Source organism: Burkholderia theae (assembly GCF_048565265.1).
In the GTDB taxonomy this organism is placed as follows: domain Bacteria; phylum Pseudomonadota; class Gammaproteobacteria; order Burkholderiales; family Burkholderiaceae; genus Burkholderia; species Burkholderia theae.
Map to the genome: position 1 here is coordinate 1,416,409 of NZ_CP183461.1, position 56,274 is coordinate 1,472,682.

52 protein-coding genes and 2 tRNA genes (2 of these 54 cut by a window edge) are annotated in these 56,274 nt (G+C 66.5%); 36 read left to right on the forward strand and 18 right to left on the reverse strand.

Annotated features, from left to right (window positions below; all coding sequences use genetic code 11):
• The 3 genes from ACN22W_RS06615 to ACN22W_RS06625 form a co-directional block, all read left to right on the forward strand.
• On the forward strand, positions 1–778 hold the 3' portion of the coding sequence (locus tag ACN22W_RS06615; protein ID WP_419686890.1) for an acyltransferase domain-containing protein. The gene continues 155 nt to the left of window position 1, outside the view; only the last 778 of its 933 coding nucleotides appear in the window; the start codon falls outside the window, past its left edge; its stop codon occupies positions 776–778.
• Positions 779–883: 105 nt separating this feature from the next.
• Complete coding sequence (locus ACN22W_RS06620; protein ID WP_419686891.1) at positions 884–1,405, forward strand: phospholipase D-like domain-containing protein; 522 nt, start codon at positions 884–886, stop codon at positions 1,403–1,405.
• A gap of 125 nt (positions 1,406–1,530) precedes the next feature.
• Complete coding sequence (locus ACN22W_RS06625; protein WP_419687378.1) at positions 1,531–2,175, forward strand: phosphoribosyltransferase; 645 nt, start codon at positions 1,531–1,533, stop codon at positions 2,173–2,175.
• 7 nt (positions 2,176–2,182) lie between these two features.
• On the opposite strand, the gene ACN22W_RS06630 is transcribed toward ACN22W_RS06625, so the two are convergent.
• Positions 2,183–3,382 carry a polyhydroxyalkanoate depolymerase gene (locus tag ACN22W_RS06630; protein ID WP_419686892.1) on the reverse strand — a complete coding sequence of 400 codons (1,200 nt, stop codon included), beginning with the start codon at positions 3,380–3,382 and terminating at the stop codon, positions 2,183–2,185.
• 180 nt (positions 3,383–3,562) lie between these two features.
• Here ACN22W_RS06630 and ACN22W_RS06635 point away from each other — a divergent pair, with 180 nt between their 5' ends.
• Both ACN22W_RS06635 and ACN22W_RS06640 read left to right on the forward strand, forming a co-directional pair.
• Positions 3,563–4,192 (forward strand): glutathione S-transferase, encoded by a 630-nt coding sequence (locus tag ACN22W_RS06635; protein ID WP_419686894.1) that lies wholly within the window; start codon positions 3,563–3,565, stop codon positions 4,190–4,192.
• A 462-nt stretch (positions 4,193–4,654) separates the two neighbouring features.
• Positions 4,655–4,861 (forward strand): hypothetical protein, encoded by a 207-nt coding sequence (locus ACN22W_RS06640; protein ID WP_129514212.1) that lies wholly within the window; start codon positions 4,655–4,657, stop codon positions 4,859–4,861.
• 109 nt (positions 4,862–4,970) lie between these two features.
• Here the strand turns inward: ACN22W_RS06640 and proP are convergent, their stop codons facing one another.
• Positions 4,971–6,458 carry a glycine betaine/L-proline transporter ProP gene (proP, locus tag ACN22W_RS06645; RefSeq protein ID WP_419686895.1) on the reverse strand — a complete coding sequence of 496 codons (1,488 nt, stop codon included), beginning with the start codon at positions 6,456–6,458 and terminating at the stop codon, positions 4,971–4,973.
• Between the two features lie 542 nt (positions 6,459–7,000).
• Here proP and ACN22W_RS06650 point away from each other — a divergent pair.
• On the forward strand, positions 7,001–7,333 hold the full coding sequence (locus tag ACN22W_RS06650; protein WP_419686897.1) for a YnfA family protein: 333 nt from the start codon (positions 7,001–7,003) through the stop codon (positions 7,331–7,333).
• 27 nt (positions 7,334–7,360) lie between these two features.
• Here ACN22W_RS06650 and dnaQ read toward each other — a convergent pair whose 3' ends face one another.
• Genes dnaQ through ACN22W_RS06665 form a run of 3 tightly spaced genes read right to left on the reverse strand, consistent with a single transcriptional unit; the run spans position 7,361 to position 9,386 of the window.
• A complete protein-coding gene (gene dnaQ, locus ACN22W_RS06655; protein WP_419686899.1) occupies positions 7,361–8,095 on the reverse strand; it encodes a DNA polymerase III subunit epsilon in 735 nt (244 codons plus the stop codon).
• A gap of 38 nt (positions 8,096–8,133) precedes the next feature.
• Positions 8,134–8,577, reverse strand: coding sequence for a ribonuclease HI (gene rnhA, locus ACN22W_RS06660; RefSeq protein ID WP_048242439.1), 444 nt, complete (start codon positions 8,575–8,577; stop codon positions 8,134–8,136).
• Positions 8,574–9,386, reverse strand: coding sequence for a class I SAM-dependent methyltransferase (locus ACN22W_RS06665; protein ID WP_048242438.1), 813 nt, complete (start codon positions 9,384–9,386; stop codon positions 8,574–8,576). The genes rnhA and ACN22W_RS06665 overlap by 4 nt, the downstream gene beginning before the upstream one ends.
• Before the next feature lie 18 nt (positions 9,387–9,404).
• Between ACN22W_RS06665 and gloB the strand changes: the two genes are divergently transcribed.
• From gloB to ACN22W_RS06705, 8 genes are all read left to right on the forward strand, one after another.
• Entirely contained in the window at positions 9,405–10,211 is an 807-nt protein-coding gene (gene gloB, locus ACN22W_RS06670) for a hydroxyacylglutathione hydrolase (RefSeq protein WP_412022106.1), read from the forward strand.
• A gap of 151 nt (positions 10,212–10,362) precedes the next feature.
• Positions 10,363–11,937: a transglycosylase SLT domain-containing protein gene (locus ACN22W_RS06675; protein ID WP_419686901.1), complete on the forward strand. Its 1,575-nt coding sequence runs from the start codon at positions 10,363–10,365 to the stop codon at positions 11,935–11,937.
• A 156-nt stretch (positions 11,938–12,093) separates the two neighbouring features.
• Positions 12,094–13,311, forward strand: coding sequence for an MFS transporter (locus ACN22W_RS06680; RefSeq protein ID WP_419686903.1), 1,218 nt, complete (start codon positions 12,094–12,096; stop codon positions 13,309–13,311).
• Between the two features lie 376 nt (positions 13,312–13,687).
• Positions 13,688–14,833, forward strand: coding sequence for a glutamine-hydrolyzing carbamoyl-phosphate synthase small subunit (gene carA / locus ACN22W_RS06685; protein WP_048242434.1), 1,146 nt, complete (start codon positions 13,688–13,690; stop codon positions 14,831–14,833).
• Between the two features lie 28 nt (positions 14,834–14,861).
• Positions 14,862–15,521, forward strand: a complete 660-nt coding sequence (gene leuE / locus ACN22W_RS06690; RefSeq protein WP_048242433.1) for a leucine efflux protein LeuE — start codon at positions 14,862–14,864, stop codon at positions 15,519–15,521.
• Between the two features lie 49 nt (positions 15,522–15,570).
• On the forward strand, positions 15,571–18,825 hold the full coding sequence (carB, locus tag ACN22W_RS06695) for a carbamoyl-phosphate synthase large subunit (RefSeq protein WP_129514220.1): 3,255 nt from the start codon (positions 15,571–15,573) through the stop codon (positions 18,823–18,825).
• A gap of 118 nt (positions 18,826–18,943) precedes the next feature.
• Entirely contained in the window at positions 18,944–19,420 is a 477-nt protein-coding gene (gene greA / locus ACN22W_RS06700; RefSeq protein WP_129514221.1) for a transcription elongation factor GreA, read from the forward strand.
• 14 nt (positions 19,421–19,434) lie between these two features.
• Positions 19,435–19,893 carry a DUF4149 domain-containing protein gene (locus ACN22W_RS06705; protein ID WP_129514757.1) on the forward strand — a complete coding sequence of 153 codons (459 nt, stop codon included), beginning with the start codon at positions 19,435–19,437 and terminating at the stop codon, positions 19,891–19,893.
• Positions 19,894–19,942: 49 nt separating this feature from the next.
• On the opposite strand, the gene ACN22W_RS06710 is transcribed toward ACN22W_RS06705, so the two are convergent.
• On the reverse strand, positions 19,943–20,470 hold the full coding sequence (locus ACN22W_RS06710) for a YhbY family RNA-binding protein (protein ID WP_048242429.1): 528 nt from the start codon (positions 20,468–20,470) through the stop codon (positions 19,943–19,945).
• A 193-nt stretch (positions 20,471–20,663) separates the two neighbouring features.
• Here ACN22W_RS06710 and ACN22W_RS06715 point away from each other — a divergent pair, with 193 nt between their 5' ends.
• From ACN22W_RS06715 to phoR, 11 genes are all read left to right on the forward strand, one after another.
• Entirely contained in the window at positions 20,664–21,326 is a 663-nt protein-coding gene (locus tag ACN22W_RS06715) for an RlmE family RNA methyltransferase (RefSeq protein WP_419686906.1), read from the forward strand.
• A gap of 166 nt (positions 21,327–21,492) precedes the next feature.
• Positions 21,493–23,391 (forward strand): ATP-dependent zinc metalloprotease FtsH, encoded by a 1,899-nt coding sequence (gene ftsH / locus ACN22W_RS06720; RefSeq protein WP_129514223.1) that lies wholly within the window; start codon positions 21,493–21,495, stop codon positions 23,389–23,391.
• Between the two features lie 28 nt (positions 23,392–23,419).
• The gene (gene folP / locus ACN22W_RS06725; protein ID WP_419686907.1) at positions 23,420–24,361 is read left to right on the forward strand and encodes a dihydropteroate synthase; all 942 of its coding nucleotides are present in this window, start codon (positions 23,420–23,422) and stop codon (positions 24,359–24,361) included.
• A 27-nt stretch (positions 24,362–24,388) separates the two neighbouring features.
• Positions 24,389–25,744, forward strand: coding sequence for a phosphoglucosamine mutase (gene glmM, locus ACN22W_RS06730; RefSeq protein ID WP_419686909.1), 1,356 nt, complete (start codon positions 24,389–24,391; stop codon positions 25,742–25,744).
• A 455-nt stretch (positions 25,745–26,199) separates the two neighbouring features.
• Positions 26,200–27,234, forward strand: a complete 1,035-nt coding sequence (pstS, locus tag ACN22W_RS06735; RefSeq protein ID WP_412022101.1) for a phosphate ABC transporter substrate-binding protein PstS — start codon at positions 26,200–26,202, stop codon at positions 27,232–27,234.
• A 94-nt stretch (positions 27,235–27,328) separates the two neighbouring features.
• Complete coding sequence (pstC, locus tag ACN22W_RS06740) at positions 27,329–28,315, forward strand: phosphate ABC transporter permease PstC (RefSeq protein ID WP_419686910.1); 987 nt, start codon at positions 27,329–27,331, stop codon at positions 28,313–28,315.
• Positions 28,312–29,205: a phosphate ABC transporter permease PstA gene (gene pstA / locus ACN22W_RS06745; protein ID WP_419686911.1), complete on the forward strand. Its 894-nt coding sequence runs from the start codon at positions 28,312–28,314 to the stop codon at positions 29,203–29,205. The genes pstC and pstA overlap by 4 nt, the downstream gene beginning before the upstream one ends.
• A 15-nt stretch (positions 29,206–29,220) precedes the next feature.
• Positions 29,221–30,069: a phosphate ABC transporter ATP-binding protein PstB gene (pstB, locus tag ACN22W_RS06750; RefSeq protein ID WP_419686912.1), complete on the forward strand. Its 849-nt coding sequence runs from the start codon at positions 29,221–29,223 to the stop codon at positions 30,067–30,069.
• Positions 30,070–30,087: 18 nt separating this feature from the next.
• Positions 30,088–30,792 (forward strand): phosphate signaling complex protein PhoU, encoded by a 705-nt coding sequence (gene phoU / locus ACN22W_RS06755; protein ID WP_129514230.1) that lies wholly within the window; start codon positions 30,088–30,090, stop codon positions 30,790–30,792.
• Between the two features lie 32 nt (positions 30,793–30,824).
• Positions 30,825–31,526 (forward strand): phosphate regulon transcriptional regulator PhoB, encoded by a 702-nt coding sequence (phoB, locus tag ACN22W_RS06760; protein WP_027787869.1) that lies wholly within the window; start codon positions 30,825–30,827, stop codon positions 31,524–31,526.
• A 57-nt stretch (positions 31,527–31,583) separates the two neighbouring features.
• Positions 31,584–32,903, forward strand: coding sequence for a phosphate regulon sensor histidine kinase PhoR (phoR, locus tag ACN22W_RS06765; RefSeq protein ID WP_419686915.1), 1,320 nt, complete (start codon positions 31,584–31,586; stop codon positions 32,901–32,903).
• 118 nt (positions 32,904–33,021) lie between these two features.
• Here phoR and ppk1 read toward each other — a convergent pair whose 3' ends face one another.
• The gene (gene ppk1, locus ACN22W_RS06770; RefSeq protein ID WP_343491638.1) at positions 33,022–35,085 is read right to left on the reverse strand and encodes a polyphosphate kinase 1; all 2,064 of its coding nucleotides are present in this window, start codon (positions 35,083–35,085) and stop codon (positions 33,022–33,024) included.
• 285 nt (positions 35,086–35,370) lie between these two features.
• Between ppk1 and ppx the strand changes: the two genes are divergently transcribed.
• Positions 35,371–36,885, forward strand: a complete 1,515-nt coding sequence (ppx, locus tag ACN22W_RS06775; protein ID WP_419686917.1) for an exopolyphosphatase — start codon at positions 35,371–35,373, stop codon at positions 36,883–36,885.
• An 88-nt stretch (positions 36,886–36,973) separates the two neighbouring features.
• On the opposite strand, the gene ACN22W_RS06780 is transcribed toward ppx, so the two are convergent.
• The 3 genes from ACN22W_RS06780 to ACN22W_RS06790 form a co-directional block, all read right to left on the reverse strand.
• Positions 36,974–37,408: a hypothetical protein gene (locus ACN22W_RS06780; RefSeq protein ID WP_419686918.1), complete on the reverse strand. Its 435-nt coding sequence runs from the start codon at positions 37,406–37,408 to the stop codon at positions 36,974–36,976.
• Between the two features lie 198 nt (positions 37,409–37,606).
• A tRNA-Pro gene (locus ACN22W_RS06785) sits at positions 37,607–37,683 on the reverse strand.
• 37 nt (positions 37,684–37,720) lie between these two features.
• Positions 37,721–37,846, reverse strand: coding sequence for a hypothetical protein (locus ACN22W_RS06790; RefSeq protein ID WP_412022095.1), 126 nt, complete (start codon positions 37,844–37,846; stop codon positions 37,721–37,723).
• Between ACN22W_RS06790 and sixA the strand changes: the two genes are divergently transcribed.
• Positions 37,845–38,306, forward strand: coding sequence for a phosphohistidine phosphatase SixA (sixA, locus tag ACN22W_RS06795; protein ID WP_048242411.1), 462 nt, complete (start codon positions 37,845–37,847; stop codon positions 38,304–38,306). The two genes, ACN22W_RS06790 and sixA, sit on opposite strands and share 2 nt — an antisense overlap.
• 170 nt (positions 38,307–38,476) lie before the next feature.
• Entirely contained in the window at positions 38,477–39,283 is an 807-nt protein-coding gene (locus ACN22W_RS06800) for a GNAT family N-acetyltransferase (protein ID WP_193098095.1), read from the forward strand.
• Between the two features lie 202 nt (positions 39,284–39,485).
• On the opposite strand, the gene ACN22W_RS06805 is transcribed toward ACN22W_RS06800, so the two are convergent.
• The gene (locus ACN22W_RS06805) at positions 39,486–39,656 is read right to left on the reverse strand and encodes a hypothetical protein (RefSeq protein ID WP_164992002.1); all 171 of its coding nucleotides are present in this window, start codon (positions 39,654–39,656) and stop codon (positions 39,486–39,488) included.
• A gap of 136 nt (positions 39,657–39,792) precedes the next feature.
• On the opposite strand from ACN22W_RS06805, the gene ACN22W_RS06810 reads away from it, so the two are divergent.
• Positions 39,793–39,969 carry a hypothetical protein gene (locus tag ACN22W_RS06810; RefSeq protein WP_164992003.1) on the forward strand — a complete coding sequence of 59 codons (177 nt, stop codon included), beginning with the start codon at positions 39,793–39,795 and terminating at the stop codon, positions 39,967–39,969.
• A gap of 19 nt (positions 39,970–39,988) precedes the next feature.
• On the opposite strand, the gene ACN22W_RS06815 is transcribed toward ACN22W_RS06810, so the two are convergent.
• The 5 genes from ACN22W_RS06815 to ACN22W_RS06835 all read right to left on the reverse strand — a co-directional run bounded on the left by ACN22W_RS06815 (position 39,989) and on the right by ACN22W_RS06835 (position 45,525).
• Positions 39,989–41,377, reverse strand: coding sequence for an MATE family efflux transporter (locus tag ACN22W_RS06815; protein ID WP_419686921.1), 1,389 nt, complete (start codon positions 41,375–41,377; stop codon positions 39,989–39,991).
• 10 nt (positions 41,378–41,387) lie between these two features.
• Entirely contained in the window at positions 41,388–41,711 is a 324-nt protein-coding gene (locus tag ACN22W_RS06820) for a DUF2288 domain-containing protein (RefSeq protein WP_419686923.1), read from the reverse strand.
• 73 nt (positions 41,712–41,784) lie between these two features.
• On the reverse strand, positions 41,785–43,404 hold the full coding sequence (locus tag ACN22W_RS06825) for an acyl-CoA synthetase (protein WP_419686924.1): 1,620 nt from the start codon (positions 43,402–43,404) through the stop codon (positions 41,785–41,787).
• 375 nt (positions 43,405–43,779) lie between these two features.
• The gene (locus tag ACN22W_RS06830) at positions 43,780–44,481 is read right to left on the reverse strand and encodes a peptidoglycan DD-metalloendopeptidase family protein (RefSeq protein WP_419686926.1); all 702 of its coding nucleotides are present in this window, start codon (positions 44,479–44,481) and stop codon (positions 43,780–43,782) included.
• A 132-nt stretch (positions 44,482–44,613) separates the two neighbouring features.
• Positions 44,614–45,525 carry an aldose epimerase gene (locus tag ACN22W_RS06835; RefSeq protein WP_412022090.1) on the reverse strand — a complete coding sequence of 304 codons (912 nt, stop codon included), beginning with the start codon at positions 45,523–45,525 and terminating at the stop codon, positions 44,614–44,616.
• A gap of 149 nt (positions 45,526–45,674) precedes the next feature.
• On the opposite strand from ACN22W_RS06835, the gene ACN22W_RS06840 reads away from it, so the two are divergent.
• The 3 genes from ACN22W_RS06840 (at position 45,675) to ACN22W_RS06850 (ending at position 47,084) form a co-directional block, all read left to right on the forward strand.
• Complete coding sequence (locus tag ACN22W_RS06840) at positions 45,675–45,782, forward strand: UDP pyrophosphate phosphatase (protein WP_196319550.1); 108 nt, start codon at positions 45,675–45,677, stop codon at positions 45,780–45,782.
• A 222-nt stretch (positions 45,783–46,004) separates the two neighbouring features.
• The gene (locus tag ACN22W_RS06845) at positions 46,005–46,835 is read left to right on the forward strand and encodes an undecaprenyl-diphosphate phosphatase (RefSeq protein ID WP_006490581.1); all 831 of its coding nucleotides are present in this window, start codon (positions 46,005–46,007) and stop codon (positions 46,833–46,835) included.
• A gap of 172 nt (positions 46,836–47,007) precedes the next feature.
• Positions 47,008–47,084 (forward strand) — tRNA-Arg (locus tag ACN22W_RS06850).
• Between the two features lie 50 nt (positions 47,085–47,134).
• Here ACN22W_RS06850 and glmS read toward each other — a convergent pair.
• Positions 47,135–48,952 (reverse strand): glutamine--fructose-6-phosphate transaminase (isomerizing), encoded by a 1,818-nt coding sequence (gene glmS / locus ACN22W_RS06855; RefSeq protein ID WP_419686928.1) that lies wholly within the window; start codon positions 48,950–48,952, stop codon positions 47,135–47,137.
• 48 nt (positions 48,953–49,000) lie between these two features.
• Positions 49,001–50,089, reverse strand: a complete 1,089-nt coding sequence (locus ACN22W_RS06860; RefSeq protein ID WP_419686929.1) for a hypothetical protein — start codon at positions 50,087–50,089, stop codon at positions 49,001–49,003.
• A gap of 1,325 nt (positions 50,090–51,414) precedes the next feature.
• Between ACN22W_RS06860 and wecB the strand changes: the two genes are divergently transcribed.
• The 4 genes from wecB to ACN22W_RS06880 all read left to right on the forward strand — a co-directional run.
• Positions 51,415–52,632, forward strand: coding sequence for a non-hydrolyzing UDP-N-acetylglucosamine 2-epimerase (gene wecB, locus ACN22W_RS06865; protein ID WP_419686930.1), 1,218 nt, complete (start codon positions 51,415–51,417; stop codon positions 52,630–52,632).
• Between the two features lie 562 nt (positions 52,633–53,194).
• Positions 53,195–53,656 (forward strand): (2Fe-2S)-binding protein, encoded by a 462-nt coding sequence (locus ACN22W_RS06870; RefSeq protein WP_419686931.1) that lies wholly within the window; start codon positions 53,195–53,197, stop codon positions 53,654–53,656.
• Positions 53,653–55,977, forward strand: coding sequence for a molybdopterin cofactor-binding domain-containing protein (locus ACN22W_RS06875; RefSeq protein ID WP_419686933.1), 2,325 nt, complete (start codon positions 53,653–53,655; stop codon positions 55,975–55,977). Before ACN22W_RS06870 ends, ACN22W_RS06875 begins: the two co-directional genes overlap by 4 nt.
• 68 nt (positions 55,978–56,045) lie before the next feature.
• Positions 56,046–56,274, forward strand: partial view of a class II aldolase/adducin family protein gene (locus ACN22W_RS06880; RefSeq protein WP_419686934.1) — the start only. 539 nt of this gene lie beyond the right edge of the window; only the first 229 of its 768 coding nucleotides appear in the window; the start codon lies at positions 56,046–56,048; its stop codon lies beyond the right edge, outside the window.

Genomic DNA, 56,274 nt, shown 5'->3' on the forward strand with positions numbered 1-56,274 from the left:
CGCGTTGCACGAAAACCGCGCCGCACAGATCCTCTGCACGCTCCAGGCGCTCGCGGCCGCCGTGCTGCTCGACGCGGTGTTACCGCGTCGTCGCTGCGTCGCGGGCTACAGCGTCGGCGAGGTCGCATCGTGGAGCGTCGCGGGGATGATCGATCCGCTCGACGCGCTCGACCTGGCCGATGCACGCGCGCGCGCGATGGATGCCGCGAGCGGCGGCGACGAGCGGATGGCGTTCGTGCGCGGCCTGACGCGCGCGCAGCTTGCGCGGTTGTGCGACGGCCGCGACGCGGCGATCGCGATCGCAAACCCCGGCGACGCGTTTGTGGTCGCGGGGCGGCAGGCCGACGTCGATGCGGTGGCCGACGACGCGGCGCGTGACGGCGCGTTGCGCGTCGCGCCCGTGTGCGTGCGGATCGCGTCGCACACGCGCTGGCTCGCAGCGGCGGTCCCGGTGTTTCGTGCGTCGCTCGCTGCGACGGGCGTGCGCCGGCCGCTGTCGGGCACGCGGCTGTTTTCGGGCATCGACGGCGCGTCGGTGCTCGACGCTGACGCGGGCCTCGACAAGCTCGCGGGGCAGATCGCGGAGCCGGTCGAGTGGGCGACGTGCCTTGCCGCCTGCGTGGAGGCCGGGGCGACCGCGTTTCTCGAACTCGGCCCCGGGCGCGCGCTGGCCGAGATGGCAGGTGGCGCGTATCCGGCGCTGCCGGCGCGCAGCCTCGCGGATTTTCGTTCCGTCGACGGTGTGACGAGCTGGCTTTCGCGCGTCGCGGCAGGCTGATCGACGGCCGGAACGACCGTCGCCGGACGCGCATTTCCCGCCGTGTGTTGCGCCGGCGCAGCAGCGCCGCAGCCGGCGCTTGCCACGCCGATTGGCGTCGCTACAATGGCGCCCGCCATGAGACCAGCCGCCTTCCTTCTCGCCGCGCTCTGCTGCGCGGCGAGCGCCCACGCCAGCCAGATTCCGTCCGATGCCGCATCGGTCGGCACGTACTTTTCGTATGACAACGCGGCGGCCGACGCGACCGTCGACCTGATCGAACAGGCGCAGCGCCGCGTGCTGCTGGCCGGCTATACGCACGTGCCGCCCGCGGTCGCGAGCGCACTGCGGGCGGCACGCTCGCGCGGGATCGAGGTACGGGTCGTGCTGGTGCGCTCGGCGAGCGCGGGCAAGTACAGCGGCGCCGGTTATCTGAAATCCGCCGGTGTCGACGTGGCGATCGATTCCCGGCACGGCGATCCCGCGCCACGCTTCGTGATCGTCGACGACAGCGTCGCGCTGACGACGCTGTCCGACGGCGCGGCCGCGCATGCGGAGACAGTGAACGTGTTCCAGCGCGCGCCCGAGCTTGCGCAATCCTATGCGCAGTCGTTCTGGCGGCTGTACCGGCAGGCCAGCGGCCTCTGATCCATTCGTTCGGCGTTGCTCACGCCGGTGTGACCCCGCTTGCATCGGCGCCGCCGATGAACCATGCTCGTTGGCAGGCGCCGGCGCGGGTTGCGCGCATCCGGCGCAACGGCAGGGAGCCGATCGTGACCGAGTGTTTTGCCGATCGCGCCGATGCCGGCCGCCAGCTGGCCGGTGCGTTGCGCGACTACGCCGGGCGTGGCAATGTCGTCGTGCTCGCGCTGCCGCGCGGCGGCGTGCCCGTCGCGTATCCGGTCGCCTGCGCGCTGGGCGCGCCGCTTGACGTGCTGGTCGTGCGCAAGCTCGGCGTGCCGTACGATCCCGAGCTGGCGATGGGCGCGATCGCAACCGGCGGCGCGATTCATCTGCAGCGTTCGGTGATCCGTTCGATGGGCGTGACCGACGCGCAGCTCGCCGACGTGATCGCGCGCGAGACGGTCGAGCTGCATCGCCGCGAAGCGCTGTATCGCGGCGATGCGCCGCCGCTACCGGTCGACGGGCGCATCGCGATCGTCGTCGACGACGGCATCGCGACCGGCGCGTCGATGCGCGTCGCGCTGCAGGCGCTGCGCGAGCGTCACCCCGCGCGCATCGTGGCGGCGGCGCCGGTCGCGCCGGCGGGCGCGCGGCATGCGTTCGACGACCTGGCCGACGCATTCGTCACCGTGTTGCAGCCGGTGCCGTTCTTCGGGATCAGCCAGTTCTATGGGCGCTTCGAGCAGACGAGCGACGACGAAGTGCGCACGTTGCTCGACGCGGCCCGTCCGTGACGGGGCGTCACGTCTGCGGGAACAGACCCTGGTCCAGCGCGAACACGCGCTGCAGCGCCGGATGAACCTTGCCGCGCCAGAGTGGCCCCGTAAACAGCCCGTAGTGATCGCAATCGTCGATGTCGACGCGGTAGCGCTCGTCGGCCGCGAGGCCGCTGCACATGTCGAGCGCCGCATGCGTCTGGCCGGCGCCCGTGACCCCGTCGCATGCGCCTTCGACGGTCAGCAGCGCGATGCCGCGCAGCGCGGCCGGCTCGACGCGCCGGCCGCCCACGTCCCAGGTGCCGTTCGCGAGGCTCATGCGCTGGAACACGATGTCGACCGTGTCGAGGAAGTATTCGGCCGGCATGTCCAGCAGCGCCGTGTATTCGCGCAGCGCGCGCCGCGCACCGGCGAGACCGGCCATGTCGAAGCGCGACGCGGCCAGCGCGTAGGCCTCGATCAGCGACAGGAAGTGCTGCGGGTACATGAGCGCGATCTCGCCCTGCTGGAGATAGGTCGGGAACACGTGGCGGCCATGCCCCGCGAAGCCGGGCGGCACGATGTCGATCAGGTGGCGGCGGCACCAGTCGAGCGAATGGTCGGCCGCGGCGGTGCCGAGCGCGCTCGGATTCAGGCGCGCGTCCAGCGGACCGCCGATCAGCGTGACGCTCGCGGGCGGCGCGAGGCCGCGCGCGGCGCGCAGCGCGAGTGCGCCGAGCGCGGGCACGGTCGCCTGGCACACGGCGACGACGTGCAGCGGCCGATCGTCGAGCGCGAGCCCGTCGACGAAGCCGTCGAGCGTCGCGACATAGTCGTCGAGCCCGAAACGGCCCGACGAGAGCGGCACGTCGCGCGCATTGCGCCAGTCGGTCACGCAGACGTCGCCGTCGGCGAGCAGCGTCTCGACGGTTTCCCGCATCATCACGGCCGCGTGCCCGGCGAGCGGCGCGCACAGCAGCACCGTGCGCCGCGCGTCGGTGCGCGTGAAGCGCCGCAGGTCGCAGAACGGCGTGTGCGCGACGACCCGCTCGTCGGCGGCGGCTCGCCCGATGTCGAAGCGCGCCGGCTCGCCCGGCGGCCCGAGCAGCGGCTCGAACAGGTCGTCGTAGCACGACGACGCGGCGTGCGGCAGCGTTGCCGACGGCCACGCGTCGAACGCGTGCCGTGTCGCCGCGCGCCAGGCACGCATCCATTCCCGTTGCTGCTCGACGAGGGCATACCACATGGCGAACCTTGGGGCGAAAGGGGCGTGAATCTGCATTATGGTCACTGTGGCCGCGCAGCGTGAGCCCCGTGTGCGGCCGGCCGACGCGCATCAAGCGCGCGAGCGCACGAGCGCGCTAGGCGATGCCGCGCGACGCTGCTACAGTCGTCGGTCCCATTCCCCTGAAGCGGAGCGTTTGCGATGAAGCTGATCGGCATGCTGGATTCCCCGTTCGTGCGCCGTGTCGCCATTTCGGCGAAGCTGCTCGACCTGCCGTTCGAACACGAGTCGATCTCGGTGTTCCGTCATTTCGAGCAGTTCAGGACGGTCACCCCGGTCGTCAAGGCACCGACGCTCGTGACCGGGGACGGCGCGACGCTGATCGATTCGTCGCTGATCGTCGACTATCTCGATCACTTGGTGGCGCCCGAGCGGCGCCTGCTGCCCGCCGCCGCCGATGCGCGGCTGCATGCGCTCGTACCGATCGGATTCGCGCTGGCGGCGGCCGAGAAGACCGTGCAGGTCGTCTACGAGCAGGCGCTGCGCCCGGCCGACAAGCAGTACGCACCGTGGCTCGAGCGCGTACTGAGCCAGCTCGAGGGCGCGTATGGCGAGCTGGAGCCGCTCGTCGCGGCCGCGAACGGCTGGCTCGGCGGCGCGCGCCTGCTGCAGTCCGACGTGACGGTCGCGGTGGCCTGGCGCTTCACGCAGTTCATGGCGGCCGATTACCCGGCGCTCGCGCGGATCGATCCGGCCCGCTATCCGGCGCTCGCCGCGCACTCGGCACGTGCGGAAGCGCTGCCGGCTTTCGTCGAAACGCCGCTCGTCTAGGGCCTGTTCACGCTAATAACGGGCTTGCGCTGGCCCCGAGAAGGGCCGAGCGCAAGGATTGCGACGAAGCGAATACTCGACGTATTCGCGAGGAGCATGACGCGGCGATCGGCCCTTCTGGGGGCCAGCCCCACGAATGATTTTTTCCAAACAGGGGAACGTGCCTTGCCGGCCGTATTGCGGCGTCGATCGTCACTTGTTTGGCTCGGCCAAACGGCGCTCCTCACTCCTTGCACTACGGCCGGCAAGGCACGTTCGCAAGCCCGTCATTAGCGTGAACAGGCCCTAGGCCCGCCGGCGGGGCGGAACGCCGCCCCGCGCCGTTGCCTGCCGCCCGCTCGGCCCCGTCCGGCAAGCCGCTGCCGATTGTTCTCGGTGGCTGACAAGTGACTTCGCATTCGTGCGGTTTATCCGGACGCGGCCGATCCCTAGAATCCACTCCATCGAATCACGCATTGCCTGATGGAGCCGATGATGAAAGCCTTGATCGAATCGAGCCTGTACCACCCGTCCGTCCTGTTGCCGCTTGCCGCGCTGACGCAGTTGATGGTCGAGCGCGATTTCAATCTCGGCCAGGTCGGGCTGATCGTCGCGGCACGCGGCGCCCAGGCGGCCGTGTCGCGTTCGCGCGCGTTGATCTTCTGCCGCCACTGCGAAGCGCAAGCGTGAAGTCGTTCGTGCTGAATGGATGAAAAAAAGCCCGGCCGGCGCAAGCCGGTCGGGCGGATCGGGTTCGATCGGGCCCCGGCTTCGGCCGGGGCTTTTTCATGGGCGACGCTCAGGCGCGTGCGGTCGACACCGCGCCATAGATCTGCGCGTCGTCGTCCTCGCGCAGCTGGCGCACGAGCTGGTGCGCTTCGCGGCGCGATGCGACGGCCGGCGGCGAGCCCTTGAGCGGCTGGCGCGCGGTTTCGGCGAGCGCGACGACCGACACGATGCCGATCACGGCGGCGCCCATCATGTAGTACGCGGGCATCATCAGGTTGTGCGTCACGTCGACCAGCCACGCGGTCATCAGTGGCGTCGTGCCGCCGAACAGCGACACCGACACGTTGAAGCCGATCGCGAGCGCGCCGTAGCGGATCTCGGTCGGGAACAGCGCCGGCAGCGCCGACGGCATCACGCCGGTGAAGCACGACAGCAGCACGCCGAGGATCAGCAGGCCGCCGAACACCGACGCCGTGGTGCCCGCATGGATCAGCATCATCGACGGGATCGACAGCGCGAGCAGCCCGACGCAGCCGGCCAGCATCACGGGCTTGCGGCCGACCTTGTCGGACAGGCGCCCGGCGTAGAGCGTCATCGGCATCATCAGCACCATCACGATCAGCACGAGCACGAGGCTGTGCGATTCGTCGAAGTGCAGCGTCGACGACATGAAGCTCGGCAGGTACGACAGCACCATGTAGTCGGTCACGTTGAAGATCAGCACGAGGCCGACGCACAGCAGCAGCGCACGCCAGTTGCGCATCAGCGTTTCGCGGAAGCGCGCCTTCGGCACGGCCTTGTCCTGCGCTTCGCGCTCTTCGGCCTGGCGCTTGAACGCGGGCGTTTCCTCGAGCTTCATCCGGATGTAGAGACCGATCAGGCCGAGCGGGCCGGCGATCAGGAACGGCACGCGCCAGCCCCACGACAGCAGCGCTTCCTGCGACAGCGACGCGGTGAGCAGCGCGACGACGCCCGCACCCATCACATAACCGATCAGCGTGCCGAACTCGAGGAAGCTGCCCATGAAGCCGCGGCGCTTGTCGGTCGAGAATTCGGCGATGAAGGTGGCCGCGCCGCCGTATTCGCCGCCGGTCGAGAAGCCCTGCACGAGGCGGGCGACGAGCAGCAGCACGGGCGCCATGATGCCGATCGATGTGTAGCTGGGAATCAGGCCGATCGCGAAGGTGCCGACGGCCATCATGATCATCGTCGCGGCGAGCACGCGCTGGCGGCCGATGCGGTCGCCGAGCGGGCCGAACACCATGCCGCCGAGCGGGCGCACGAGGAACGCGGCCGCGAACGTGCCGAAGGTCGCGAGCAACTGCGCGGACGGGCTGCTGGACGGGAAGAACACCTTGCCGAGCGTGACGGCGATGTAGCTGTAGACGCCGAAGTCGAACCATTCCATCGCATTGCCGATGGCCATCGCGCTGACGGCGCGCTTGAGCAGGCTCTGGTCGACGACGGTAATGTCGTCCGCGGCGAGCGGGGCCTCGCCGGACGACGAAGCGGAGGAAGAAGCAGCGGTCGGGCTGACGTGTGTTGCGGTCAAGGTCATGCACTCCTTTGACTGCGCCGGAACGGGCTGGCCGTCCGACACGGTTTGCCGGCGAGCGCGGTGTCGCATGCGGCGCGTCGGGGCAGACCATTAAGCACTTACTGCGTAAAAGGCGGTAAAGGGCCGAAAGGGGCTGCTTCGACGCGGGCCCGACGGGCCGACGCGACAGTGCGCTCATGAAGAATGGGCCGCGTGATGCAGGCGGCAGATGCCGGTGCGGACCGAGGGTCCGGCGTTCCGGCAAGCGCCCCGAAAGGGGCCATGAAACGAGAAAAGCGGGCCTGTCGGGCGGGCTTTCCTGTGGGTGCAATTCCGCTCGAAGGGCCGGCCCGCAACGCGCGGACGGACTTCTTGCGAAATCGAATAGACAGAGATTGAATGTTGAAACAGGCGACATGATAGCACGATGACGGATGATCGCGCAAATTGCCGGGAGACGCCCGTCTGGCGGGGGATCCGGCGGAGCCTGCTCGGGTATGATCGGCGGCGCGCGGCGGGGCCGTGCAGCCCCCGGTGACGGGGCCGAATTCACGAGGAACCGGATGACCGAACTGATGAGGATCGCGGCGCTGTTCGCCGCTACCGCGCTGGCCGAAATCGTCGGCTGTTACCTGCCTTGGCTCGTGCTGAAGGACGGCCGGCCGGTCTGGCTGCTGGTGCCGGCCGCGCTGTCGCTCGCGCTGTTTGCCTGGCTGCTGACGCTGCACCCGAGCGCGGCGGGGCGCACCTATGCCGCGTACGGTGGTGTCTATATCGCGGTTGCGCTGCTCTGGCTGCGGGTGGTCGACGGCGTGGCGCTGACCCGCTGGGATGTGGCCGGCGCGGTGCTCGCGCTGGGCGGGATGGCGGTCATCGCGCTGCAGCCGCGCGCGTGAGCGCGGCTGCAGCGCAAGCTGAGTGCGTCAGGCCGTCTGCGCGGCGTCCGCGTCGGCGGACTGGCGCCACACGCACGCGCCCTTGACCGACTTGTCGAGCTCGTCGAGCTGCGCCTGGTGCGCGGTGAGTTCGTCGTCGCTCGCGGCGACCACGGGCAGGTCGAGCGCGGCGAGCGACACGCGCTGACCGTTCGCCGTGCCGCCGTCGGCGCCTGCGTCGTCGAGCATGTCGATCACGAGGCTGTCCTGGCCGCGCGTCATCGCGAGATACACCTCCGCGAGCAGCTCCGAGTCGAGCAGTGCGCCGTGCAGCGTACGGTGCGCGTTGCTGATGCCGAAGCGGTCGCACAGCGCGTCGAGCGAGTTGCGCTTGCCCGGGAACATCTGCTTGGCCTGCACGAGCGTGTCGATCACGCCGCCGCAATGTTCGGTGAACGGCGGCAGGTCGAGCCGCGCGAATTCGGCGTCGAGGAAGCCCAGGTCGAACGGTGCGTTGTGGATGATCAGCTCCGCGTCCTTCACGAAGTCGCGGATCTGGTTGGCGACTTCCGCGAATTTCGGCTTGTCGCTGAGGAATTCGGTCGTGAGGCCGTGCACCGCCAGTGCGCCCGGATCGCTGTCGCGCTCGGGGTTCACGTAGAAGTGCAGGTTGTTGCCGGTGAGCCGCCGGTTCAGCAGCTCGACGCAGCCGATTTCGATGAGGCGGTCGCCCGTGCGGGCGTTCAGGCCGGTGGTTTCGGTATCGAGAATGATCTGGCGCATGTCGGGAAAAACGAAGGAAACAGGGAAACGGCCGGTGTTCAGGCCGTCAACGATTCGACGCCGCGATTCGCGAGCGCGTCCGCGCGCTCGTTTTCGGGATGGCCCGCGTGGCCCTTGACCCAGCGCCACTCGACCTCGTGCTGCGCGACCAGCGCGTCGAGCCGCTTCCACAGGTCGGCGTTCTTCACGGGCGTCTTCGCCGCGGTGACCCAGCCTTTTTTCTTCCAGCCGTGGATCCACTCGCTGATGCCTTTCTGCACGTATTGCGAGTCGGTATGCACGATCACCTGGCACGGCCGCTTCAGCGCCTCGAGCGCCGAGATCACGCCCATCAGCTCCATGCGGTTGTTGGTCGTGTTGGGCTCGCCGCCGAACAGCTCCTTCTCGCGGTCGCCGTAGCGCATCAGCGCGCCCCAGCCGCCCGGGCCGGGATTGCCCTTGCAGGCGCCGTCGGTATAGATGTCGATGGTATCGGTTGTCATGAATGTTCTTGATGGGTAGTCGGGGAGGCCGCCGGCGTCAGGCCCGGCGCAAGCACGGGCTTCTTCATCTTGATCTGGCCGACGAGGCGCATGCCGCGCACGCGCTTGACGGCCGTCACCATGTAGACGGCGCCGAAGATCGGCCACCAGCGGTCGCCCGCGGCTTCCATGAAGCCGTAGCGGGCGAGCCACTTGTCGGTGACGAGCGGCGGACGGTAGCAGCCGAAGCGGCCGCGTTCGAGGTCGAAGCCGAGCAGCTTGATCCAGTCCTTGAGCCGGATGAACGCGATCTGGTCGCGCGTGGCCGGCACGAACGGGCGGTTCGCCATGCGCCCGAACGATTGCCGCATGCCCCACAGGCTGAGCGAATTGAAGCCGGTGATCACGAGCTGGCCTTCCGGCATCAGCACGCGTTCGGCCTCGCGCAGCAGGCGGTGCGGGTCGGACGTGAATTCGAGCGTGTGCGGCATCACGATCAGGTCGACGCTCTGCGATTCGAACGGCAGGTCGAGCAGGTCGCACCAGGTCGTGCTGCGATCGGCGGGCGCGTGCTCCGGCGAGTGCGCTTCGCGCGCCCACGGGTACTGGTACGGCGCGCTCGCGCCGCTGGCCGGATCGAGCACGAGGCCGCGATACGGCATGCGGTTCTCGCGCAGTGCGTCGAGCTGCGGCAGGCCGAGCTGCAGCGCGTGGAACCCGAAGACGTCGGACACGATCCGGTCGAGCTGCGCCTGCTCCCAGCCCAGCACGTAGCGGCCGGGAGGCGAGTCGGTCCAGGCGGGCCAGTCTATAATTTGTCGGTCAGACATAACGATGATTGCGCGCCCATGAACGAGCTGGAATACGTGCCGGTGCCGGCATTCGAAGACAACTATATCTGGCTCGTCTCGGACGGCCGCGATGCGATCGCCGTCGATCCGGGTGAAGCCGCGCCCGTACGCCGGGTTCTTGCCGAACGAGGCTGGCGGTTGACCGCTATTTTACTCACGCACCATCACGCCGACCACGTCGGCGGTGTCGAGGCGCTGCGCAATAGCCAACCGGACGATGTTCCGCTGGCCGTTTACGGCCCCGCGGCCGAGTCGATCGGCGTGGTCACGCGGCCGCTCGCGGGCGGCGATCGGGTGACGCTCGACGCGCCGGCCGTCGCGTTCGACGTGCTCGACGTGCCGGGTCATACGCGCGGCCACATCGCCTATTTCCAGGCGGCCGGGCAGGGCGCCGCCGCGCCGCACGTGTTCTGTGGCGACACGCTGTTCTCGTGCGGCTGCGGCCGCCTGTTCGAAGGCACGCCCGCGCAGATGCTTGCATCGCTCGACGCGCTCGCGGCGCTGCCGGGCGACACGCGCGTGCATTGCGCACACGAATACACGCTGTCGAACATCCGCTTCGCGCTCGCGTGCGAGCCCGGCAATGCGGCGCTCGCCGCGTGGCGCGACGACGCGCAGGCGCTGCGCGCGCGCGGCGTGCCGACGCTGCCCACTACGATCGCGCACGAGCGTGCCGTTAACCCGTTCATGCGGGCCGACAGCGACGCGATTCGCGCGACGCTCGAGGCCGAGCTTCACGAAACGGTTCCGGATCGACTGGCGGCGTTCACGCTGATGCGAGAGTGGAAAAATCGGTTCCGATGATCAATTCCGGAGGACTCCAAAGCTCAAGCGTTGTCTGTAAAAATTGCTCCAAATGTAGGATTTCGCTGAGTTTTCGGTGTTTTTATTGACGTGAAGCACGCACTTCCGTAGTATCGCCTGCAATTTCCAGCCGTCGGAAGCCGAGATTTTCATGCGACTTATATTGAGTGCGATGGTGGTCCTGCTACTCGCCGCTTGTGCGAGCCAGGCCCCTGTCGCCAACAACGCCGCCGATTCGCAGGCGACGTCCACCTACCTCCGTAAATCAGCCACCGCCAAAGAGACTGTCGACGTCGACAAGCAATCCGTCGGCGACCTGACCAGTGCAGACCCCGATCTCTGGGGGCGCATCCGCCGCGGTTTCCAGATGCCCGACCTGCAGAGCGACCTCGTCGACATGCAGACGACCTGGTACACGCAGCGGCCCGATTACGTGCAGCGCATGACCGAGCGCTCGCAGAAGTACCTGTATCACATCGTCGAGGAGCTCGAGGCGCGTCACATGCCGACCGAGCTCGCGCTGCTGCCGTTCATCGAGTCCGCTTACAACCCGCAGGCGCTGTCGGTCGCGAAGGCGGCCGGCATGTGGCAGTTCATGCCCGGCACGGGCCGCACGTACAACCTGAAGCGCAACATGTGGCAGGACGAGCGCCGCGACGTGCTCGCGTCGACGAGCGCCGCACTCGACTACCTGTCGCGCCTGCATGACATGTTCGGCGACTGGTATCTGGCGCTTGCCGCGTACAACTGGGGCGAGGGCAACGTGCAGCGCGCGATCGCGCGCAACCAGGCGGCCGGCCTGCCGACCGACTACCAGAACCTGCGGATGCCGAACGAGACGCGCAACTACGTGCCGAAGCTGCAGGCGGTGAAGAACATCATCGCGAACCCGCAGCAGTACGGCCTCGCGCTGCCGGACATCCCGAACCACCCGTATTTCGTGACGGTCACGACGGCGCGCGACATCGACGTGGCGGTCGCCGCGAAGCTCGCGAACCTGTCGCTCGACGAATTCCGCTCGCTGAACCCGTCGTTCTCGAAGCCGGTGATCCTCGGTGCGACCGAGCCGCAGATCCTGCTGCCGTTCGACAACGCGGCGGCGTTCGAGAAGAACCTGAAGGCATACAACGGCCAGTTGTCGTCGTGGACCACCTATACGGTCAGCGAACGCGCGCGGCCGGCCGCGATCGCCGAGAAGATCGGCGTGGACGCCGATACGCTGATGTCGGTCAACAAGATTCCGGCCGGCATGCGCCTGAAGCCGGGTTCGACGATCGTCGTGCCGCGCGGTGACGACGACGACGAGGACATCAGCGCCGACGTCGCCGAGAACGGCGCGCTCGCGATGGAACCCGACGTGCCCGACACGCGCAAGATGCTGATCCGCGCGCGCCGCAAGCAGTCGATGGCGGCAATCGCCGGCCGCTACGGCGTGTCGGTCGGCCAGCTGAAGGCCTGGAACCGCACGCACCGCGATCTCGTGATGCCGGGCCAGGCGCTGGTGCTGCACGTGCCGGTCGGCCGTTCGGTGCCGGCAGAGCCGGGTCCGGAGCGGATCGCGACGTCGGTCGGCGGCGCCCACATCGAGCGCGCGAGCCTGGCGGTAGGCGGCAAGTCCCACGGCGCGAAGCGCGGCGCGGCCAAGTCGGCGGCCAAATCCGCCAAGGCGGCCCCCGCGAAAGCCGCGCCGGCCAAGGCCGCTGCGCACAAGGGCAAGAAGAAGTAACGCGGCTGCGCAGCGCATCGCGCGGCCGGCCCCGGTCGCCCGATTGCGCTATCATCCGACGAATGCGACGAAACGCCGTCACCGAGGTGACGGCGTTTTCGTTTGTGCGCGGCGCGGGGGCGCTGCGTCGAAGGTTTTCAATAACAAGGGGAAGCGATGTCGTCGGTGCAGGTGAGAGTGCTCGCGCTGTTTTCGATCGGGTATTTCGTGTCGTATGTGTTTCGCGGCGTCAATCTGGGCTTCGCGCCGTTCGTTGCGCATGAGCTCGGGTTGTCGGCCGCCGATCTCGGCCTGCTCACCAGTCTCTATTTCCTGGGCTTCGCGGGCGCGCAGATTCCGGCCGGCGTGATGCTCGACCATTTCGGCCCGCGCCGCGTGACGGCCGGCATGCTGCTGTTCGCGGCGGCCGGTGCGGCCGTGTTCGGCGCCGCGCACAGCATCGGCACGATGATGGCCGGCCGGCTGCTGATCGGCGTCGGCGTGTCGGTGTGTCTCGGCGCGGCGTTCAAGGCGCTTGCGCAGCATTTCCCGGTCGGCCGGCTGCCGCTCGTCAACGGGCTCGTGATGGCCGTTGGTGGCTTGGGCGGCGTCGTGGTCGGTTCGCCGCTGACCTGGCTGCTCGGCTGGACGAGCTGGCGTGAGATCTGTTTCGGCCTCGCGGTGCTGACGGTGCTCGTCGCGGCTTCGATCGGCTTCGGCGCACCCGAAGCGAAGCAGGTGCGCCACCAGGGCGGGCTCGTCAGTCAGTTCAAGGGCACCTGGTACATCCTGAGCAGCCGCGCGTTCTGGAAGATCTCGTCGTTCTCCGTCGTCACGCAGGGCGTGTTCTACGCGATGCAGTCGCTGTGGGTCGGGCCGTACCTGCGCGACGTCGCGGGGTTCGATGCGCAGCACGCCGCGCGCCTCGTGTCGGTGCTCGGCTTCGCGATGATGGCCGGTTGCGTCGGCTTCGGCGCTGCCGCGCGCGTGCTCGAGCGGCGCGGCGTGTCCGTCTACGCGTTCTGCGGCGTCGGCATGGCGCTGTTCGTCGCGACGCAGGCCGCGATCGTCGCGCGCGTGCCGCTGCCGCCGGCCGTGCTGTGGGCCGCATACGGGATGTTCGGCGGCGTCGGCATCCTGACCTACGCGGTGATGGCCGGGCACTTTCCCGCCCATCTGATCGGCCGCGCGAACACGACGCTCACGCTCGTGATCTTCCTGCTGATCTTTGCGTTCCAGATCGGCGTCGGCGCGGTGCTGTCGCACTGGCCCGCGGTCGACGGCCGTTATCCGGCCGCCGCGCACTTCACCGCATGGGGCGTGCTGCTCGCGCTGCAGCTCGCGAGTGCGGTCTGGTACGTGTGGCCCGCGCGCGGCACTGGCCAAGCGCACTGATCCGGCGGTACGCTGGGGGTAGGGCGGCCGCGGAAACGGGGCCGCAGCACATTGCGCGCGCACGCCGGCCATGCTGCCGGTGGTGGCGCACGCATGATCGGACGGCCATATCGATTGAAGATAGGGCCATTTTCAGGCTATAATTTGAAAGTTTGTGCTGATCAACCTCGCACCCTAGCGCCTACCTCATTCATCCCGTTCATCCGCCGCACGCCGCCTGCCGGGCGATGCCGCGAAGCCTCGTGCGCCACGCGCCGGGTTCGCGTCTCGACAACGCAGGCCGCGTCCAGCAAGCGACCACGCGCGCCCACGCAGCGCGGCGCTCGCGCGGCAGGGTAAACAGGTCGGCAGCAGGGTGTTCCCCAAGGAGCCTCCCGTGTTGCCGTCTTTTTCTCCCGCCTTGCTTGCACTCGCCGACGGCACGGTCTTTCGTGGTTATTCGATCGGGGCCGAAGGCCATACGATCGGCGAAGTCGTGTTCAATACCGCGATTACCGGCTATCAGGAAATCCTCACTGATCCGAGCTACGCGCGCCAGATCGTTACGCTCACCTACCCGCATATCGGCAACGTCGGCGTCAATGCCGAAGACGTCGAAGCCACGAAAGTCCATGCCGCCGGCCTGATCATCCGTGATCTGCCGACGCTCGCATCGAACTTCCGCATGGACCGCACCCTCGGCGATTACCTGCGCGACGAAGGCGTCGTCGCGATCGCCGGCATCGACACCCGCAAGCTGACCCGTATCCTGCGCGACAAGGGCGCGCAGGGCGGCTGCATCCTGGCGGGTTCGGACGACGAGGCCAAGGCGATCGAGCTCGCGCGCTCGTTCCCGGGCCTGTCCGGCATGGATCTCGCGAAGGTCGTGTCGACCACGAAGCCGTTCGAGTGGAAGCAGACCGAATGGCGCCTCGAAGGCGGCTACGGCATGCAGGAAGCGCCGAAGTACCGCGTCGTCGCGTACGATTTCGGCGTCAAGTACAACATCCTGCGCATGCTCGCGGAGCGTGGCTGCCACGTGACGGTGCTGCCGGCACAGGCGAGCGCGGCCGATGCGCTCGCGCTGAATCCGGACGGCATCTTCCTGTCGAACGGCCCCGGCGATCCGGAGCCGTGCGATTACGCGATCGCGGCCACGAAGGAATTCATCGAGCGCGGCGTGCCGACCTTCGGCATCTGCCTCGGCCACCAGATCATGGGCCTCGCGGTCGGCGCGAAGACGCTGAAGATGAAGACGGGCCACCACGGCGCGAACCACCCGGTGAAGGATCTCGGCGACGGCCGGGTCGTGATCACGTCGCAGAACCACGGCTTCGCGGTCGACGCGGATTCGCTGCCGGCCAACGCGCGCGTAACGCACGTATCGCTGTTCGACGGCACGCTGCAGGGCTTCGAGCTGACCGACAAGCCGGCATTCTGCTTCCAGGGCCACCCGGAAGCATCGCCGGGCCCGCACGACATCGGCTATCTGTTCGACCGTTTCACCGCGCTGATGGACGCGGCGAAGCAGCGCAACGCGTAACGCAACCGAAGAACGGGAGATTCGCATCATGTTCGGCCACGCACTCGGCATCACGGATATCTGGACCTACGTGTTCGGCGTGATCTTCATCATCCTGCTGCCGGGGCCGAACTCGATGTACGTGCTGTCGCTCGCGGCGCAGCGCGGCGTGAAGGCCGGCTATCGCGCGGCCTGCGGCGTGTTCGTCGGCGATACGGTGCTGATGGTGCTGTCCGCCGCGGGCGTCGCGTCGCTGCTGAAGGCGAATCCGCTGCTGTTCTCCGTCGTCAAGTACGGCGGCGCCGCATACCTGCTCTACATCGGCACCGGCATGCTGCGCGGCGCGTGGCAAAAACTGCGTGCGCCGGCCAATGCGCCGGCTGACGCGCCGCAGGCGGTCGACGGCGAGCGGCCGTTCCGCAAGGCGCTGATCGTGAGCCTGCTGAACCCGAAGGCGATCCTGTTCTTCATCTCGTTCTTCATCCAGTTCGTCGACCCGGCATTCCCGCATCCCGCGCTGTCGTTCGTCGTGCTCGGGGCGATCGCGCAATGCGCGAGCTTCCTGTACCTGAGCACGCTGATCTTCGCGGGTGCGCGGCTCGCCGAGCATTTCCGCCGCCGCCGCAAGCTTGCGGCCGGCGCGGCGAGCAGCGTGGGCGGCCTGTTCATCGGTTTCTCGGTGAAGCTCGCGCTCGCCACCATGAGTTGAGCGCCGCCGGCCGACCCACGACAACGATTACTTATTGAATTCACAAGCCATGCCAAAACGCACAGACATCAAGAGCATCCTCATCATCGGCGCCGGCCCGATCATCATCGGCCAGGCGTGCGAGTTCGACTATTCGGGCGCGCAGGCTTGCAAGGCGTTGCGTGAGGAGGGCTACAAGGTCGTTCTCGTCAACAGCAACCCGGCGACGATCATGACCGACCCGAACACGGCCGACGTGACCTACATCGAGCCGATCACGTGGGAAGTCGTCGCGCGCATCATCGAGAAGGAACGCCCGGACGCGATCCTGCCGACGATGGGCGGCCAGACCGCGCTGAACTGCGCGCTCGACCTGCACCACCACGGCGTGCTCGAGAAGTTCGGCGTCGAACTGATCGGCGCGTCGCCGGAAGCGATCGACAAGGCGGAAGACCGCCAGAAGTTCAAGGAAGCGATGACCAAGATCGGTCTCGGCTCCGCGAAATCGGGTATTGCGCACTCGATGGAAGAGGCGACCAAGGTGCACGGCGAGATCATGGCGGAGACGGGCGGCAGCGGTTACCCGGTCGTGATTCGTCCGTCGTTCACGCTCGGCGGCTCGGGCGGCGGCATCGCGTACAACCGCGAAGAGTTCGAGGAGATCTGCAAGCGCGGTCTCGACCTGTCGCCGACGCGCGAACTGCTGATCGAGGAATCGCTGCTCGGCTGGAAGGAATACGAGATGGAAGTCGTGCGCGACCGCGCCGACAACTGCATCATCGTCTGCTCGATCGAGAACCTCGACCCGATGGGCGTGCACACCGGCGACTCGATCACGGTCGCGCCGGCGCAGACGCTCACCGACAAGGAATACCAGATCCTGCGTAACGCCTCGCTCGCGGTGCTGCGCGAGATCGGCGTCGACACCGGCGGCTCGAACGTGCAGTTCTCGATCAACCCGAAGGACGGCCGGATGGTCGTCATCGAGATGAACCCGCGCGTGTCGCGTTCGTCGGCGCTCGCGTCGAAGGCGACGGGCTTCCCGATCGCGAAGGTCGCCGCGAAGCTGGCGGTCGGCTACACGCTCGACGAGCTGAAGAACGAAATCACCGGCGGCCAGACGCCCGCATCGTTCGAGCCGACGATCGACTACGTCGTCACGAAGATCCCGCGCTTCGCGTTCGAGAAGTTCCGTGAAGCCGATTCGCGCCTGACGACGCAGATGAAGTCGGTCGGCGAAGTGATGGCCATCGGCCGCACGTTCCAGGAATCGTTCCAGAAGGCGCTGCGCGGCCTCGAAGTCGGCGTCGACGGTCTCGACGAGAAGTCGACCAACCGCGACGAGATCGCGATCGAGATCCACGAGCCGGGCCCGGACCGCATCTGGTATGTCGGCGACGCGTTCCGCATCGGCATGACGGCCCAGGAAATCTTCGCGGAAACCGCGATCGACCCGTGGTTCCTCGAGCAGATCGAGCAGATCATCCTGAAGGAAAAGGCACTCTCGGGCCGCACGCTCGCGTCGCTGACGTTCGACGAGCTGCGCTACGTGAAGCAGAGCGGTTTCTCCGACCGCCGCCTCGCGAAGCTGCTCGGCGCGACGCCGGAAGACGTCCGCAAGCGTCGCGTCGAACTGAACGTGCGCCCGGTCTACAAGCGCGTCGACACCTGCGCGGCCGAGTTCGCGACGAAAACCGCGTACATGTACTCGACCTACGAGGAAGAGTGCGAGGCGCAGCCGACCACCAACAAGAAGATCATGGTGCTGGGCGGCGGCCCGAACCGGATCGGCCAGGGCATCGAGTTCGACTACTGCTGCGTGCACGCGGCGCTCGCGATGCGCGAGGACGGCTACGAAACGATCATGGTCAACTGCAACCCGGAAACGGTGTCGACCGACTATGACACGTCCGACCGCCTGTACTTCGAGCCGCTGACGCTCGAGGACGTGCTCGAGATCGTCGACAAGGAAAAGCCGGTCGGCGTGATCGTCCAGTACGGCGGCCAGACGCCGCTGAAGCTCGCGCTCGACCTCGAGGCACACGGCGTGCCGATCGTCGGCACGTCGCCGGACATGATCGACGCGGCCGAAGACCGCGAACGCTTCCAGAAGCTGCTGCAGGACCTCGGCCTGCGCCAGCCGCCGAACCGCACCGCGCGCGCCGAAGACGAAGCGCTCAAGCTGGCCGAGGAAATCGGCTATCCGCTGGTCGTGCGCCCGTCGTACGTGCTCGGCGGCCGCGCGATGGAAATCGTCCACGAGCCGCGCGACCTCGAGCGCTACATGCGCGAGGCCGTGAAGGTGTCGAACGATTCGCCGGTGCTGCTCGACCGCTTCCTGAACGACGCGATCGAGTGCGACGTCGACTGCATCTGCGACGGCGAAGCCGTGTTCATCGGCGGCGTGATGGAGCACATCGAGCAGGCGGGTGTCCACTCGGGCGACTCGGCATGCTCGCTGCCGCCGTACTCGCTGTCGAAGGAAACCGTGGCCGAACTGAAGCGCCAGACGGGCGCGATGGCGCGGGCGCTGAACGTGGTCGGCCTGATGAACGTGCAGTTCGCGATCCAGCAGGTGCCGCAGGCGGACGGTTCGAAGCAGGACATCATCTACGTGCTGGAAGTGAACCCGCGCGCATCGCGCACGGTGCCGTACGTGTCGAAGGCGACCAGCCTGCCGCTCGCGAAGATCGCGGCGCGCGCGATGGTTGGCCAGAAGCTCGCGCAGCAGGGCGTGACGAAGGAAGTCGAGCCGCCGTACTTCAGCGTGAAGGAAGCCGTGTTCCCGTTCGTCAAGTTCCCGACCGTCGATCCGGTCCTCGGGCCTGAAATGCGTTCGACCGGCGAAGTGATGGGTGTCGGCCAGACGTTCGGCGAAGCGCTGTTCAAGTCGCAGCTCGCGGCCGGTTCGCGCCTGCCGGAGTCGGGCACGGTGCTGCTGACCGTGATGGATGCCGACAAGCCGAAGGCGGTCGAAGTCGCGCGCATGCTGCACGACCTCGGCTACCCGATCGTCGCGACCAAGGGTACGGCTGCCGCGATCGAAGCGGCCGGCGTGCCGGTGAAGGTCGTGAACAAGGTGAAGGACGGCCGTCCGCACATCGTCGACATGATCAAGAACGGCGAGATCGCGCTCGTGTTCACGACGGTCGACGAGACGCGCCAGGCGATCGCCGATTCGCGTTCGATCCGCATGAGCGCACAGGCGCACAAGGTCACGTACTACACGACGATGTCGGGCGCGCGCGCGGCTGTCGAAGGTTTGCGCTACCTGAAGGATCTGGAAGTCTATGATTTACAAGGTCTTCACGCTCGCCTAAACTAAGCAGTCAGTTTCCTGTCGAAGCAATACGTGCCGCGGTTAAGCGGTGTTTCCGGTGCATCGGAAACGCGCTTAATCGCGGTGATTTTTTTTAAAGCCGTTTTTAGCGATTGAGCCGTTTATGAGCACCATTCCGTTGACAAAGCGTGGCGCAGAGCAACTGCGCGATGAATTGCAGCGCCTCAAGTCCGTCGAGCGGCCGGCCGTGATCAATTCGATCGCGGAGGCCCGCGCACAGGGTGATCTGTCCGAAAACGCCGAATACGATGCCGCGAAGGAAAAACAGGGCTTCATCGAGGGCCGCATCGCGGAACTCGAATCGAAGCTGTCTGCCGCGCAAATCATCGATCCGACGGTGCTCGACGCCGATGGCCGCGTGGTGTTCGCCGCGACGGTCGAACTCGAGGATCTCGAGTCGGGCGACACCGTCAAGTACCAGATCGTCGGCGACGACGAAGCCGATATCGATCACGGCCTGATCTCGGTCAGCTCGCCGATCGCGCGCGCACTGATCGGCAAGACCGAAGGCGACGTCGCGGCCGTGCAGGCGCCGAGCGGCGTGCGCGAATACGAAATCATCTCGGTCAGCTACATCTGAAGCGGGGCGACGTGATGCCGCATCGCGTGTTCCGTCTGCTGTCGGCCGTGTGGGTCGGCAGCCTGCTGACGATCGGGTATGCGGTCGCGCCCGTGTTGTTCAAGACGCTGGAGCGGATGACGGCCGGTTCGGTCGCCGCCCAGCTGTTCCGTATCGAGGCGATCCTCGGTGTCGTGTGCGGCGTGCTGCTGCTCGCGTTGTCGAACCAGCAGGTGCGGCACGGCAGCAGCGAATATCGCCGCGTGCGCTGGATCGTCGCCGCGATGGTCGTGTGCGTGCTGGTCGGGTATTTCGCGCTGCAGCCGTTCATGAACGCGCTGCGGGTGGCCGCGATGGACGCGGGCACCGATATCGCCAACTCGCCGTATGCGAGTCGCTTCGGGATGCTGCACGGCGTCTCGAGTGTGTTCTACCTCGTCGAGAGCGTGCTGGGGCTGATGCTGATCTGGCGTCTGCCGGCGCGCGACGCCTGAGCGCCGCGCGGGCAGGGCGGCACGGCGTGCGCCGCGCCGCGTCCACGATTTACTTGTCCTGGAACGGCCGCTTGGTGCTTGCCTGACGCTTTTTCGCGCGCTTCACGTTGCCGCCCGCCGTCACGCGCTCGTTGCCGCGCACGACGACCTTCGTCGGCTTCGGACGACGCACGGGGCTGGCGTTCGGCGACACCTTGACGACCTTGACGGTGCGCGGTGCGCGGCCCTTCTTGTCGTCGGCGGCTTCGGCCGCGCTCGGCAGCGTGCCGGCACGACGGCCGCGGGCCGGGGCCGCCGCGGCGGCTTCGGGCTTCCAGATCACCAGCAACTTGCCGATGTGCTGGATCGGCGCCGCGCTCAGGCGGTCGCAGATCTCGTCATAGATGGCGACGCGTTCGTCGCGTTCGTCGCCGAACACGCGAATCTTGATCAGCTGGTGCGCGCCGAGGTGCACCTTGATTTCTTTCAGCACGGCGTCGGTCAGCCCTTCGGCCCCGATCAGCACGACGGGCTTGAGCGCATGGGCCTGGGAGCGCAGCGCGGAGCGCTCGGCGGGAGAAAGCGAAAGGGCGGGCATGGGAATGTCGAAATCTAAATAAGGGCGCACTGCCTGAAAAGCGATCGCGGGAAGTTACCGCGTCAGCCGTGCGCCGAAACCACGTAAAATCGCGGCTTGGACCCGAAAAGGGGCCGCAGCCGCGCGAAGAAGACGCGTATTATCCGCTAAAAGCGCGGCTTCACGAAGCAAATGGCAGCAATCTCTCTCTCGAATGGCAAAAAACCGCTTTAACCAGAACTGGCTGCACGACCACATCAACGACCCGTACGTCAAAATGGCGCAGCGGGAGGGCTATCGCGCGCGTGCCGCGTACAAGCTGAAGGAAATCGACGAGCAGGACAAGCTGATCCGTCCGGGCCAGGTGATCGTCGATCTCGGCGCGACGCCGGGCAGCTGGAGCCAGTATGCCCGCAACAAGCTCTCGCAGGGCAAGAAGCGTGACGCCGAGCGCGAGGGCGGCATCGACGGCACGATCATCGCGCTCGACCTGCTGCCGATGGAGCCGATCGCCGACGTCCACTTCATCCAGGGCGACTTCCGCGAGGAAGACGTACTCCACCAGCTCGAGGAAGTGCTCGAAGGCCGTTCGGTGGACCTTGTTATTTCGGACATGGCCCCCAACCTCTCCGGCGTGGCCCTGGCGGACGCGGCGCGCATCGAGCATCTCTGCGATCTGGCGCTCGAATTCGCGCAGAATCATCTGAAGCCGGATGGTGCGCTGCTCGTGAAATGCTTTCACGGCAGCGGCTACAGCCAAATCGTCGAGAAGTTCAAGCAGCAATTTAAGACCGTCGCGCCGCGCAAGCCCAAGGCGTCCCGCGACAAATCGTCCGAAACGTTCATTTTGGGTCGGCATCTGAAGCGACCGCGCTGATGCGGAGCAGGGTGCCGCAAACGGGCTCCGGCCCTTGCCAGACAAGCGAAGCGCTATCGCGGCGGTTGTCAATGCTTATGGCGAGGGTGGTCGGACTGGATTAGAATGACCGAGGGGCGCCGCAAGGAAAATGTAGGCGCTCGTCTACGAGTGAAGGAGTGGTGCTTTGAACAACAATATGTTTTCGAAGGCAGCGGTGTGGCTGGTGATCGCACTGGTGCTGTTTACGGTGTTCAAGCAGTTCGACAAGCCCCGCGTTCAGGAAGGCGTGTCCTATTCGCAGTTCATGGACGATGCCAAGAGCGGCAAGGTCAAGAACGTCATCGTTCAGGGGCGCAACCTCACCGTCACTCCGGCTGATGGCCAGAAATACCAGATCGTGTCGCCCGGCGACATCTGGATGGTCGGCGATCTGATGAAGTACGGCGTGCAGGTCAGCGGCAAGGCCGACGATGAGCCGAACGCGCTGATGTCCGCGCTGTACTACCTCGGGCCGACGATCCTGATCATCGTGTTCTGGTTCTATATGATGCGGCAGATGCAGGGTGGCGGGAAAGGCGGTGCCTTCTCGTTCGGCAAGTCGCGAGCGCGGCTGATCGACGAGAACAACAACGCGGTGAACTTCTCCGACGTCGCGGGCTGCGACGAAGCGAAGGAAGAAGTGTCCGAGCTCGTCGACTTCCTGCGCGATCCGCAGAAATTCCAGAAGCTGGGCGGTCGCATTCCGCGCGGCGTGCTGCTCGTCGGCCCGCCGGGTACCGGCAAGACGCTGCTGGCCCGCGCGATCGCGGGTGAAGCGAAGGTGCCGTTCTTCAGCATCTCGGGTTCGGACTTCGTCGAAATGTTCGTCGGCGTCGGCGCGGCTCGTGTGCGCGACATGTTCGAGCAGGCGAAGAAGCATGCGCCGTGCATCGTGTTCATCGACGAAATCGACGCGGTCGGCCGTCATCGCGGCGCCGGCATGGGCGGCGGCAACGACGAGCGCGAACAGACGCTGAACCAGATGCTCGTCGAGATGGACGGCTTCGAGGCGAACTCGGGCGTGATCGTGATCGCCGCGACCAACCGTTCCGACGTGCTCGACAAGGCGCTGCTGCGTCCGGGCCGTTTCGACCGCCAGGTCTACGTCGGTCTGCCGGATATCCGCGGCCGCGAACAGATCATGCGCGTGCACCTGCGCAAGGTACCGATCTCGAACGACGTCGATGCGGCAGTCATCGCGCGCGGCACGCCGGGCTTCTCGGGTGCCGATCTCGCGAACCTCGTGAACGAAGCGGCGCTGTTCGCCGCACGCCGTGGCAAGCGCATCGTCGAGATGCAGGATTTCGAGGACGCGAAGGACAAGATCTTCATGGGTCCGGAGCGCAAGTCGGCCGTGATCCGCGAGGAAGCGAAGCGTGCGACCGCGTACCACGAGTCGGGCCACGCGGTGGTGGCGAAGCTGCTGCCGAAGGCCGACCCCGTGCACAAGGTCACGATCATTCCGCGCGGCCGTGCGCTGGGTGTCACGTGGCAGTTGCCGGAGCATGACAACGAGACGTATTCGAAGGACTACCTGCTGGACCGCCTCGCGATCCTGTTCGGTGGCCGGGTGGCGGAAGAGCTGTTCATGAATCTCGTCAGCACCGGCGCATCGGACGACTTCAACAAGGCAACGCAGACGGCACGTGCGATGGTCGCCCGTTTCGGCATGACCGATGCACTCGGGCCGATGGTCTACGTCGACGACGAGAACGATGCATCGCCGTTCGGCCGTGGTTTCACGCGCACGATCTCGGAAGCGACGCAGCAGAAGGTCGACGCGGAAATCCGCCGCGTGCTGGACGATCAGTACAACCTCGCGCGGCGCCTGCTGGACGAAAACCGCGACAAGGTCGAAGCGATGACGGCCGCGCTGATGGAGTGGGAGACGATCGACGCCGATCAGATCAACGACATCATGGAAGGCCGTCCGCCGCGCTCGCCGAAGAGCTCGCCGGCTGTCGGCGGCGATTCGTCGGGCGGTGGCAGCAGCGCCGAGGTCAAGCCCGGCAACGCACCGGCGCCTGCTTCGCCGGCGGCATAGTCTCCGCTTTAGTACCGTTCACGGGCTGGTGTGGCTTCACACCGGCCCGTTTTGCATTCATCCACGCCAGTCGCTCGTGTCCGATTTCGCTGTTTCGCCGTTCATTCCCGCGCCGCTGCGCTGCGGCCGCTTCGAGCTGACGTTCGAACGCCCGCTCGTGATGGGCATCCTTAACGCAACGCCCGATTCGTTCTCCGACGGCGGCCGCTTCCTCGCGCGCGACGATGCGCTGCGCCAGGCCGAGCGGATGATTGCCGACGGTGCCGACCTCCTCGATATCGGCGGCGAATCGACGCGCCCCGGCGCGCCGCCCGTGCCGCTCGACGAGGAGCTCGCGCGCGTGATCCCGCTTGTCGAGGCGCTGCGGCCGCTGAACGTGCCGCTGTCGGTCGACACCTACAAGCCGGCCGTGATGCGCGCGGCGCTGGCTGCCGGCGCGGACCTGATCAACGATATCTGGGGGTTCCGCCAGCCGGGCGCGATCGACGCGGTGCGCGACGGCAACAGCGGGCTGTGCGCGATGCACATGCTCGGCGAGCCGCAGACGATGCAGGTCGGCGAGCCCGACTACGACGATGTCGTGACCGACGTGCGCGATTTTCTCGCCGCGCGCGCGCAGGCGCTGCGCGATGCGGGCATCGCGCCGGAGCGGATCTGCGTCGATCCCGGCTTCGGGTTCGGCAAGGCGGTCGTCGACGATAACTATGCGCTGCTGGCCGCGTTGCCGGACACGGCGCCCGCGCGGCCCGACGGGCGCGCTTATCCGATACTCGCAGGCATGTCGCGCAAGTCGATGCTCGGCGCGGTCATCGGCGGCAAGCCGCCGATGGAGCGCGTCGCGGCGAGCGTGGCGGCCGCATTGTGCGCGGTCGAACGCGGTGCGGCGATCGTGCGCGTGCACGACGTCGCGGCGACGGTCGATGCACTGAAAATCTGGAATGCCGTGCGCGCAGCCGCGCGGCAACGATAAGTCAGAAGACGAAGGAGGAAGGACCCCATGGGACGTCGATATTTCGGCACGGACGGCATTCGCGGCACGGTAGGTGACGCGCCTATCACACCGGATTTCGTATTGCGCCTCGGTTATGCGGCCGGCAAGGTACTGGCCGGCGCGGCCGATGTCACGGCAGGCTCGCGTCCGACCGTGCTGATCGGCAAGGACACGCGCGTGTCGGGCTACATGCTCGAGGCCGCGCTCGAGGCCGGATTCTCGGCGGCCGGCGTCGACGTGATGCTGGCCGGCCCGATGCCGACGCCGGGCGTCGCGTATCTGACGCGCGCACTGCGCCTGTCTGCCGGTGTCGTGATCAGCGCGTCGCACAACCCGTATCACGACAACGGGATCAAGTTTTTCTCCGCCGACGGCAACAAGCTGCCCGACGACACCGAAGCCGCGATCGAAGCGTGGCTCGACAAGCCGCTCGAATGCGCGCCGTCCGACGGCCTCGGCAAGGCGCGCCGCCTCGACGACGCGGCCGGGCGCTACATCGAGTTCTGCAAGAGCACGTTCCCGGCCGCGTTCGACCTGCGCGGGCTGAAGCTCGTGATCGATTGCGCGCACGGCGCCGCGTACCAGATCGCGCCGCACGTGTTCCACGAGCTCGGCGCGGACGTGATCCCGATCGGCGTCGCGCCGAACGGCTTCAACATCAACGACGGCGTCGGCGCGACCGCGCCTGACGCGCTGGTGCGCGCGGTGCGTGCGAACCACGCCGACCTCGGCATTGCGCTCGACGGCGACGCCGACCGCCTGCAGGTCGTCGACGCGGCTGGCCGCCTGTACAACGGCGACGAACTGCTCTACGTGCTCGTGAAGGACCGGATCGCGACCGACGGCAAGGTCGACGGCGCGGTCGGCACGCTGATGACGAACCTCGCCGTCGAAGTCGCGCTGCAGCGCGAGGGCGTGAAGTTCGTCCGTGCGGCGGTCGGCGACCGCTACGTGCTCGAGCAGTTGCGCGAGCACGGCTGGCAGCTCGGCGCGGAAGGCTCGGGCCACATCCTGTCGCTCGACCGACATTCGACCGGCGACGGCATCGTGTCGGCGCTGCTGGTGCTGGCCGCGCTGAAGCGCAGCGGCCGGACGCTCTCGCAGATGCTCGATGGCGTCACGCTGTTCCCGCAGAAGCTGATCAACGTGCGGATGAAGCCGGGCGCCGACTGGAAGGGCAGCACGTCGATTCGCGCCGCGATCGATGCAGCCGAAGCCGCGCTCGCCGGCAGCGGCCGTGTGCTGATCCGCGCATCGGGCACGGAGCCCGTGCTGCGCGTGATGGTCGAAGCGCAGCAGGCGGCCGATGCGGTTCGCCATGCGGAGACGATTGCCGACGCGGTGCGCGCCGCGACAACTTGACGCACGGCAGTGGCACGGGGCGGTTCGGCCGCCCCGCGCCGGCTCCCCGGTGAACCGGCATGCGGCGCCTTCAGGGCGCCGCAATTTCGTCAGACGCAAAGGTTTGCGCTATCTAATAGAGGAGTGTCTCGACAAACGCATTGCGTGACCGGGAAAATCTTCAGACCCCTTATATCGCGCTCGCCGCGGGCAGGGGCTTCCCGTGCCGCCGACGCTGCGCTACGATCCATCCGCACATCCTTCAAACGGGTGTTCGCATCATCCCCGCCAGGCAGGCAATTCTTGCCGCCATCGCCGTACCGACGCCGCCCAGGCGCCGCCCGCGCCTTACCCGCTACTGCCTTTCAACCAGTCATGTTACTGTCACGCCAGTTTCATCGATTGTCACATTACCGTCATGAGGAGCCCCTAACCTTCGCGGTGCCGTAGTCATCCGCTCACACACTGGAGGTCTCATGAAATTGATGCAAACCGCGATTGCCGGCCTGGCTGGCGCGCTTTTCGCCGTTGCCGCGCAAGCCGCCGACATCACGGGCGCAGGCAGCACGTTCGCGATGCCGATCTATACGAAATGGGCTGCTGACTATCAGCAGACCGGCGGTGCAAAGGTCAACTATCAAGGTATCGGTTCGTCGGGCGGCCTGAAGCAGATCGTCGCGAAGACGGTCGATTTTGCCGGTTCGGACGCTCCGCTGAAGGATGACGAGCTCGCGAAGGAAGGCCTGTTCCAGTTCCCGACGGTGGTGGGCGGCGTGGTGCCGGTCGTCAACGTGCCGGGCGTGAAGGCAGGCGAGCTGACGCTGTCGGGCCCGGTGCTCGGCGACATCTACCTCGGCAAGATCAAGAAGTGGAACGACCCGGCGATCGCCGCGCTGAACCCGAAGGTCAAGCTGCCGGATACGGACATCGCAGTCGTTCGCCGTGCTGACGGTTCGGGCACGAGCTTCATCTGGACGAACTACCTGTCGAAGGTCAACGAAGACTGGAAGTCGAAGATCGGCGAAGGCACGACGGTCAACTGGCCGACGGGCACGGGCGGCAAGGGCAACGACGGCGTCGCGGCCTTCGTGCAGCGCCTGCCGGGCGCGATCGGCTACGTCGAGTGGGCGTACGCGAAGAAGAACAACATGGTCTACACCGCGCTGAAGAACTCGACGGGCACGGTGGTCGAGCCGAAGACGGAAACGTTCAAGGCCGCTGCTGCCGGCGCGAACTGGTCGAAGTCGTTCTACCAGATCCTGACGAACCAGCCGGGCAAGGAAGCATGGCCGGTCGTCGGCGCGACGTTCGTGCTGCTGCACGCGAAGCAGGACAAGCCGGAGCAGGGCGCGGAAACGCTGAAGTTCTTCAGCTGGGCGTTCAAGAACGGCGAGAAGGCTGCTGACAGCCTCGACTACATCTCGCTGCCGCCGGCGGTGGAGACGGAAATCCGCAAGCAGTGGAAGGCGAAGGTGACGGACGCATCGGGCAAGTCGGTCGCCGCCGAGTAAGCAATGCAGCGGTTCGCTGCCCGACCGCGCCGGTCGGGCAGTGTGTGCGGTAAAGCCGGGCGTTACGGCGCCCGGCACTCAAAAGCAGGCACCCATGTCTGATATTTCCTATACGTCCTCACGGTCCGCCGACGTTGCGCAGCAACACGCGCCGAGCCGTCTCGGGGACGTTGTATTCGGTGGCCTCGCACGGCTCGCCGCGATCGTGACCCTGCTGCTGCTGGGCGGGATCATCGTTTCCCTGATCATTGCGTCGTTGCCGACCATCCAGAAGTTCGGCCTCGGCTTCCTGTGGCAATCCGAGTGGGATCCCAACTCGGACATCTACGGCGCACTCGTGCCGATCTACGGCACGATCGTGACGTCGGTCATTGCGCTCGTCATCGCGGTGCCCGTCAGTTTCGGCATCGCCCTGTTCCTCACCGAGCTGTCGCCCGTGTGGCTGCGCCGTCCGCTCGGCATCGCGATCGAGCTGCTCGCCGCGATCCCGTCGATCGTGTACGGCATGTGGGGGCTGCTGGTGTTCGCGCCGATCTTCGCCGAATACTTCCAGAAGCCGCTCGGCCGTCTGTTCAAGGACGTGTGGGTGCTCGGTCCGCTGACCGCCGGCCCGCCGATCGGCATCGGTATTCTCGCGGCCGGCGTGATCCTCGCGATCATGATCATCCCGTACATCGCGTCGGTGATGCGCGACGTGTTCGAGGTCACGCCCGTGCTGCTGAAGGAATCGGCCTACGGGATCGGCTGCACGACCTGGGAAGTGATGTGGAAGGTCGTGCTGCCCTATACGAAGACCGGCGTGATCGGCGGCGTGATGCTCGGCCTCGGCCGTGCGCTCGGCGAAACGATGGCCGTGACGTTCGTGATCGGTAACACGAACCTGCTCGACAGCGTGTCGCTGTTCGCGCCGGGCAACAGCATCACGTCGGCGCTCGCGAACGAATTCGCGGAAGCGCAGCCGGGCCTGCATACGTCCGCGCTGATGGAACTCGGCCTGATCCTGTTCGTGATCACGTTCATCGTGCTGTCCATCTCCAAACTGCTGCTGCTTCGCCTCGAGAAGGGAGAGGGCAAGAAATGAGCGAGCCCATCATGAATTTCCCGGGGCCGAACGGCGCCGTGCTCGAAGCGATGCGCGAGCGCCTGCAGCGCAAGCGCAAGGTCGTCAACGCGATCGCGCTCGCCGCATCGCTCGGCGCAATGGCGTTCGGCCTGCTGTGGCTCGTGTGGATCCTGTACACGACGCTGCACCTCGGTATCGGCGGCCTGTCGCTGCAGCTGTTCACCGAATCGACGCCGGCACCGAACACCGAAGGCGGCGGTCTCGCGAACGCGATCGTCGGCAGCCTGCTGCTGTGCGGTTTCGGCACGCTGGTCGGCACGCCGATCGGCATCCTCGCGGGCGTCTATCTCGCCGAGTACGGACAGAAGAACCTGCTGGCGAGCACGATCCGCTTCATCAACGACATCCTGCTGTCGGCGCCGTCGATCGTCATCGGCCTGTTCGTGTACGCGCTCGTCGTCGCGAAGTCGGGGCGCTTCTCGGGCTGGGCCGGCGTCATCGCGCTCGCGCTGCTGCAGATTCCGATCGTGATCCGCACGACCGAGAACATGCTGAAGCTCGTGCCGAACGCGCTGCGCGAAGCAGCGTTCGCGCTCGGCACGCCGAAGTGGCGGATGGTGCTGAAGATCACGCTGCGCGCATCGGTGGGCGGCATCATCACGGGCGTGCTGCTTGCGGTCGCGCGGATCGCCGGCGAAACGGCGCCGCTGCTGTTCACCGCGCTGTCGAACCAGTTCTTCTCGTGGGACATGAGCCAGCCGATGGCGAACCTGCCCGTGACGATCTACAAGTTCGCGATGAGCCCGTTCGCGGAATGGCAGTCGCTCGCATGGGCGGGCGTGTTCCTGATTACGCTCGGGGTGCTCGGACTGAATATCCTGGCGCGCTCGATCTTCTCGAAAAAGTAACGGCGGAGCAATCCGATGAATATGGCAGAAAGCCACCTGAATCCTGTCGAGCGCACTGTGGCGCCCGCCGGCACGCAAGAAGCGGCGAACGGCCGCCCGCTCGAGCCGCTGAACGCGAAGATCGAGGTCAACAACCTCAACTTCTTCTACAACAAGTTCCATGCGCTGAAGAACATCAACCTGCGCATTCCCGAAGGGAAGGTGACGGCGTTCATCGGCCCGTCGGGCTGCGGCAAGTCGACGCTGCTGCGCACGTTCAACAAGATGTTCGCGCTCTATCCGGAGCAGCGCGCCGAAGGCGAAATCCTGATGGACGGCGAGAACCTGCTGACGACGAAGCGCGATATCTCGCTGCTGCGCGCGCGTATCGGCATGGTGTTCCAGAAGCCGACCCCGTTCCCGATGTCGATCTACGACAACATCGCGTTCGGCGTGAAGATGTTCGAGAAGCTCACGCGCTCGGAAATGGACGACCGGGTCGAGTGGGCGCTCACGAAGGCCGCGCTGTGGAACGAAGTGAAGGACAAGCTGGGCCAGAGCGGCTACGGCCTCTCGGGTGGCCAGCAGCAGCGTCTGTGCATCGCGCGCGGCATCGCGATCCGTCCGGAAGTGCTGCTGCTCGACGAGCCGTGCTCGGCGCTCGACCCGATCTCGACCGGCCGCATCGAGGAGCTGATCGCGGAGCTGAAGAGCGACTACACGGTCGTGATCGTCACGCACAACATGCAGCAGGCCGCGCGCTGCTCGGATTTCACGGCCTACATGTACCTGGGCGAGCTGATCGAGTTCGGCGAGACCGAAAAGATCTTCATCAAGCCGGTGCGCAAGGAAACGGAAGACTACATCACCGGCCGCTTCGGCTGATGACGGAGAACAACAGCCATGTCGGATAAACATCTGTCGAGCCAGTTCGACGCGGACCTGAATGCCGTGTCGTCGAAAGTGCTGGAAATGGGCGGCCTCGTCGAGTCGCAGATCGTCGGTGCGATGTACGCGCTGAACGAATTCGATCGCGATGCGGCGGAGAAGGTGATCGCGGCCGAGGAAACGCTGAACGCGATGGAAGTCGACATCGACCAGGAGTGCGGCAACATCATCGCGCGGAGGCAGCCTGCCGCGCGCGACCTGCGTCTTTTGATGTCGATTTCGAAAACGATTACGAACCTCGAGCGTGCCGGCGACGAAGCCGAGAAGATCGCGAAGCGCGTGCGCCGCCTGGTCGACGAGCCGGCCGCGCGCGCGGTCAACATCGCCGAGATCAAGGTGTCGGGCGAGATGGCCGTGACGATCCTGCGCCGCGCGCTCGATGCGTTCGCGCGCCTCGATACGGTCGCCGCCGCGCAGATCGTCAAGGACGACAAGGAAATCGACCTGGAATTCCGTGCGTTCGTGCGCAAGCTCGTGTCGTACATGCAGGAAGATCCGCGCACGATCTCGGTCGGCCTCGAATACCTGTTCATCGCGAAGGCGATCGAACGGATCGGCGACCACGCGAAGAACATCGCCGAATTCATCATCTACATCGTGAAGGGCACCGACGTGCGGCACCAGCCGCGCGACACGCTCGATCGTGAAGCCAACAGTTAACGCGACAACGTACAGGAAAAAAAGAGGTGCCGATGCCCAGCAACATTCTCGTCGTTGAAGATGAGCCCGCGATTTCCGAACTGATCTCGGTGAATCTCCAGCACGCCGGTCACTGCCCGATCCGTGCGTACAACGCCGAACAGGCGCAGAACCTGATCAGCGATGTGCTGCCCGATCTCGTGCTGCTCGACTGGATGCTGCCGGGCAAGTCCGGTATCGCGTTCGCGCGCGACCTGCGCAACAACGAACGGACCAAACACATCCCGATCATCATGTTGACCGCGCGCGGCGACGAGCAGGACAAGGTGCTCGGCCTCGAGATCGGCGCAGACGACTACGTGACGAAGCCGTTCTCGCCGAAGGAACTGATGGCGCGCATCAAGGCCGTGCTGCGCCGTCGTGCGCCGCAGCTGACCGAGGACGTCGTGTCGATCAACGGGCTGCGCCTCGACCCGGCCACCCATCGCGTCGCCGCGCATGCGGAAGGCAGCGAGATCAAGCTCGACCTCGGCCCGACCGAGTTCCGCCTGCTGCATTTCTTCATGACGCATCCGGAGCGCGTGCACAGCCGTACGCAACTGCTCGACCAGGTGTGGGGCGACCACGTGTTCGTCGAGGAGCGCACCGTCGACGTGCATATCAAACGATTGCGCGCGGCCTTGAAACCGGCCGGCTGCGATGCGATGATCGAGACCGTGCGCGGCAGCGGCTACCGGCTCGCCAAGCACGCGTAACGTATTCGTGCATGCCGTGTGCCACGGCATGCCGTTCATTCTTTCGGGCGCTGAATCATGAACATCATCTGGGCGCGCTTTCTGGTGTCGCTGGTGCTGCTCGTGCTGATCGGCGTATTGGTCGGCGTCTTTGCCGGCCCGACCGCGGGCCTCGTGTTCGTGGTCGTGATGCTGGTCGCGCAGGGTTTCTTCAGCACCTTCCATACGCAGCGTCTGTGGCGGCTGCTCGATGCGCCGGTCTACGGCGAGGTGCCGAGCGCGCCGGGCATCTGGGGCGAGATCTATTACCGTCTGCACAAGCTCGCGAAACAATGGCATGCACAGGTGCGGCAGGTCGAACAGCAGCATTCGCGCTTCATCCAGGCGATCCAGGCGTCGCCGAACGGCGTCGCGATGCTCGACGACCACGACCAGATCGAGTGGTGCAACGAGATCGCCGAGGTCCATTTCGGCCTCGATGCGAAACGCGACCTGCGCCAGCACATCACCAACCTGGTACGCCATCCCGAGTTCGTCCGTTACCTGAACGCGCAGCATTACGACGAGACGCTCGTGATGCGCGGCATGGGCGGCACGCGGCAGAACGTGCTGGCCGTGCAGGTGTTTCCGTACGGCGAGAACCGCAAGCTGCTGCTTACGCAGGACATCACCGAGCTCGAGCGTACCGACGCGATGCGGCGCGACTTCGTCGCGAACGTGTCGCACGAGTTGAAGACGCCGCTGACCGTGTTGTCAGGTTTTCTCGAGACGATGCGCGAGCTGCCGCTGAACGAGGAAGACCGCGCTCGTTATCTCGAGATGATGGAGCAGCAGGCGTCGCGGATGCGGCACATCGTCACCGACCTGCTGGTGCTCGCGAAGCTGGAGGGCGAGAGCAAGCCGCCGGTCGATCGCGCGATCGACATGCGCGCCGTGTTCGACCATCTGAAGGAGGACGCGCAGTCGCTGTCGAACGGGCATCACGACATCGCGTTCTCGATCGACGAGACGCTCGGTGTCACGGGCGCGCAGACGGAGTTGTTCAGCGCGTTTGCGAATCTCGTCACGAACGCGATCCGCTATACGCCGGACGGCGGCAAGATCGTCGTATCGTGGCGGCGCGAGGGCGCACAGGGCGTGTTTTCCGTCACGGACAGCGGCTTCGGCATTCCGGCCGCCGACCTTCCGCGGCTCACCGAGCGCTTCTACCGCGTCGACCGCAGCCGTTCGCGCGATACGGGCGGCACGGGGCTCGGGCTCGCGATCGTCAAGCACGTGCTGCAGCGGCACGATGCGCACCTGTACGTGCAGAGCGAGGAAGGGCGCGGTAGCACGTTCACCGCGCGGTTCCCGGGCTCGCGCATCATCGCGATCCGGCCGGCCGCGTACGAGGCATGATCGCGTAACGGCCGCGCTCGTTCGGCGCGCGGCGGCATGAGTGGTCCGTAAAAAAGCGCAGCCCAGGCTGCGCTTTTTTATTGGCCGTGCGGCACGCGACCGGCGCCGCGCGGCCGGTTCACGAGCAGAACTTCGCGAGCAGCCCGAGTTGTGCGTTGCGGATCGTCTTGCCGGCGCGGCGGCGGCGGTAGTGACCGTCGCTGTGCATCTGCCAGGCCGACTGGTTGTCGCCGAGACACACCGACAGGCCTTCGGCGATCACGCGCCGCTTGAGCTTGCGTTCGCGGATCGGGAACGCGACTTCGACGCGGCGGAACAGGTTGCGGTCCATCCAGTCGGCGCTCGACAGATAGACGTCCTCGGCGCCGCCCGCGTGGAAATAGTAGATCCGGTGGTGCTCGAGGAAGCGGCCGACGATCGAGCGCACCGTGATGTTTTCCGACAGCCCCGGCACGCCGGGTTTCAGCGCGCAGACGCCGCGCACGATCAGGTCGACCTTGACGCCGGCCTGCGACGCTTCATACAGCGCGGCGATCACCGACGGCTCCAGCAGCGCATTCATTTTCGCGACGACGCGCGCGCGTTTGCCGGCACGCGCATTGTCGATCTCCGCGCGGATCGCGTCGATGATGCGCGGATGCAGCGTGAACGGCGACTGCCACAGCTCGTGCAGCGTGAGTTCGCCGCCGATCCCGGTCAGTTGCTGGAACACGTGATGGACGTCCTCGCAGAGCTTCTGGTCGGCCGTCATCAGCCCGAAGTCGGTGTAGAGGCGCGCCGTGCGCGGGTGGTAGTTGCCGGTGCCGAGGTGCACGTAGCGGCGCAGCGACGCCTTGCCGGCCTGCACGACACGGCGCACGATCAGCATCATCTTCGCGTGGCACTTGTGGCCGACCACGCCGTACACGACGTGCGCGCCGACGGCTTCGAGCTGCGACGCCCAGTTGATGTTGGTTTCCTCGTCGAAGCGCGCGAGCAGCTCGACGACGACGGTCACTTCCTTGCCGTTGCGCGCGGCTTCCATCAGCGCGTCCATCAGCGGCGAAACGGTGCCGGTGCGGTAGATCGTCTGCTTGATCGCGACGACGCTCGGATCCTTCGCAGCCTGCTGCAGCAGTTCGAGCACGGGCTGGAAGCTCTCGTACGGGTGGTGCAGCAGGATGTCGCCGTTGTCGATCGCGTCGAACATCGTCGGCGCGTTCGTGATCGCGGCCGGAGTCGACGCGGCGAACGGCGCGAATTTCAGGTCGGGGCGGTCGACGAGATCGGGAATCTGCATCAGGCGCACGAGGTTCACGGACCCGGCCACGCGATAGCAGTCCTTTTCGCCGAGTTCGCTTTCCTCGAGCAGGCGCCGCACGATGTGCGCCGGCGTGTCGGCCGACACCTCGAGCCGCACCGCGTTGCCGAGGTGGCGTGCGGGCAGTTCGCCCTGCAGCGCGACGCGCAGGTTCGTGATTTCGTCCTCGTCGACGAACAGCTCGCTGTTGCGCGTGATGCGGAACTGGTTGCAGCTCTTCACGACGAGTTGCGGGAAGAGTTCGCCGACGAAGCGCTGCATGAACGAGCTCAGCAGCACGAAGCCGTGCTCGAAACCCGACAGCGCGTGCGGCATGCGCACGACGCGCGGCAGTGCGCGCGGCGCCTGCACGATGCCCATCACGGCCTGGCGGCCGAACGCATCGCGGCCTTCGAGCTCAACGACGAAGTTCAGGCTCTTGTTCAGCACGCGCGGGAACGGGTGCGCCGGATCGAGGCCGATCGGCGTCAGCACGGGCAGCAGTTCGTCGAGGAAGTAGTGCCGCGCCCATTCGAGCTGCTCGTCGTTCCACGTGTCGCTCGCATGGAAGTAGATGCCTTCCTGTTCGAGCGCGGGCAGCACGGTTTCGTGCAGCATCGTGTACTGTCGATGAACGAGCCGCTGCGCGCGTTCGACGACCAGATCGTAAGCATGCTGTAACGACATGCCGTCGGGCGTCAGCGCGCCGGGGTTGTCGCGGATCTGTTCCTGCAGGCCGGCCATCCGGACTTCGAAGAATTCGTCGAGGTTGCTGCTGGTGATGCAGATGAAGCGAAGGCGCTCGAGCAACGGGACTTGCGGATCGGCGGCCTGGGCCAGCACGCGCTCGTTGAACCCGAGGATGCCGAGTTCACGATTGAGAAGCGGATAACGGACGGACATCGGCAGAGTAGGGGGTGATTCAGGCGATGATTCGAAAGGACGCTCGGAAGCTCTCACGGTACGATGACGTGCTGATGACGATAATGGTTTTATATCGGGAAATTCTACGCTGCAACCGTTTCGTCTCATAAATGTTTCGGCTATATACAATCGAGCAGTGTGCATGCCCGTGAAGCGTGGCAATGGCAAGCGTTCCACGCTTAAAATGTCGCCTTTGATTGATGATTGATTGACCTGGGTTGCCGGACGGCTGCCGCGGGTGAACGCGCACGGAGCCCCATTCTGATGGTTACAACCCCCCACTTGCTGGCTGCCGTGGATCTCGGCTCGAACAGCTTCCGGCTGATCGTCGGTCGCGTCGAGGAAACGCCGGCGGGCAGCCAGATCTATCCCGTCGACGCGTTGCGCGAGCCGGTCCGTCTGGCTGCCGGCCTGTCGAGCGACAAGATGCTCGATCGCGCGTCGCAGGAGCGTGGCTGGGAGGCGCTCAAGCGGTTCGGCGAGCGCTTGCGCGATTTCCATCCCGATCATGTGCGCGCGGTGGCGACCAACACGCTGCGCGTCGCGAAGAACGCGGGCGAATTTCTCGGCGAGGCCGAAGCGGCGCTCGGTTTCCCGATCGAAGTGATCGCGGGCCGCGAAGAAGCGCGGCTGATCTATGCGGGCGCCGCGCATTCGGTGCCGGCGAGCGCCGGCAAGCGGCTCGTCGTCGACATCGGCGGCGGCTCGACCGAATTCATCATCGGCTCGCACTACACGCCGATCGTGATGGAGAGTCTCTATATCGGCTGCGTGAGCCACAGCCGCACCTTCTTTCCGGCCGGCAACGTCGACGAATACACGATGCGGCAGGCCGAACTCGCGGCCAAGCGCGAGATCCAGATCATTTCCAGCGAATACAAGAAGGCCGGTTGGGACCAGGCAATCGGTTCGTCCGGCACCGCGCGTGCGCTCGCGGAGCTCGTCGAGGCGAACGGCTTCAACGATCCGGGCATCACGCACGGCATTTCGCGCGGTGGTCTCGAGCGCCTGAAGCGCGCGCTGATCAAGTCGGAGAACGTCAACCGGCTGAAGCTGATCGCGCTGAAGCCCGACCGCGTGCCGGTGCTCGCGGGCGGTCTCGCGATCATGCTCGCGGTGTTCGAGGAGCTCGGTGTCGATTACGTCGATACGACCGACGGCGCGCTGCGTCTCGGCGTGCTGTACGACCTGCTCGGCCGGACGCAGCACGAGGACATGCGCGCGGTGACCGTCGAGGGCTTCACGCGCCGCTACGGCGTCGATCGTGCGCAGGCCGAGCGGATCGGCGCGCTCGCGGCGCGCTTCTACGACGAGCTCGAGGAAGCCGACGACGAAGCGGCCGAGGAGGGGCGGATGTTCCTCGGCTGGGCGGCGGCGCTGCATGAAATCGGCTTGTCGATCTCGCACAGCGCGTATCACAAGCATTCGGCCTATATCACGAGCAACGCGGACATGCCGGGTTTTTCGCGCACGGACCAGGCGCGGCTCGCCGCGCTCGTGCTCGGTCACGCGGGCAAGCTCGGCAAGCTGTCGCAGGCGCGCGAGGTCGAATGGCCGCTGCTGTTCTGCCTGCGGCTCGCGGCGCTGCTGTGCCGGCGCCGGACCGATGCGGGGCTGCCCGACATTTCCGTGTCGCAGATGAAGAAGGGCGGGTACGAAGTGCGCCTGCCGAGCGCGTGGGTCGAGCAGAACCCGTTGACCGACTACAGCCTCAGCCAGGAGGCTGCCGAGTGGGAGAAGGTCGGTATTCCGTATCGCGTGGTGTACACCAGCGCGTAACGGGCCGATAGCGGGGTCCGGAAGGGCTCGGACGGGATGGTGCGGCGTTGCGCCTTCAGGCGTGCCGCGTGACCGTCCTGATGCCCGCTCAGTCCGACGAGCAGACGATCGCGGTCAGGAACGGGAACGCCTGTTTGACGGTCGCGTCGCTGCCGGCCTTGCGCACCGCTTCCTCCACCGCGCTCTTCGTGCCGCGCACCACGACGCCGTAGGCCCAGTCGCCGATCGGCGCGCCATCGCCCGGACGGAAGATAGGGTCGTTCGCCTGGTAACCGAGCACGACATAAACACCGAAGCCGTAGGCCGTCAGCGAGCGGCTCGTGCGGAATGCGTTGACCGAATTCGATTCGACGTGCATCGGTTCCGACTGGATGTCGCCGGCGGCGAGCAGCGGTGCGACGAACCGGTGGCCGTTCGAGTGGCAGTCGAGTGCGTCGTCGAGCGCCTTGGCCGACGCGGTGCCGGCGGTCGCGAGCGCGAGCAGCGATGCGCAGAGGATGGTCTTGAGAATGTTGTTTTTCATGCGCGGATGCGGGTTGTTCACGCGCATTATCGCGTGTTCCTGCAAGGGCGGTGCGCGGGCTGAGGGCGGGCCGCGTGTGCCGTCGGCCAATCCCGCCAATTGACCGGATGGCCGCGAGCCGGGAATCCGGGCGATCGACTCGACGATCCAGAAAAGGAAAAGGGGCTACGGTGTTTAACCGTAACCCCTTGATATCCTTGGTCGGAGCGATAGGATTCGAACCTACGACCCTCTGATCCCAAATCAGATGCGCTACCAGGCTGCGCTACGCTCCGACGAGCCAAAGATTCTATCGTCTAATGACTGATTTGGTCAATCGCGATCTGCGGATAAATGCCGCGGCGGCGAATCGGCCGCGATTTGCGACAATCCGCAGGTGACCGGCCGGTCAGGACGCAGGTGTCCGGCGCCGTTCGCCGAAGCAAGGAGAAAAATCATGATGAACCTGATCCTGTGGCGCCATGCGGAAGCCGAGGACTACGCGACGAGCGATCTCGCGCGCCAACTGACCGCCCGTGGCCGCAAGGATGCCCAGGCGATGGCCAAATGGCTGCGTGGCCGGCTTGAGACGAACGCCCTGATCCTCGCGAGCCCGGCGGCCCGTACCGTGCAGACCGTCGAGGCGCTGACCGACCAGTACCGGACCGTCGACGCGCTCGCGCCGGGCGGCAGCGTCGACGACGTGCTGGAGGCGGCCGGATGGCCGGAAGGGATCGCACCGACGGTCGTGATCGTCGGGCACCAGCCGACGCTCGGCAGCGTCGCCGCGCAACTGATCGCCGGCAGCGACGACAGCTGGAGCGTCAAGAAGGGCGGTGTGGTGTGGCTCGCGAGCCGCACACGTGACGGCAGCCGGCAGGCCGTGCTGCGGGCGGTATTGACGCCGGAACTGGTGTGAAGCAGGCCTGACGGGGGTTAAAGGGATTCATCAGACGGTTTCGCAAGCTTTCTGCTAAAGTCATTTCGGCGACACGTCATTGAAAGGACACGGTCGTGCCACATAACGGTCACGGCCGATTACTACATTGGCGGGCATGTCGTCCTATTCCTTACGACCAGGAAAGCCTAATGCGAGAACTGCCGACGCCTACGCTCCCATTTGCCTCGCTGCCTCTTGACACATCGCGGCGCCACCTGCCGCGCGCTGCCGAAACCGTCACATCCGAATACCGCCTGCGCGCCGCGTGGGCACGCACGGAAGACGAATTGCGCGAAGCCCAGCGCCTGCGCTACAGCGTGTTCGCCGAAGAGATGGGCGCGCAGGTCAGTGGCCCCTCCGGTCTCGACGTCGATCCGTTCGATGCGTACTGCGACCACCTGCTGGTTCGTGATCTCGATACGCTGAAGGTCGTTGGCACGTATCGCGTGCTTCCGCCGCACCAGGCGGCGCGTGTCGGCCGTCTGTACGCGGAAGGCGAATTCGACCTGTCACGCCTCACGCACCTGCGCGGCAAGATGGTCGAAGTCGGCCGCTCGTGCGTGCACAGCGACTACCGCAGCGGCGCCGTCATCATGGCGCTGTGGGGCGGTCTTGGCGCGTACATGATGCAGAACGGCTACGAGACGATGCTCGGCTGCGCGAGCGTGTCGATGGCCGATGGCGGCCACTATGCGGCGAACCTGTACCAGTCGCTGGCGACGAGCTCGCTGACGGCGCCCGAGTACCGCGCATTCCCGCACACGGCACTGCCGGTCGACGAACTGCAGACGGGCACCGTCGTGGCGCCGCCGCCGCTGATCAAGGGCTACCTGCGTCTCGGTGCGAAGATCTGCGGTGCGCCGGCCTGGGATCCCGACTTCAACTGCGCGGATTTCCTGACGCTGTTCCGCCTGTCCGACATCAACGCGCGCTACGCCCGCCACTTCCTGGGCTGAGCCGTCTGAAGCGCGTCGCGCCTGCACCGGGCGCACGCAACCGAACGCCGTCGCGCGGCAACTGCCACGCGACGGCGTTTGTGTATCTGGACAATGTACGCGTATCCGGCCCTGTTAATTCCAGCGCGACGCGATCACCACCGCACCACGCGGTGGCACGTTCGCGAACGTCCCGGGGGACAGCCGGACGGCAGCGGGGCGCTCAGTGCTTGCGCCGCCAGTCGAGCAGGTGGTGTTCCGCCATCCAGTGGTGGATCATCCCTTCGCCGTCATGGCTGCGCTTGTATTCGCGCGACTCGAAGAACGACAGCGCGACGAGCACCATCAGACCGATGAACAGGCCGATCAGGCCCGCAATTTCTTCAGACGTCATGGCAGCCTCCTTTCCTCGGCACAGCGCCATGCGTACATAGTAGGACATGCGCAGCGCGACCTCGAAACAGGATTTCCGCTAGACTCGGCGCGGTCCCTGCGCGCGATGGGCGCGCCGTTTTCCGGAGCCATACCCGATGACCCGTTTCACGCTGGCCGTGCTGGCCGCATTCATCCTCGCCGGCTGTTCCAGCGATCCCCACCAGGCCCGCCGCGGCCACCCGCCGGAAGATCCGGCCGATTATCACGGCGTGCCGACCGACATGACGCCGCCGACGATGCTCGACGCGCCGCCGCCGAAACCCACGGAATAACGGCCGGCCTGGCCCGCGGTCAGGCGCGTGCGGCGGGTGCAGCGGGTGCGGCGTGCGCGTCGGCGCCGATGCGCCGCAGCAGCCCCGGCAGGTAGCGCGCGAGCGTCGCGCCGCGCGCGGCCATGAACAGCAGCAGCGCGAACCAGAGCCCATGATTGCCGAACGTCCCGACGGCGGCGAGCGTGGCCACGATGAAGATCGAGAACGACGCGACCATCGCGCGCATCAGCGATTGCGTTTGCGTGGCGCCGATGAAGACGCCGTCGAGCAGGAAGCCCCAGACCGACACGATCGGCGAGATCGCGGCCCACGGCAGGTAGCGCAGCGCGACCGCGCGGATCTCGGGCTGGTCGGTCAGGCGCGCGACGATCCAGCCGCCGGCAGCCCAGTAAACGAGCGCGAACAGCAGTGCGCCGAGCGCTGACCAGAGCAGCGTGACGCGCACGGCCTGCCGGAATGCGTGGCGGTCGCGCGCGCCGGCCGCGGCGCCGACGAGCGCCTCGGCCGCATGCGCGAAGCCGTCGAGGCCGTACGCCATGAAGGTCTGGAAATTCAGCAGCAGCGCGTTCGCCGCGAGCGTCGCGTCGCCCTGTTTCGCACCGAGGTGCGCGAACCAGCCGAATGCGCCGAGCAGGCACAGCGTGCGCAGGAAGATGTCGCGATTGAGTACGATCAGCCGCTTGAGCGCCACGCGGTCGGCGAGCGCGCGCGCGACGATCGGCGTGAGGCCGCGCGGCCGCAGTCGCCACAGCATCCACGCGCCGAGCGCGAAGCCGCATGCGTCCGCCGTGGCGGTCGCGGCGCCGATGCCGGCGATGCCCCAGCCGAAGCCGTACACGTAGAGCAAGACGGCGCCGATGTTGACCGCATTGATGAACACCTGCGCGACCAGCGCGAGCCGGACGCGCTGCACGCCGAGCAGGTAGCCGAGCACGACGTAGTTCGCGAGCGCGAACGGTGCGCTCCAGATCCGCGCATGGCTGTACGCGAGCGCCGTCGCGCGGACGGCATCGCTGCCGCCGAGCGCGGACAGCGCGAACGACAGCAGCGGCACCTGCAGTGCAAGCACCGCGGCGCCGAGCGCGAACGCGACGATCAGCGCGCGCAGCAGGTTCAGCCGAATGCCGATGGCGTCGCCGGCGCCATGCGCTTGTGCGACGAGGCCGGTCGTTCCCATCCGCAGGAAGCCGAAGCCCCAGAACACGAAATTGAAGAACAGCCCGCCAAGCGCGACGCCGCCGAGATACTGCGCGCCGTCGAGGTGGCCGGCGACGGCCGTGTCGACGGCACCGAGGATCGGTTGGGTCAGGTTCGCCAGGACGATCGGGAAGGCGAGCGCGAGGACACGCCGGTGCGTGACGGTGGCCGAGCCGGCGCCGGCCCCGTGCGGTAACGCGGATTCGGACATGGCGGACGCGTCAGGCGCGTTCCTGCACGCAGACCCACGGCGAGACGACTACCGCCCACAGCTCGGGGTTGCGCGCCGCGTAGTCGGCGGCGGTCTCGGCCGGCATGCGCGCGACGAGGCCGGCCGACAGCCAGCGCGTGACCTGCTCGGCATCGTCGCTGGCGACCGCTTCCGCGACGCTGACGAGATCGAGGTCGCGCACGACGGACAACAGCTTGCCCTGCGCGAAGAAGCGTTCGAGATCGCACCAGTCGATCTTGGCGGTTTCGCCGAGGAGTTTGGCGTAGAGCGGGCTGTGCGACGCGCCCGCGGCGGATGGGTGTTCAGAGGACATCGGTTTCTTGGAAAGACTGCGTGGCGCCACTATAAACCATCCGGCCGGGCGGGCGGCGAGGGTGGCGGGCGACTCACGCGTCGCGCAGCGCGCGGCGCACGATCTTGCCGGTCGCGGTCATCGGCAGGCTGTCGACGAACGCGATCGCGCGCGGATACTCGTGTGCGGCGAGCCGCGTGCGCACGTGTTCCTGCAGCGCGCGGACGAGCGTTTCGTCGCCGACGTGGCCGGGGTTCAGCACGACGAACGCCTTGACGATCTCGGTGCGCGTCGCGTCGGGCACGCCGACGACGGCCGCCATCCGCACCGCCGGATGCGTGAGCAGGCAGTCCTCGATCGGGCCCGGGCCGATCCGGTAGCCGGCGCTGGTGATGACGTCGTCGTCGCGGCCGACGAAGCGCACGAAGCCGTCGGCGTCGATGACGCCCGTATCGCCGGTGAGCAGGTAGTCGCCCGCGAACTTGTCGCGCGTCGCGCCGGGGTTGCGCCAGTATTCGAGGAACATGACCGGGTCGGGGCGACGCACCGCGATGCGTCCTTCGACGCCGGGCGGCAGCGGCGTGCCGTCCGCGTCGACGATCGCGACCGCATGGCCGGGCACCGCCTTGCCGATCGCGCCCGGCTGCGCATCGAACAGCGCCGCGCACGACGACAGCACCATGTTGCACTCGGTTTGCCCGTAGAACTCGTTGATCGTCACGCCGAGCGCGTCGCGTCCCCAGGCCGTCAGCTCGGTGCCGAGCGATTCTCCGCCGCTCGCGACCGATTTCAGCGACAGCGCGTAGCGTTCGCGCGGTGCCGGGACGGCGCGCATCAGCTTCAGCGCGGTGGGCGGCAGGAACGCGTGGGTGACGCCGTGCCGCGCCATCAGCGCGAATGCCGCGTCGCCGTCGAACTTCTCGAAGCGGCGGGCAAGCACCGGCACGCCGTGATGCCATGACGGCAGCAGCACGTCGAGCAGGCCGCCGATCCATGCCCAGTCGGCGGGCGTCCAGAACAGGCGCGCGTCGCGCGGGAAGCACTGCTGCGACATCTCGACGCCCGGCAGGTGGCCGAGTAGCACGCGATGGGCGTGCAACGCGCCTTTCGGTTTGCCCGTCGTGCCGGACGTATAGATGATCACCGCTGGATCGTCGGCGGCCGTATCGGCCGGCACGAAATCGGGTGTTTCGGCGGCGAGCGCCGCGTCGTAGCGCAGCACGCCCGGTGCATCGGGCGCATCGTCGCCGATGCAGTAGACGGTATGCAGTGCCGGCAGTTGCGCGCGCAGCGGCGCGATTTTCGCGTAGCCGGCCGCGTCGGTCACGAGCGCGGCCGCTTCGCTGTTCGCGAGCCGGTATTCGAGCGCATCGACGCCGAACAGCGTGAAGAGCGGCACCGCGATCGCGCCGAGCTTGTACGCGGCGAGATGCGCAACGGCCGTTTCGGGGCCCTGCGCGAGAAAGATGCCGATTCGGTCGCCGCGTCGCAGGCCGGCGCGCGCAAAGCTGTTCGCGAGCCGGTTAGAAGCATTCCTCAGGTCGTCGAACGAGATGCGGAAAACGTCGCCTTGCGCCGTTTCGTGAATCAGCGCGAGGCGTCCGCTGCCGTCGGCCCATTTGTCGCAGACGTCCACGCCGATGTTGTAGCGCGCCGGAACGCCCCATGCGAAGCGAGAGAGCAGGTCGTCGTAGCGGTTTGCGGCGGGCAGCATCGCGTGTCTCCTGGGTGTTCGACGTGGCGTCGAGCGAACGGATTACATCAGGGTTTCACGCAGACGAATCCACAATGGTGTCTGCTGATAGGGAATATTCGGACTCGTCCAATGGCCACGGCACAGTGCACGATTCCACAATGACGCATAAGATCACAACAAAACAGTGATGTGACCATGGATTTGCTCCTGATAGCTGCGGGGTTCAGCCTGATCGGAATCGGTGTGCTGGTAGCGTTCGCTCGTCACGTCGATCCGTTGTCCGGCCGTTTCACCGGACGTCTGCGCAAGCGCTGACTCGACCTTTCCCGTTTTTCGCCGCGACGGCACGCGATGCGCGCCGGCATCGCGTGACGCTTGTCGATTGCCGTGCGCTCAGCGCGCCGGCAGGTAGCGCGACGGATCGATCGACCGGCCGCCGTAACGCAACTCGAAATGCAGCGCGACGCGATCGCTGTCGCTGTTGCCCATCTCCGCGATCGACTGCCCCTGCGTAACCGACTGTCCTTCCTTCACCAGCAGCGCGCGGTTGTGCGCGTAGGCGGTCAGGTAGTCGGCGTTGTGCTTGAGGATGATCAGGTTGCCGTAGCCGCGCAGCCCGTTGCCCGCATAGACCACGACACCCGGCGCAGCCGCAACCACCGGCGTGCCCGGCGAGTTCGCGATGTCGATGCCCTTCGATTTCGAGCCGTCGAACGTGCGGACCACATTGCCGGCCGCCGGCCAGATCAGCGTGATGTTCGTGGCCGGCTTGACGGCCGATTCGACCGGCGCGGAAGGTGCGGGGCGGGCGCGGCCCGCGCTGCCGGTGCCGGTGGTCGACGGCGTCGATGCGGTCGACGTGCCGGGCGGCGGCGCGACGCGCAGCACCTGGCCGACTTCGATCGCATCGGGGTTCGCCATCTGGTTCCAGCGCACGACGTTCTGCACCGACGTGCGGTTGTCGCGCGCGATCTTGTAGAGCGTGTCGCCGCGCTCGACGCGATAGAACCCGGGGCCGACGGGCGCGGAGCCGCACGCGACGAGCAGAGCGGCGCAGGCGGCTGCGAAGAGTCGCTTCGTTGTTGTTCCGAACATTGAACCTCGCAAAACCCTGCCGCTCATGACGCGGCAGGCAACACAAAATGTCCGATTTTAACGGGTTCGACCCGCACACCGCAGTTTGGGCCGTTGCCGACGCCGTCGCGCGCCGGTTCGGCGCGCTGCGTATCAGCCGGCGAGCGGGAGGACGCGAATCCGCAACGTGGCCGTTTCGGTCGCGCCCGGCGCGAGCATGCGCAGCCCGAGACCGTTGTGGATCGCATCCGGCAGGCCGAGCCACGGCTCGACGCAGTAGAAGTCCGAATCCGGTTTTTCGGTCCAGGTCGTGACCGCGTACCACGGGATCGAGCCCGGCACGTCGAGCGCGATCTCGATCGTGCGGCGGCGGCCCGGCATCACGATGCGCACCGGCGTGGACGACTCGCCGTCGAGGCAGTGGAAGCGATCGAGGATGTCCGGATTGTCGAGGCGGTAACGGGCTTCGCCCGGCTCGGGCGTGCTGATCGAACCGTCCGCGCGCTGCGCGCAGCGGCGCGTCGGCGGCAGCTCGAGCGTGGTTTCGGCGCGTTCGCCATGCGGCAACGCGAAATAGAAATGGTGGCCGGCGTAGTAGGGCAGCGGCGTGTCGCCGCGATTGGTCGTCGTGAGCGCGACGTCGAGCGTGTGGGCGTCGGCCAGCCGGTAGGTCGTCTCGAACCGGAAATCGAACGGGTAGCTCGCGTGCAGCGCGTCGTTCGCGTCGAGCGTCATCGACAACGCGGTGCCGTCGGCCGACGGTTGCGCGGCGAACGGCAGGTCGCGCGCGAAGCCGTGCATCGGCAGGTCGCGGACCACGCCGGCGGCGTCGCGCCAGCGGCCGATTTCGCCGTCGACGCGGTGGCGGCCGAGGAACGGGAACAGCAGCGGATTGCCGCCGCGCACGCGCGCGAGGTTGCTCCAGTCGGCCGTTTCCGGCCAGAAGATGACCGGTTCGCCGTCGATGTCCCATGACAGCAGGCGGCCGCCGAATTGCGGGGCGACCCGGACGAGCGACGGGCCGGCGTGAAGTTCGTGAATGTCGTGTTGCTGGAAGATCGGCATGGCGAATCGGGTTGGGCGGGTGGACGGGGCACGGCGCGCTCCATTATCGGGCCGCGGCCGGTTGGGGAAAACCCTTCTCGGGAAATTGCGAGTTTTTGACAATGTCAACGGTCCGGATAATGCATCTAAACCGGTGAAGTTGCCGGGTCATGACACTTCGAGGAGGCGCCATGGATCTGGCAATGGCAATGGGACTCGCACTGTTCGGCATGTTCACCGGCAGCACGGTATTATTTTTCTACCAGCTCGGCCGCTGACGGCAATTCCTGCCGAAGTCGAAAGGCCCGCCATGCAAATGGCGGGCTTTTTGCTTTCTGTGCGCTTACAAATTGCAAGCGTTTGTGTGCATTGCCGCAATATCCGGCCAAATGCCTTGGCGCAGTAATCCTGGCTCGGCATAATCGGGGCGCGTTTTTTTCGGACGCGCATCGCGTCGTCCGTCATTCTTCCCGCTTAATCTTCACTAAAAGGACCGACGCGTGAGCCTCTGGTTTCTGGTATTCCTGAGCGTCCTGCAGGGCGTCACCGAACTCTTCCCCGTCAGCAGCCTTGGCCATACGCTGCTCGTGCCGGCGCTGTTCGGCATGCACATCGACAAGCACGCGCCGCAACTGCTGCCGTTCCTCGTGGCGCTGCACCTCGGCACCGCGCTGGCGCTGCTGTGGTACTTCCGCGCGCGCTGGATCGCGCTGATCGGCGGCTTCTTCGCGCAGCTCGGCGGGCGCAAGAACGACGATGGACACCTGATGTGGGCGCTGATCATCGGCACGATCCCGACCGGCATCGTCGGGCTGCTCCTCGAGAAGCGCATCGAGCGCGTGTTTCACGACCTGCGGATCGTCGCGATCGCGCTGATCGTGAACGGCGTGCTGCTGTGGCTCGGCGATCGCATCCAGCGCAGCCGCGCGCATCAGCCGCCCGAGAAGATGACGTTCAAGCAGGCGTTCTTCGTGGGCCTCGCGCAGATCGGCGCGCTGATTCCGGGTTTCTCGCGCAGCGGGCTGACGATGATCGCCGGCAATGCCGCCGGGCTGACGGCGGAGAAGGCCGCGGAATTCTCGTTCCTGCTCGGCACGCCGATCATCTTCGCGGCGGGCGTGCTCGAACTGCCGAAGCTGTTCCATGCGCGCGACCAGCTCGCCGATGCACTGCTCGGCGGCGTGCTGACGGCGATCGCCGCGTACCTGAGCGTGCGGTTCCTGATGCGCTATTTCGAAGGGCGCGGCCGCCTCGCGTCGTTCGGCGTGTATTGCGTGATTGCCGGCGTGTTCTGTCTCGGCTGGTTCATGCTGCATCCGCAGCCGGTTTGATGCTGCGATGGCCGGTCTCGCGTGATGTGGCGCGATGATCGGGTATAATTTCGGGCTCGGCTCCATGCCGGGCCCGTTTTGTTTCGGGGCTTTGAGTTCGGTGGTGGTGCTGTCGCTGCTCAAAGTTCCGTGCCAAATGCGGTCCACGTCAGGCCGTGTCTTTTCTCCTCGACCGCCCTTAGCTCAGTTGGATAGAGCAACGGCCTTCTAAGCCGTAGGTCACACGTTCGAATCGTGTAGGGCGGGCCAGCTTGGTCCCTTGAAGACCTTCACCGCTCCGCCCAAGTCACACAACCCCCTCACTCCACCGTCACCGATTTCGCCAGATTCCTCGGCTTGTCGATATCCGCGCCGCGCAAACACGCCGCGTGATACGCGAGCAACTGCAACGGCACCACATGCAGGATCGGCGACAGCAGCCCGTAGTAATCCGGCATCCGCAGCACCGACACGCCTTCGCCGTTGTCGATCCGCGTATCGGCATCGGCGAACACGTAAAGCTGCCCGCCGCGCGCCCGCACTTCCTGCATGTTCGACTTGAGCTTCTCGAGCAGCGAGTCGTTCGGCGCGATCGTCGCCACCGGCATGGTGTGGGTCACGAGCGCCAGCGGCCCGTGCTTCAACTCGCCCGCGGGATACGCTTCCGCGTGGATATACGAAATCTCCTTCAGCTTCAGCGCACCTTCGAGCGCGATCGGGTAGTGCAGTCCGCGCCCGAGAAACAGCGCATTCTCGTGCTGCGCGAATTCCGCCGCCCAGCTCTCGATTTGCGGTTCCAGCCCGAGCACGTCTTCCAGCGCACCGGGCAGCCGCCGCAACTGCGTCGTGTAGCGCGCGAGTTGCGCATCGTCGACGTAGCCGCGCAGCCGTCCGAGCGTAACGGCGAGAATGAATAGCGCGACGAGCTGCGTCGTGAACGCCTTGGTCGACGCGACGCCGATTTCGGGGCCGGCCCGCGTCAGGAAGCGCAGGCCGGTCTGACGCATCATCGCGCTGGTCGGCACATTGCAGATCGCCAGCGTGTCGATATGGCCGAGCGCCTGCGCGTACTTGAGCGCGGCGAGCGTGTCGGCGGTTTCGCCGGATTGCGACACGCTCACCACCAGCGTGTTCGGCAGCGCGAGCGCATCGCTGTAACGGTATTCGCTCGCGATCTCGACCTGCGCGGGCAAACGCGCAATCGTTTCGAGCCAGCGGCGCGCGGTCAGGCCGGAATAATGACTCGTGCCGCACGCAAGAATCAGCACGTTGTCGATCTGCTCGAACGCCCGCGCGGCGTCCGGGCCGAATACGGCCGGATCGAACAGCCCGGCATCGGGGATGGTCGCGGCCACGGCCTGCGGTTGTTCGAAAATCTCCTTCTGCATGAAATGCCGATACGGCCCGAGTTCGACCACGCCCTGCGCGGAGGAAACGGTCTGTATCGCGCGCTCGACCGGTGCGCCGCGACGATCGAGCACGCGCACGCCGCCCGGCGTCAACTCGACGATGTCGCCTTCCTCGAGAAAGATGAAACGGTCGGTGATGCCGGCGAGTGCGAGCGCGTCGGACGCGAGAAAGCATTCGCCGTCCTTCACACCGACGACGAGCGGCGAGCCGGCCCGCGCGCCGATCAGCCGCTGCGGCTCGTGCTTGCTGAACACGGCGATCGCGTAGGCGCCGTGCAACTGCGACGTCGCAGCGCGCACGGCGGCGAGCAGGTCGCCGCGATACTTGCTGTGGATCAGGTGGGCGACGACCTCGGTATCGGTCTGGCCGTCGAATTCGTAGTGCTCGTCAGAAAGTTGCTTGCGCAACGTTTCATGGTTCTCGATGATGCCGTTGTGCACGAGCGCGATTTCGTCGCGCGAGAAGATCGGATGCGCGTTGCAGGTTGCCGGCGCGCCATGGGTCGCCCAGCGTGTGTGCGCGATACCGGTGCTGCCGGTCAGGCCGGCGCTGCGCACGTGCGCGTCGAGATCGGCGACGCGCGACATGCTGCGCTCGCGGCGCGCCTGGCCGTCGACGACCGTCGCCACGCCGCATGAATCGTAGCCGCGATATTCGAGGCGGCGCAAACCTTCAATCAGAATCGGGACGATGTCCCGTTGCGCGACCGCGCCGACGATGCCACACATCACACGTCTCCTTCCCTTTAAACATCATGGACCGCGCGCACCCGTGAATCAGCGCGACGCGGTTGCCGATGCCGCCGCCGTCGTGAACCCGCATCGGGCGGGTGCGACGGGGGCGGCCATCCGGCTCTCGAATGCCAGATAAAGCGACTCCTCCAGTACGTTCCAGTGCGCGCCGTGGCGGTACGGGCCGGATCGCGCGTGCCAGCAGGCAACCGTTCCCCAGTCGTTCATCTTGAACGCGACGAGCGCGATCAAGCCCCACGGATAATCGGTGCCGGCAAGTTGCTTCCAGGTCTTGCCGTACTTCTGCATCCACCGCGCGTAGATCGTCTCGTTGGATTGTTCGGGCACCTGAATGCCGGACAGGAGCGGGAAGATCTGCGCGACTTTCGACGGATAAAAGCTCGTATCGCTGACCTGCGCCGTGCTGACGCGAAAGCCGGATTGCGTGCCGCGCCAGAACACCTTCACGATGGCCGACGCGAGCCGGTCGGCGCGCTGGCTCCACGGGCCGGCATGCGTGTAGTCGGCGCGCCGGAGGTAGTACGCCGAGAGCGCCTGGAACGCGCTGTGCACCTCGACGTTGTCCATCAGCAGCGCGATGTGCAGCGACGACGAGATCTGATAAACGCCGGTCGGCTTGTCGAGCAGCGTGTCCAGATGCGTGCCTGCACGGTTCAGGCTGAGTTCCCAGGCGGCGGGCATGCCGTCGGGGGGCGCGAAGCGGGCGAGCAGTTCGATCCAGGTCGCCATCATCGCGTCGTCGGCGTCCGCTTCGGCGCATGCGTTGTACTGGCCGTTCTTCACACAGTAGCGATTGAAGCCGCCGTCCAGACGCTGGCGCGGCAACAGCCAGGCGATCCACGCGAGTGCGGCCTGACGCGCGTCGAGCTGCGCATCGGACGCGGCGAGCAGCGCTTTCGCGGCGAAATACGGATCGATGCCGACGCCGTTCAGGCGCACGGTGATCGCCCCGTCGGGGCGTTGGTACAGCCCGTTGAGCTGGAGCTCGGCGGCGCCCGCGTGCAGTGCGAAGCCGCACGCGGCGACCCAATAGGCGATACGCCACCGACGGCACAGCCGGGCGGCGGCCGCCATGCATGCGCGTGCGGTCGGAAAAAGCGCGGGCCGGTTCATGATCGGGGCTCCTGCGCGGTGGTCCTTCGCAATCGTCTCCGGGCGCGGCGTTGGCCGCGTCGCGCCCGGCGAGCGTGTCGACGTTGTGGCTCAGTGCACCCTGGCACGGGTGAACTTGAGGCTGGTGCCGCTCCTCGTGCTCACGAGCCGGTTCGTCGCATGTGCGCTTGAAGGCGGCCCGCGGATCGCGCGGATTTCAACGGGAAACGGCGGCAGGTTCGTCGTGCAGGGGAGGCTGCCTTTTGCCCCACGCGGACGCGTCGTGTCGCCTCCCGGCTTCGTTGCTTTGACGTCCCCGTTTGTCTGCTGTCGTGCGAGTGCTCCGGGACGCACCTGTCCTGTATTAAGCAAGGCGTGAGCCATCGGCCGCGATGGCCCGTACAGCAAGGGGCGGAGGGCTGGCTGCGAGTGCGGCCCGGGTGGCAGCAGCGTGTTTTGATTCAACGGCGAATCAGCTTTTGCGCAAGGGGTGCGACCGCGCGCGGCCGGCATTGCGGCCCACACGCGTTGTGCAGCGGGCGATTCATCTGCTGAACTTGTTCTGCCTTGCCGGGCGCGGCTTTACATGGTTGACGCGCCACGCGAAATTAGTTGCGTGTGCATCGGTCTGGAAGCCGGTGCGATGCCCGATTCCACTTGCGCCGGATGGGCCGGACTCCGATGCAATCGCCGGTTGCGGATTTGCGTTACACATTCGCAACATTTTCCGATCATCGATTCGTGCGACGCGAACGCCGCCGCATATCGGTAAATTCTGCGTGCTTGACCATGACCGAGCGATCGAGTGCGCACCCTTCGCTGCACAGACAAAAGTTGCGAATCGAGGTGACGCAAAGCGTTTCGCAGCATGCGTGCGCTTCGATGCGCCATGGGCCATCGACACGAATGCGCCATTCATCGGACGACGTTGTCGGACGGATCGCGCGAACGACCGGAGGTTTGTCCGTGTCGCGTTCGCCCGGCGATGCAGCGCTCGTAGCAGTTGTGAAACATTCCGTTACGCACCGCATGTACACCATGTGTTCCGCGCGAACCGAGCCCGGTCGCAGGACGGCTGGTTTGATTATTGCTGTATTGGAAGAGACGTGAAGAACGGACGTGACGCTCGACGCTGCGGGGAACGACTCATGACGTGACTGATCAAGTGCAACGGGACACCGGTTGTACGACGATTCGCGTGGCGGAGACCACGCGGACAGGACGGCGCGCTCGCCCGCGACACCACTACGTGTTGACCGCGTGCGAGTACGGGAGGCGCCGTCCGAATACATGCTTCGCGCCGCAAGCAGGGTCGATCAGCGCGAAGTGGCTAAACGAGGATGACGATGAAAAAGATCTTGCTTGCGTTCGGGACTCGGCCTGAGGCCATCAAGATGGCGCCGCTGGTGCGTGCGCTGAAGACGCAAACAGATGTGGACGTCAGGGTATGCGTGACCGCGCAGCATCGGGAAATGCTCGATCAGGTGCTGACGCTGTTCGACATCAAGCCCGACTACGATCTCAACCTGATGCGGCAAGGTCAGACGCTGACCGACGTGACGACCGGCATTCTTCAGGAGATCGGCATGGTCTTCGACGAATTGCGTCCGGACGTCGTGCTGGTGCACGGCGATACGACGACCACACTCGCGGTCAGTCTCGCGGCGTTCTACCGCTATCTGCCGGTCGGGCACGTGGAGGCCGGTTTGCGTAGCGGCGATGTCTGGTCGCCGTGGCCGGAGGAGTTGAATCGCCGCGTGACCGATGCCGTATCGTCGTGGCATTTCGCACCGACCGTGAGGGCACGGGACAACCTTCTCAGCGAGGGCGTGCCGGGAGGCGCCGTCGTGCTGACCGGCAATACGGTGATCGATGCGTTGCACGAGGTCAAACGCATGCTGGACCACACCACCGCGCTGACCGAAAAGGTTGCCTGGAATTTTCCGTTTCTCGAACCGCAGCGTCGTGTCGTGCTGATTACCGGCCATCGCCGCGAGAGCTTCGGCGAGCCGTTCCGGAATTTCTGCGGGGCGTTGAGCACGCTCGCAAATCGTTATCGCGACGCGCAGTTCGTCTATCCGCTGCACATGAATCCGAACGTGCGAGAGCCGGCGCGCGCACTGCTCGGCGGCGTGCCGAATATTTACCTGATCGAACCGCAGGAGTATCTGTCGTTCGTATTCCTGATGTCGCGCGCGCATTTCATCATCACCGATTCGGGCGGCATCCAGGAGGAAGGGCCGGCGCTGGGCAAACCGGTGCTCGTCACGCGTGATACGACCGAGCGGCCCGAGGCGATCCAGGCCGGCACCGCACGACTCGTCGGCACCGATCAGGAGCGGATCGTCAGGGAGGCGTCCAGGCTGTTCGACAGCGACAGCGCCTACGAGGAAATGGCGCGCGCGAACAATCCGTATGGCGACGGCCATGCGAGCGAGCGGATCGTTCACGCGCTGATGCGTACGCCGGGCGCGAGCACGAGGACGACGAGCTTTTCGATGGGCGCGGCGGAGATGCCGCATAACGCGCTCACGCTGGGGTTGCAGGCGTTGCGGTCGCGATGAACGTGGTGGCGCGGTAGCGGCCGAATCGTTCGGTGTCGTCGCGCGAGGGACCGGTCCGGCCGAAAGGCCGGACATTCGTATTTGCGCGACCGTAGCGCGCCAGAGCGAATCTCCTCGCGAACTCAACATTGCCGTCGTGGAATGTCCGTTTCCCTGTGTCGTGCCACGCACGGATAAGCCTGGGAATACCTGCTCCACATCCTCCTGAAATCACATCGAAGCCCGTCGCGTCGCGCTGCTCCGCGGCGCTTCAATTGACCGCCGACTTCCTTCCCCAATTGCCTGAAACTCCAGAATCGCCGCAATCCGACGACAAATCGCAAATGGTTCGATAATGCGAGCGGCGATCCATGCGGACGAGCGGCTGGCCGGGATGTCGTTGCAATGTTGCGCAGGCAACCGGCTGGCCACATCGTTTGCTGCATCCGCCCGATCGTGTTTGCAGGCGACACGGTCCACGAAACGGCGCCACGCCTACCTGGTCGTTCGGAATGTGCGCCGCGCCGTTCGAATCCCCACTCGATGCCTGCCCGGTGCGGGCGTCGCAACCAGGAGGTGAACGATGATCACGCTGACCGTCAACGGTAGCGAGCTGCATTTCGACGGCAATCCCGACCTGCCGTTGCTCTGGTATCTGCGCGACGTCCTCGGCCACACCGGCACCAAGTTCGGCTGCGGCATGGCGCTGTGCGGCGCGTGCACCGTGCATCTCGACGGCGTCGCGATCCGGTCGTGCATTACGCCGGTCGCGGCCGCTTCCGGCAAGCGCGTGACGACGATCGAGGGGCTGTCGACGGACCTGACTCATCCGCTGCAGCAGGCATGGCAGGAACTGAACGTCGCGCAGTGCGGCTACTGTCAGTCCGGACAGATCATGCAGGCCGCGTCGCTACTGAAGACGAACCCCCATCCGACCGACGCCGACATCGACGATGCGATGTCCGGCAACATCTGCCGCTGCGGCACCTATACGCGCATTCGCGCGGCGATCCGGCTGGCGGTGCGCCGCGGAGGTGCCGCATGAGCTCGCCCGAACTCTCCGTCCACAACGAAAGCCGTCGCGCGTTGCTGCTCGGCTTCGCGTCCGGCGGGCTGCTGCTCGCATTCGGCGTGCCGTCGCTCGCGCACGCGGCCTCACCGATGCAGCCGCCCGTCAGCGCGAATCCGCAGTATGGCGGCGCGGGGATGCCGCACGGGCTGCGCGACGATCCGCATCTGTTCGTTGCGATCGCACCGGACGGCACCGTCACCGTGACCTGCATCCGCTCGGAGATGGGGCAGGGCGTGCGCACGAGCGTCGCGCTGGTGGTGGCGGACGAACTGGGTGCGGACTGGGCGCGCGTGAAGGTCGCCCAGGCCGTCGGCGACGAGCCGCGCTACGGCAACCAGAACACCGATGGCTCGCGCAGCCTGCGCCAGAGCTTCGCCGCGCTGCGTCGCGCGGGCGCGGCCGCGCGCACGATGCTCGAGCAGGCCGCTGCCGCGGCGTGGGGCGTCGACGCACGCCAGGTCAAGGCGACGGTGCACGAGGTCGTCGATACGAAGAGTGGGCGCAAGCTCGGCTTCGGCGAGCTTGCGGCAAAAGCGGCCGCGCTGCCGGCGCCGGATCCGGCAACCGTGGTGCTGAAAGCGCCAGCCGAATTCCGCTATATCGGCAAGGGCGAAACGGCGCTGATCGACGGGCGCGACATCGTCGGCGGCCGCGCGCACTACGGGATCGACACACGGCTCGACGGCATGCTGTATGCGGTCGTCGCGCGGCCGCCGGCCTATGGCGATACGGTGGCGTCGTTCGACGCATCGGCCGCCGAGAAGCTGCCGGGCGTCGTCAAGGTCGTGCAGCTCGCGTCGACGCCGCTGCCGTCCGGCTTCCAGCCGCTCGGCGGCGTGGCCGTCGTCGCGCGCGACACGTGGACGGCCATCCAGGGGCGTGCGCAGTTGAAGATCGACTGGAAGCGCGGGCCCAATGCGGGTTACGACTCGGCCGCGTACCGGAAGACGCTCGAAGCGGCCGCCGCGCAACCGGGCGACGTGATCCGCAACGACGGCGACACGGCGGCGGCACTCGCCGGCGCCGCGAAACGCGTGCGCGCGACGTACTACATTCCGCATCTCGCACACGCGACGATGGAGCCGCCTGCGGCTGTCGCGCGCGTGGCCGACGGCCGCTGCGAAGTGTGGACCTGCACGCAGGCGCCGCAGACCACGCGTGACGAGCTCGCGAAGGCGCTCGGACTGCCGACGGAGCGCGTGACGGTCAACGTGACGCTGCTCGGCGGCGGGTTCGGCCGCAAATCGAAGCCCGACTACGTGGTCGAGGCGGCGCTGCTGTCGAAGGCGGTGGGCGCGCCCGTCAAGCTGACGTTCACGCGCGAGGACGACATCGCGCACGACTATTTCCACGCCGTGTCGCTCGAAGCGTTCGACGGCGGGATCGATGCGTCGGGGAAAGTGGTTGCGTGGCAGCATCGCACGGTCGCGCCGTCGATCCAGTCGACTTTCCGGGCCGGTGTCGTGCACGAGCAGCCGGGCGAGCTCGCGCAAGGGATAGCGGACCTGCCGTTCGCGATTCCGAACGTACGGATCGAGAATCCGGCCACCGAAGCGCACACGCGGATCGGCTGGTTCCGCTCGGTCTACAACATTCCGCACGCGTTCGGGATTCAGAGCTTCGTATCGGAGCTGGCGCACGCGGCCGGCCGTGACCCGAAGGATTTCCTGCTCGAGCTGATCGGGCCCGCGCGTCGTTTCGAGCCGCACATCACGGTGAAGAACGTGAACTACGGCGAGGACCCCGCGCTGTATCCGGTCGATACCGGGCGACTGCGGCGCGTGGTCGAGACGGTCGCGCGCGAGGCCGGCTGGGGGCGCAAGCTGCCGAAGGGGCACGGGCTCGGGATCGCCGCGCATCGCAGCTTCGTGTCGTACACGGCGGCGGTGTGCGAGGTGCAGGTCGGCGCGGACGGCAGGATCTCGGTGCCGCGCGTCGACATCGCGATCGACTGCGGGCCGCAGGTCAATCCGGAACGCGTGCGCTCGCAGCTCGAGGGCGCGGTGGTGATGGGGCTCGGCATCGCGCTGCACGGCGAGATCACGTTCAAGGACGGCCATCCGGAACAGAGCAACTTCAACGGCTTCCAGGTGCTGAGGATGAACGAGGCGCCGCGCGAAATCCGCGTGCATCTGGTCGCGCCGGACGACTTTGCGACGCCGCTCGGCGGCGTGGGCGAGCCGGGCCTACCGCCCGTCGCGCCCGCGCTGACCAACGCGATCTTCGCGGCGACGGGCACGCGCATCCGCAGCCTGCCGGTCGCTGACCAACTCTCGAAGCCGCAGGCGGGTTGACGCAATATCCCCACGCCGGGCCGCATCGTGCGGCCCGGCACGCAAATCCCTGAACAAGGAGTGTCGACGTGGCCTCATCCGATGTCAGCCTGAAGCAGTCAGTTTCTTCCGCCGAATGGGATGCGCGAGTCAACCTGGCGGCGGCCTATCGCCTCACCGCGCTGTTCGGCTGGGACGATCTCGTGTTCACCCACATTTCCGCGCGCGTGCCCGGCCCGGAGCACCACTTCCTGATCAACCCGTACGGAATGATGTTCGACGAGATCACGGCGTCGTCGCTGGTCAAGGTGGATCTCG

Excerpts from the sequence above, each read along its gene's own strand:
- ACN22W_RS06790 (WP_412022095.1), bottom strand. The coding sequence starts at position 37,846 with ATGATTTTTCTCCTTGCTTCGGCGAACGGCGCCGGACACCTGCGTCCT.
- carB (WP_129514220.1), top strand. The coding sequence starts at position 15,571 with ATGCCAAAACGCACAGACATCAAGAGCATCCTCATCATCGGCGCCGGC.
- ACN22W_RS06840 (WP_196319550.1), top strand. The coding sequence starts at position 45,675 with ATGACACTTCGAGGAGGCGCCATGGATCTGGCAATGGCAATGGGACTC.
- ACN22W_RS06875 (WP_419686933.1), top strand. The coding sequence starts at position 53,653 with ATGAGCTCGCCCGAACTCTCCGTCCACAACGAAAGCCGTCGCGCGTTG.
- ACN22W_RS06810 (WP_164992003.1), top strand. The coding sequence starts at position 39,793 with ATGACCCGTTTCACGCTGGCCGTGCTGGCCGCATTCATCCTCGCCGGC.
- pstA (WP_419686911.1), top strand. The coding sequence starts at position 28,312 with ATGAGCGAGCCCATCATGAATTTCCCGGGGCCGAACGGCGCCGTGCTC.
- ACN22W_RS06635 (WP_419686894.1), top strand. The coding sequence starts at position 3,563 with ATGAAGCTGATCGGCATGCTGGATTCCCCGTTCGTGCGCCGTGTCGCC.
- rnhA (WP_048242439.1), bottom strand. The coding sequence starts at position 8,577 with ATGACAACCGATACCATCGACATCTATACCGACGGCGCCTGCAAGGGC.
- ACN22W_RS06630 (WP_419686892.1), bottom strand. The coding sequence starts at position 3,382 with ATGTGGTATGCCCTCGTCGAGCAGCAACGGGAATGGATGCGTGCCTGG.
- dnaQ (WP_419686899.1), bottom strand. The coding sequence starts at position 8,095 with ATGCGCCAGATCATTCTCGATACCGAAACCACCGGCCTGAACGCCCGC.
- glmM (WP_419686909.1), top strand. The coding sequence starts at position 24,389 with ATGGGACGTCGATATTTCGGCACGGACGGCATTCGCGGCACGGTAGGT.
- ACN22W_RS06675 (WP_419686901.1), top strand. The coding sequence starts at position 10,363 with ATGCGACTTATATTGAGTGCGATGGTGGTCCTGCTACTCGCCGCTTGT.
- ACN22W_RS06800 (WP_193098095.1), top strand. The coding sequence starts at position 38,477 with ATGCGAGAACTGCCGACGCCTACGCTCCCATTTGCCTCGCTGCCTCTT.
- ACN22W_RS06820 (WP_419686923.1), bottom strand. The coding sequence starts at position 41,711 with ATGTCCTCTGAACACCCATCCGCCGCGGGCGCGTCGCACAGCCCGCTC.
- ACN22W_RS06715 (WP_419686906.1), top strand. The coding sequence starts at position 20,664 with ATGGCAAAAAACCGCTTTAACCAGAACTGGCTGCACGACCACATCAAC.
- ppx (WP_419686917.1), top strand. The coding sequence starts at position 35,371 with ATGGTTACAACCCCCCACTTGCTGGCTGCCGTGGATCTCGGCTCGAAC.
- ACN22W_RS06830 (WP_419686926.1), bottom strand. The coding sequence starts at position 44,481 with ATGTTCGGAACAACAACGAAGCGACTCTTCGCAGCCGCCTGCGCCGCT.
- greA (WP_129514221.1), top strand. The coding sequence starts at position 18,944 with ATGAGCACCATTCCGTTGACAAAGCGTGGCGCAGAGCAACTGCGCGAT.
- ACN22W_RS06780 (WP_419686918.1), bottom strand. The coding sequence starts at position 37,408 with ATGAAAAACAACATTCTCAAGACCATCCTCTGCGCATCGCTGCTCGCG.
- ACN22W_RS06835 (WP_412022090.1), bottom strand. The coding sequence starts at position 45,525 with ATGCCGATCTTCCAGCAACACGACATTCACGAACTTCACGCCGGCCCG.
- ACN22W_RS06815 (WP_419686921.1), bottom strand. The coding sequence starts at position 41,377 with ATGTCCGAATCCGCGTTACCGCACGGGGCCGGCGCCGGCTCGGCCACC.
- phoB (WP_027787869.1), top strand. The coding sequence starts at position 30,825 with ATGCCCAGCAACATTCTCGTCGTTGAAGATGAGCCCGCGATTTCCGAA.
- ACN22W_RS06620 (WP_419686891.1), top strand. The coding sequence starts at position 884 with ATGGCGCCCGCCATGAGACCAGCCGCCTTCCTTCTCGCCGCGCTCTGC.
- gloB (WP_412022106.1), top strand. The coding sequence starts at position 9,405 with ATGAACGAGCTGGAATACGTGCCGGTGCCGGCATTCGAAGACAACTAT.
- phoR (WP_419686915.1), top strand. The coding sequence starts at position 31,584 with ATGAACATCATCTGGGCGCGCTTTCTGGTGTCGCTGGTGCTGCTCGTG.
- ACN22W_RS06860 (WP_419686929.1), bottom strand. The coding sequence starts at position 50,089 with ATGAACCGGCCCGCGCTTTTTCCGACCGCACGCGCATGCATGGCGGCC.
- ACN22W_RS06705 (WP_129514757.1), top strand. The coding sequence starts at position 19,435 with ATGCCGCATCGCGTGTTCCGTCTGCTGTCGGCCGTGTGGGTCGGCAGC.
- glmS (WP_419686928.1), bottom strand. The coding sequence starts at position 48,952 with ATGTGTGGCATCGTCGGCGCGGTCGCGCAACGGGACATCGTCCCGATT.
- phoU (WP_129514230.1), top strand. The coding sequence starts at position 30,088 with ATGTCGGATAAACATCTGTCGAGCCAGTTCGACGCGGACCTGAATGCC.
- pstB (WP_419686912.1), top strand. The coding sequence starts at position 29,221 with ATGAATATGGCAGAAAGCCACCTGAATCCTGTCGAGCGCACTGTGGCG.
- ACN22W_RS06665 (WP_048242438.1), bottom strand. The coding sequence starts at position 9,386 with ATGTCTGACCGACAAATTATAGACTGGCCCGCCTGGACCGACTCGCCT.
- leuE (WP_048242433.1), top strand. The coding sequence starts at position 14,862 with ATGTTCGGCCACGCACTCGGCATCACGGATATCTGGACCTACGTGTTC.
- ACN22W_RS06870 (WP_419686931.1), top strand. The coding sequence starts at position 53,195 with ATGATCACGCTGACCGTCAACGGTAGCGAGCTGCATTTCGACGGCAAT.
- wecB (WP_419686930.1), top strand. The coding sequence starts at position 51,415 with ATGAAAAAGATCTTGCTTGCGTTCGGGACTCGGCCTGAGGCCATCAAG.
- sixA (WP_048242411.1), top strand. The coding sequence starts at position 37,845 with ATGATGAACCTGATCCTGTGGCGCCATGCGGAAGCCGAGGACTACGCG.
- ACN22W_RS06640 (WP_129514212.1), top strand. The coding sequence starts at position 4,655 with ATGGAGCCGATGATGAAAGCCTTGATCGAATCGAGCCTGTACCACCCG.
- pstC (WP_419686910.1), top strand. The coding sequence starts at position 27,329 with ATGTCTGATATTTCCTATACGTCCTCACGGTCCGCCGACGTTGCGCAG.
- ACN22W_RS06710 (WP_048242429.1), bottom strand. The coding sequence starts at position 20,470 with ATGCCCGCCCTTTCGCTTTCTCCCGCCGAGCGCTCCGCGCTGCGCTCC.
- pstS (WP_412022101.1), top strand. The coding sequence starts at position 26,200 with ATGAAATTGATGCAAACCGCGATTGCCGGCCTGGCTGGCGCGCTTTTC.
- ACN22W_RS06650 (WP_419686897.1), top strand. The coding sequence starts at position 7,001 with ATGACCGAACTGATGAGGATCGCGGCGCTGTTCGCCGCTACCGCGCTG.
- ACN22W_RS06825 (WP_419686924.1), bottom strand. The coding sequence starts at position 43,404 with ATGCTGCCCGCCGCAAACCGCTACGACGACCTGCTCTCTCGCTTCGCA.
- proP (WP_419686895.1), bottom strand. The coding sequence starts at position 6,458 with ATGACCTTGACCGCAACACACGTCAGCCCGACCGCTGCTTCTTCCTCC.
- ACN22W_RS06805 (WP_164992002.1), bottom strand. The coding sequence starts at position 39,656 with ATGACGTCTGAAGAAATTGCGGGCCTGATCGGCCTGTTCATCGGTCTG.
- ppk1 (WP_343491638.1), bottom strand. The coding sequence starts at position 35,085 with ATGTCCGTCCGTTATCCGCTTCTCAATCGTGAACTCGGCATCCTCGGG.
- ACN22W_RS06680 (WP_419686903.1), top strand. The coding sequence starts at position 12,094 with ATGTCGTCGGTGCAGGTGAGAGTGCTCGCGCTGTTTTCGATCGGGTAT.